The organism is Allosphingosinicella sp. (genome assembly GCF_036402135.1).
Lineage (GTDB): Bacteria > Pseudomonadota > Alphaproteobacteria > Sphingomonadales > Sphingomonadaceae > Allosphingosinicella.
Genome location: NZ_DASWTN010000005.1, coordinates 1 through 55,234, shown reverse-complemented (window position 1 = coordinate 55,234; position 55,234 = coordinate 1). Strand labels below are relative to the sequence as shown.

Here is a 55,234-nt window from a genome sequence, read left to right as displayed (position 1 = left end):
CACCGCAGGCAATGCCAGCCAGCTGTCCGACGGCGCTTCGGCTTGCGTGCTGATGGAAGCCGGGCTTGCCGCCGAACGTGGCCTGACGCCGCTGGGTCGCTATCTCGGCATGGCCGTCGCCGGCACCGAGCCCGACGAAATGGGCATCGGCCCCGTCTTCGCCGTTCCGAAGCTGTTGAAGCGCTTCGGCCTCACCGTCGCTGACATCGACCTCTGGGAGCTCAATGAGGCTTTTGCGGTGCAGGTGCTCTACTGCCAGGACCAGCTCGGCATTCCGGACGAGAAGATGAACGTCAACGGCGGCTCGATCTCGATCGGCCACCCTTACGGCATGTCCGGCGCCCGCATGACCGGACACGTCCTCCTCGAAGGCAAGCGCCGCGGCGCCCGCTACGTGGTCGTGACCATGTGCGTCGGCGGCGGCATGGGCGCGGCTGGCCTGTTCGAGGTGCTGTGATGGGAAAGGTGGAAGGCGGCTGCCATTGCGGCGTGGTGCGGTTCGAGGCGGAGGTCGAAACTACGTCCGGCATCGAATGCAATTGCTCTTATTGTTCGAAGGCGGCGCCTCTGCTCGCCTTCACGACTGCCGACAAGTTTGAGGTCACAGCGGGGCAGCAGCGCCTCACCGACTACCGCTTCAACAAGCAGGTGATTGCGCACCTCTTCTGCTCCGCCTGCGGCATTTCCGCCTTCGGCACCGGAAGAGGCCCCGACGGCACCGAAATGGCGGCGATCAACCTTCGCTGCGTGGACGGCATTGATCTCCAAGCCGTCCAGCGTCAGCCGTTCAACGGCGCCGCGCTCTGAAAAAAAAGGGTCCCGTCTCTCTCGCGCACCGCATCCGCGTCGATGCGCATGCGGCCTGGCTGTCGGCGCGGGACCCTCGCACGCCCTGGTACGCACGCGCGTTCGGGCTACTGGTCACCGCTTATGCGCTGTCGCCGATCGATCTCATTCCGGACTTCATTCCGGTGCTCGGCCTGCTCGACGACGCGATCTTTATTCCGGCGGGTATCTGGCTGTTCGTGAAGATGCTGCCGCCCGGCCTCTTCGAGGAGCATCGCGCCACCGCCGCAGCCGCGGCGGAGCGGCCTGGCTCCGCGTGGGGCGCGGTCATCGTCCTGCTGATCTGGCTACTCGCCGCCCTGCTCGTCGCGCGCCTGTTCGGCTTATGGTTCGATTGAGGCAACCCGGGCAGCCCTCCACCGTTTAGCCCTCGAAACGAGGGAGAGAGTCATGCCCGTATCCAACCTTACGCTCGTCGAGCGGATCGCGCGCGTCCTTGCCGGGCGCGAGCTCAGCATCAATGCCGAAGGCGACGATCCGTCGGCCGGGCCAAGCGTGGACGAGGTCTGGCACGAATATACGGGCGATGCGCTCGCCATCCTCCGCACCATGCGAGAGCCGGATCAGGTGATGGCCGCGGCCGGCGACCCGGACGTTTGGGAACGGATGGTCGAGGCGGCGCTCAACGTCGAGCGCGCGGTCGAGGGCGCGGGCAGCGCCTGAAGGTTTCTCCAGGCGCTGCGCCCCAGCCTTAGAAGGTCGAGTTCAGCGTCAGCCGCGCGTCGATTGCGGCGCGGCCTTCCTGTTCCTCGGCGCCAATCTGGCCGCCCAGGCGGAAGGTCGGATCGCCGCCCATCGCTCGTAGCTTGCCGGTCCAGCCGCTAATCCGCTTGCCCGGCTCCAGCGTGAAGTCGTTGCCGCCTTCGTAGCGGGCAGTCGTGGAACCGAGGGACCCGCTCAGTATCTCGCGCCGGCCGCCCTCCAGCTCGACGCGGAAGAAGCGGCCGTCCGGATTGGCTCCGAGGAAGTCGAAGCCGAGAGAGGCGCTCATGCTTGCCGCCAGTTCGCTGCTTTTGCGGCCATCGACGGTGAGGTCGAAGCCTTTGCCACCGCCCTTTTCGGCGTAGCCATCCTCGCTAAGCGAATAATAGTCGAGGACGGCCGTCGGACGAAGCGAGATGCGGCCGGCGCGAAGCTCATAGGAAATGCCGGCGCCCGCGGACCAAAGGGTGCCATTCCAATTTCCCTCCGCCTCTCGCTCGACCTGCTCGCTACCGGTCGAACCGCTAATGCTTCGGCTGCTGTCGAACGCGATGTAGGCCGCGGAGGCGCGCGCGAAGGCATTCAGCGCGTTCCAGCTGCCCCGCCAGTAACCGCCGAGTTCATATTGCGTCGTCTGAACTTCGTTGTTGGTGCTGCCGTCGGCGTCCTTGCCCATGAGGTAGGAAAGCATCAGGCCGAAGGCGCCGTTGTCGCCCGCCTTCAGTTCGCCGCCACCCGAGAAGCCCCATCCGCTGATGTCGTAGGCCGCGGTGTCGCCAATGTCCTTACTGCTGCCCCAGCCGACCTGCTGAAGCATGAAACCGAAGCTGCCCTTCCGGGCGATCGGCGCGCGGGGATCGGCGAGGAAGCGGGTCGTCGCCCCGGAAGCCTGGAGCGCGGTTCCGAATGCTCCACCCGCATGATCCGGCAGCATTTGCCGGAGCGCGGTCCGGAAGGCATCGCCCGACTGTATGTTGAGGAACAGGTCCTCGACATCTTCATCCTTGCTCAGCGCTGCATAGACCGCGTCGTAGGCGGATTTCTCGGATGTGTTCAGACCAAGCTCGCCGGCATTCTTCCGGCGAACGGTAAGACCGACCTCACGCGCCGCCTGATCCACGTTCAAATTGGCGACGTACATAAACGGCACCGTCGCCTCGTTAGTTAGGTTGGAACCGCCAACGAGTTCGCCCGCCCGAACGATGACGTGCCTGCCCTCAGTCGTCGCCGTATCGGCGAACTTAACGAGGACCGTCGAACCTTCGCTGAAGCTTGCCCGTCCCGCCACGTCATACATCGTGTGGGTGCCTGCCCGGGAATCGATCGTGACACCAATCTTGCTCTGGCCGCTGAGGCTAAGTGAAGAGAGCGCGACGGTTCCCCGATTGGTTACGTCCAGGGTGCTTCCGGTGACGCTCAGTGCCAGCCCGGGCGAACCCGCCAATTGCCCGCTGAACGAACCGTTTTCCAGGGTGAAGGTGTCGGCACCGCTCCCGAAGTGGATGTCGCCGCTGATCTTGCCCGCGCGTACGTCGAGCGTGTCGGCGCCCGTGCCGAACAGGATATTGCCGCTGATCTCGGGCGCATTCTTCCCCGACACGGCAGTCTGACGTACGACAGCCCCCGCATTGTTGGCGCGGAGGTCGATAGCGATTGCATCGGCGGAGGCGGAACTGGCCGACGCTCGGATGCTGCCGCTGTTCGTAATCAGCCCCAGAGTGCCTGAACGGTCGACGATCGCACGAGCAGCACCTTCGCTCCCGGATGACGCCGATGCTTCGATCGAGCCGCTATTATGTATGGCCCTAACGGTGGCACCTGCCTCTACGACAACGGCCTGAGCCGAAGCGCCAGCCTTGGCCTTGCTAGAGGCTCCGACCGCGCCGGTAATACGGATTTCAGGGACGCTGGCGCTCCTGCCAATCCGGAGCGCCGTAGCGTTGCTGTCGACAGAGGCCGCTGCGACACTGCCAGTGACTGTCATGCCGCCTGCAATCGAAACGCTGCCCCCCTGCCCGCCGATTATTAGCCCGTTGCCATCAATCCCCGAATACACGCCGGATCCGGCAACGGCGCCCTTGATAACAAGTCCGTGGCCAGAACTGTCCTTCGCTACCGCCCCGATCGCGACATGACGGTTTGCAGCGCCGATTTCCATAGCTGGGGCCGCACCGTAGGAAAGAACGGCGGCTGAGCCTTCGTCAGCATCATTGATGCCGTCGTCATCCTCATCCTTGTCGTCTTTGTCATTATCGGCAGGTCGAACGTCGAGCAGAATCCCTCCCGCTACATTGCCAGTAACCTTCAGCGCCGCACCTCCTTGAAGAAGATCGTCGGCATCAAGCTTCGAAGTGTCCGACGGAGAGGACGTATATCGATACCCCGTAGCAGCAACCGAACTCTGTACGGTCAGCGCGCCGCCAATGTTTCCTTCCAGCGAAACACCGACCGAATTTGCACCTTGTACGAATATGCTGCCCGTTATTCCTACGTTGCCGGTGACTTCCTTTGCTCGAATGCCGTAGCTGTTGTCGCCGAACAGGGAGATCGACCCTTCGTTGAGGAGAGAGCCGGCAAGCCTGCTGTCCACCTGAATTCCGCCCGAATCGTTTCCTTCAATGCTGATGCCGCCGCTATTGTTTATAGTCCCGGCAAAGGTACCCCCTTGCCCGATCCTTATGCCGAAGCGGTTGCTGCCGACGGCGAAGGGGCCGTCATTGTCATTGTCACTGTCCGTATCCTTCGTATCCACGTCCTCGACGATAAGGATACTCCCGTCGTTGGTGATGTCGGCGGTGATTCCCGGGCCGGCGTAGATGCCCGTAACGTCGTTCGCGTCTTCTATCTCTATCTTGCCATCATTGAAGACACTGTGATTGCTGTCGATGGTGACGGCGACACCGCCCGCCGGCTCCACCGAACCTTTGGACGTTATCCTGATTGAATCCGCAGCGCCGTTGTTGACGGTGGACGTGCGAACGTTCGTGGTCCGCTTCTCTTCGATCTTCGTCTCAGCGAAAGCCGGCGACATGGCCAGGCAGATGGCAGCGGGCGTCAAACATGTAGCAGCAAGCAAAGAACGCATGTGGTTACCTTCGCGAAGTGGGAAGAAAGTGCGGATAAAGGTGTGCGCTGACGGAAAGTCGGCTCAGTCCTTGTCTGTTCGGCGCCATACGCGGAGACCGCAGCCTCGCGCGTGACGGCCCCAGAATTTGTCCCTGTCGACGGGAAGCGTGCCAGAGCGGCTGGAGGAAGAAAAATGCCGTCAGCGGATAAGTGTTATTCAGCCGCCTCGAGAAATAGTCCGGCATCCGCTGAAGATCCCTCGGTATCGCCAGCTTGCTCTGGCGCGGTCAGTATTTCCCCGATCAGCCACTGAGTGGCTGCGTCGCGATGGTTGCGATTGTGCCAGACCAGCCAATGCTCAAGTCGGCCAAGTTCAGGCGGCGCCTCGAACCATTCGAGCCCGTGATTGCGTGCATGGCCGCGGGCGGCTTCAGTCGGAAGCAGCATCAGCGCGCCGGTATCGGCAAGCAGGTCACGGCTGAAAAAGCCGTAAGGAGCTGTCATTATGACCCGGTCTTCACACCCGCTTTTGATGAAGAGCTGGGTAAGCGGGTCCATGCGTCCGTCGATCATGCTTCCGACGTGCGGCCATTCGAGGAGATCGGCGACCTCGAGCGCTCTGACCTGTGAAAGGCTGACCAGCGGATGACCGGTCTCGGCGACACAAGCGAACGTTTCGGACGACAAGTGGCGGCAGTGGTGAAGCCGCGGATCGGGCTCAACGCTGGTGATGGTGATATCCACCTCGCCTGAGGCAAGCTGCTCATGATTGTCGGGCCGGAGCGGCTGGATGTCGATGCTGACGCCGGGGGCGAAACGCTTGAAGGCGGTGAAGACCGGTTCCAGCCAACGGTGCGTCGCATATTCTCCCGCCGCGATCCGGAAGCGGCGAACAAGGGTGGTGGGATCGACCGTGGCAGGAGCCATGATGGAACCCGCCTGCGCGAGCCAATTCTGGAGCGGGTCCAACAGCTCCTCTGCGCGCCGTGTCGGCAGCATTCCGCCCCGGGTTCGTACCAGCAAAGGATCACCGAACAGGCGCCGCAGTTCGCCCAGCGAGCGGCTCATCGCCGGCTGACTGACGCCAACCCTACGGGCGGCCTCGGTAACGCTCCTGGTCTGCAGGAGCACTGAAAGATGGGTAAGCAAATTCAGGTCAAACTCAAACATGCACACACACCCCGACATCGGACCCGCGTCCGATCATTCGACAAGCGTCAGTTCATGCTATGAGTCGGCACAGCCGCTTTCGCGTCGCCGCGCATCCCCCGATCAAGCGAGGGCCATTTCGCAGCCTCAATAAGCGGCGTCAAGCGGCTGCGCGCGGGAAGCAGATACACGAAAGGCCGCTCCCCCAGGGGAACGGCCTTTCCATTGTCAGCCTTGCGGCCAAGAACCTTAAGCGAGCACCCCCGCGGAGGCGACGCTCACCAGTTCAGCCGCATTCGGCATATGACAATGAGACATCAGACCACCTCCTTTCGATTGTTGAAACGATGAGTGGAAGATGGTCCTCGCTAAAGAATATTCAAGATCATCAATATCTTACCTAAGCAAATAACGTTGTAGCCGCTCTATTGCATATTTATGCATGAATGTGCATATGCCGCGGCCTCATGGTGCAGGCAGCGATTCTTGGCGCATCGGGTTTTGTGGGCGGAGAGCTTTTGCGGCTCGCCGCGCAGCACCCGCATATCCGGCCGGTGCGGCTGTTCGGCGACAGCCAGGCCGGAGCGCCGCTGGAGAAGGTGCATCCGCATCTCGCGCCTGCCTATTCGCAAACCACGGTGGAGCGGTTCGAGCCTGCGCTTCTGGACGGTATCGACCTCGTCTTTGCAGCGCTTCCTCACGGCCATTCGCAGCGGCTGGCCGGCGAGATCATGGGGCGCGGCATTGCCTTCGTCGATCTTGGCGCCGACTTCCGGCTGAAGGATCCTGCAGACTATCAGCGCTGGTATGGCGAAGCGCATGAGGCGCCGGAGCTGCTTTCCAGCTTCGTCTACGGCATTCCGGAGCTTAGCCGCGACGAGATCCGGAGTGCCCGCGCCGTCGCGGCGGCCGGCTGCTACCCCACCTCCGCCATCTTGGCGCTGAAGCCGCTGATCGGCGCGAACCTGATCGATCCTTCCTCGATCATCGTCAATGCGGCCTCAGGCGTGACGGGCGCCGGGAGGACGCTGAAGGAAGAGACCCATTTCTGCACGGTCGATGAGAATTTCGCCGCCTACGGCCTCCTCACCCACCGCCACACGGCGGAGATGGAGGCGAGCCTTGGCGCAAGCGTGCTGTTCACGCCGCATCTCGCGCCCATGAACCGCGGCATCCTCGCCACCTGCTATGCGGCGGCGAGGGGTCCCTGCGATCCGCTGGCGGCGCTTCGGGCCGCCTATGCGGACGAGCCGTTCGTCCATGTGTCGGAGCGGCCGCCGTCAACCAAATGGACGCTGGGCTCCAACGCCGTCCATCTTACCGCGCGCTACGACGAGCGGACCGGCCGCGTCCTCGCCATCGCGGCGCTCGACAATCTCGTTAAGGGCGCCGCTGGCCAGATGATCCAGTGCGCCAATCTGATGCTCGGCTTCGAGGAAACGGCCGGACTTTCGACAGTAGGAGTTTACCCATGAGCGTCACCGCCGCCGAAGGCTTCGTGGCCGAGGGCCTGCACGCGGGCATCAAGCGCCGCCGCTACGACATGGCGCTACTTGCGACCGCCGACGGCATGCCGGTGCGCGCGGCCGCCGTCTTCACGCAGAACAAGTTCGTCGCGCCGCCCGTGGTCGCGAGCCGTAACCGGCTGCAGAAGAATGGCGGCCAGGCCGTGGCCGTCATCGTCAATTCTGGCAACGCCAACGCGGGCACCGGAGCGGCCGGAATGGCCGATGCCGAGGCAATGTGCGCGGCGACCGCTGAGGCGCTCGGCTGCGATGCCCGCGATGTTCTGGTCTGCTCGACCGGCATCATCGGTACCCCGCTGCCGATCGAGAAGATCCTGGAGGCGACGCCGAAGCTCGCAAAGAAGCTTTCGCCGAAGGGCGCGCGCCATGCCGCGATGGGCATCCTGACGACGGATTCGATCCCGAAGGAAGCCTGCGTCAAAGGCTCCAAATTCACGCTCGGCGGGATGGCTAAGGGGTGCGGCATGCTCGCACCCAACATGGCGACGATGCTGGCCTTCCTCACCACCGACGCGGACATCGATCAGGCCGACATGCAGCGGCTTCTGAAGGACGCGGTCGATCGCAGCTTCAACACGCTCAACGTCGATGGAGCGACCTCGACCAACGACACCGTGATCCTCCTCGCCTCGGGCAAGCGTGGCAAACCCGACCTCGCCGAGTTCGCCGATGCCCTACACCGCGTCTGCGAGGAGCTGACGCTGCTGATGGCGCGCGACGCGGAGGGCATGACGAAGCTCGTCCGGCTTCGCGTCACCGGCGCGAAGAGCGATGCCGAAGCCCGGCAGGCGGCGAAGACCATCGCCGAGAACAATCTCGTCAAATGCTCCTGGCATGGCGGCGATCCTTATTGGGGCCGGCTGCTGGCGGCTGCCGGATCGTCCGGCGCGGACATGGATACCGATCTCGCTACCGTTTCCTACGGCGGCATCTGCGTTTCGCGCGCCGGCGCGCCGCTGGAGCATGATTCCGAGGCCGTTGCCGAACATATGGATGGCGAGGAGATCGACATCGAGGTCGCGCTCGGCGCCGGAAGTGGCGAAGCGCAGGTGATCGGCGTGGATCTCGGCCCCGGCTACATCAAAGAAAATAGCCGCACGTCATGATGAGCCCATCCGAAACTGCCGACGTCCTCGTCCAGGCGCTGCCCTATATCCGCCGCTTCGCCGGCAAGTCCGTCGTCGTGAAGCTGGGCGGGGCGGCGATCGATCCTGACCTGGACCGCGCGCTCGCGCAGGACGTTCTGCTCCTGCAGAGCGTCGGCGTCCGTTGCGTGCTGGTCCATGGCGGCGGACCGCAGATCAACGAATATATGGGACGGCTGGGGAAGCAGCCTGAGTTTCGCGACGGCCTCCGCGTCACCGACGGCGAGACGCTGGAGATCGTCCGCATGGTGCTCGTCGGCAAGATCAACCGCGATCTCGTCGCAACCGTCAACCGGGAAGCGCATGAGGAGCCGGTTGCCGTCGGCGTCTCGGGCGAAGATGGCGGCCTGTTAGTCGCATCGGCGCGGGATTCGTCGCTTGGCTATGTCGGCGATGTCGAGGCAGTCCGGGCCTCGCTCCTCCACCAGCTCCTCGACGACGGACTGGTGCCCGTGGTCTCCACCGTCGGCGCGGACAGTGGCGGCCAGCCCTACAATATCAACGCAGACGAGGCGGCACGCGCCATTGCGGTCGCCATGGCCGCGGAGAAGATCGTCTATCTCACCGCAGCACCCGGACTGCTCGAGGACGTGAATGACGAGACCAGCCTGGTCCCCCGCCTCACCTCGGCCGAGCTTCGCGAGCGGATCGAGGATGCGAGCGTCAGCGCCGGCATGATCCCGAAGCTTCGCGCCTGCGCCGATGCGGTCGACGGCGGCGTCGGCACCGCGCACATCATTGACGGCCGCGTACCGCACGCCCTCCTGATCGAACTTCTCACCGACCGTGGTATCGGCACGATGATCAAGCGAAAGGCGGACTGGTGACCCACCTCCTGACGATCGCTGATGTCGGCGCCGATGGCCTGCGGCAGATCCTCGCCCTGTCGGAAAGCGCAAGCCTTGGCCGTCCGTTACAAGGCAAGGGCGTCGCCCTTTACTTCCAGAAGCCGAGCGCCCGAACCCGGAACTCGATGGAGATGGCGGTCGTGCAGCTTGGCGGACACCCGGTCTATATCCAGAAGGACGAGGTTGGCCTCGGCACCCGCGAGACCGCCGAGGACGTCGCCCGCACGCTCGCCTGCTATCACAGCATCATCGCCGCGCGCGTCATGGAGCATGGCCTGCTCGAGCAGATGGCCGCGGCAACCGACACGCCCGTGCTCAACATGCTGTCCGACAGCGACCATCCGCTGCAGGGGCTGGCGGACCTGCTGACCGTCAAGCAGCTTGCTGGCCGGCTTGAAGGCGTGAAGGTCGCCTATATCGGCGACGCCAACAACGTCTGCCGCTCGCTTGCTGAAGGCTGTTCGCTGCTTGGCGCGGAACTCACCATCGCCAGCCCGGAAGGCTACGGACTTCCCGAAGAGCTGGAAGGCGTGCGGCAGGTCGTCGATCCTGCGGAAGCCGTTGAAGGCGCGGCCTTCGTCTACACGGATGTCTGGGTGTCGATGGGGCAGGATGCCGAGGCCGAGGAGCGGCGGCAGGCGCTTTCCGCCTATCAGGTGAACGAGGCGCTGCTCGCCAAGTCGTCCGATGCCCATTTCCTCCACTGCCTCCCCGCCCGACGCGGAGAGGAAGTGACGGACGGGGTGATCGACGGTCCCAAAAGCGCCGTCTGGCGGCAGGCTGAGAACCGGATGCACAGCGCCCGCGGCGCCATGGCGTGGATGCTGGGAGCAAGGCCATGACCGACGCACGGGCCAAGCGGCAGAAGGTGATCGCCGACATGATCCGCGGCGGCGGTATCGGCAGCCAGGAGGAAGTGAGCGCCCGCCTCGCGAGCCTCGGCTTCGCGGTGACGCAGGCGACCGTCTCCCGCGACCTCGACCAGATCGGCGCGGTGAAGGTGAAGAAAGGCGGAATCCTCCGGTACGCGCTTCCGGAGCAGATGGTGGACAGCGACTGGGCGGCCTCCCGCCTCGAACGCATCTTCAACGAATGGGTGCAATCGGTCGAAGCGTCGGGCAATCTCGTCGTCATCAAGACGCCGCCCGGCTCCGCGCATCTCGTCTGCCTCGCCATCGATCAGGCGCGGCTGCCTGAGGTTGCCGGGACGATCGCTGGCGACGATACGCTCTTCGTGGCGATCCGCGACGGCGTGACGGTCGGCGCCATGGAAAGCCGCTTCCGCGCGCTCAGCGGACAGTCCTGACAGGAAAGATGATGAACCAGGAAAAGCCGAAGAAAGTGGTGCTTGCCTATTCGGGCGGACTCGACACGTCGATCATCCTCAAATGGCTTCAGACCGAATATGGCGCGGAGGTCATCACCTTCACTGCCGACCTCGGCCAGGGCGAGGAAGTGGAGCCCGCGCGGCGCAAGGCGGAGCTGCTCGGCATCCGGCCGGAGAATATCTTCATCGAGGATCTGCGCGAGGAGTTCGTCCGCGACTATGTCTTCCCGATGTTCCGCGCCAACACGGTCTATGAAGGCCAGTATCTGCTCGGCACCTCGATCGCCCGGCCGCTGATCGCCAAGAAGCAGATCGAGATCGCGCGCAAGGTGGGCGCAGACGCCGTCTGCCATGGCGCCACCGGCAAGGGGAACGACCAGGTCCGCTTCGAGCTCGGCTATTATGCGCTGGAGCCCGGCATCCGCGTCGTCGCGCCGTGGCGAGAATGGGAGTTTGCCAGCCGCGAGCAGCTGATCGACTTCGCCGAAAAGCACCAGATTCCGATCGCCAAGGACAAGCGCGGTGAAGCGCCCTTCTCGATCGACGCAAATCTCCTCCACTCCTCGTCCGAGGGGAAGGTGCTGGAGGATCCGGCGGTGGAGGCGCCGGAATATGTGCACCAGCGCACCATTTCGCCCGAGGACGCGCCCGACAAGGCGACTGTGATCGAGATCGGCTTCGAAGGCGGCGATCCCGTCTCGATCGATGGCGAGACGCTGTCGCCCGCTAGCCTACTGACGCGGCTCAACCAGCTCGGCCACGACAACGGCATCGGCCGGCTCGATCTGGTGGAGAACCGCTTCGTCGGAATGAAGTCGCGCGGCGTCTACGAGACGCCCGGCGGCACCATCCTGCTTGCGGCGCACCGCGGCATCGAATCCATCACGCTCGATGCCGGCGCCATGCATCTCAAGGACGAGATCATGCCGCGCTACGCCAAGCTCATCTATAACGGCTTCTGGTTCTCGCCGGAGCGGGAGATGCTTCAGGCCCTGATCGACAAGAGCCAGGAGCATGTGACGGGCACGGTCCGCGTGAAGCTCTACAAGGGCAATGCGACAGTGATCGGGCGAACGAGTCCCCTCGCCCTCTACGATCAAGACCTCGTCACCTTCGAGGAAGGATCAGGCAGCTACGACCAGCGCGACGCCGCCGGCTTCATCAAGCTTAACGCGTTGCGGCTGCGCCTGGCTGCGGCGCGGGCGCGGAAGGCGTAGCGGCCTTCTTGCCAAGCGCTTCGCCCGAAGCGCCGCCGGTCATCGCCCAGCGATAGCTTTCGTCGACCTTCTCGCCCGGCTTCGCCTGCTTGGCGACCACCGCGGCTACGTCTTCGCGCTTCACCGGCTGGAAGCGGCGGAGGATCGCCCGGTTGAGCTTGCCCGGATCGTAAGTAGTCGCGGTCGCAGCGGCGGCGGTCGCGGCCGCATCGGTCGGAACCTGGCCGGGAAATTCGCCCACCGGAAGCTGGCCCGCGGCAAGCGCCGCCTGCTCTTCCGGCGTCAGCACAGGCGTCTCGGCCGGCTTCGGACCAAATCCGAGATAGCCCATCTTCGGAAGCACCGGCTCGTTGCCGCTGTGCCGGTCGCGGAACGCGCCCGGACGGCCCCAACCGCCTTCCCAGCGGTAGAAAATGTGCGTGCCGACCATGCCGAGCTTCGTAAGGCTGGAGCTCCAGTAAGGTACGACCCAATTGGTGTGATAGTGGGTGGCCCAGCCGACCGGCTTGAACACGTAGCCGGCCAGCGCGGCACGGGCGACTTCCTTGGCGCGCGCCCAGATGCTCGGCACCGGCGTGCGGGCAATGGCGCCGTCGCAGGTGAAGGTGAATTGGCAACCCGTCGAACGCTCGGAGCCTTGGAAGACTACCCCGCAGACGCTTGACGGATAGGCCGGGTGGCGGACGCGGTTCAGAACCACCTGCGCAACGGCGCGCTGACCGTCGAGCGGCTCGGTCGCGGCTTCATAATAGACGGCAGCGGTAAGGCATTCGAGCGAGCGGGCGCTGTCGTCGAGCGACGCGGCGCGCAGCAGGAAGGCACGCGCGGCGGGATTGGGAAGAGTCGAGATGGGAACCGCGGCATTGATCGCGACCGCGTCCTGCGGCGCGACCTGCTTGAACTGCAGCGGCTCCGGCGCGGGCGGCGCCCTGAGAGCTTCCGACTGGAGCTTGGCGACCTTCGCATTGGCGAGGCCGTCCACCCCCGCGAACGAGGTCACGCTAATCCCGGCGAACAGATAAAGCAGCGCCGCGATCGCAAGCACGAACGAGCCCAGCATGTGCTCCTTCGCCACCTTCGGCAGGCGAACGGCAGGCATGCGCAACGTAGCTGTCAGCATTACGACTCCAGTTTCAGCGGATGGGCCCCATAACAGCGGCGCAATGAAATAGCCAACCGCAGCCCCGATCAGCCGTCCTTATAGCAGGGCAAGCTGAACCGGGCATTGCTGTATTGCTTCCATATCACAGCTGCTCGATTCGGTCCAAATCTTGAGGAACGGTTTTTTCCCGAAACGGTTGTTGAGGCTGATCTTTCGACAGCAGACGGACCTCTCCGAGACATGGCAACCCGCCTCCAGACCGCCGCGCACCGCGAGGCGGCCACGCAATTCCTGACTGACGATTTCCAGCGCGGCCTTGCCCGCTGGAACCATGAGCGGCTGTCCCCCCGCTTCCCAGACGCGAATTGGCAGGTGGAGCTGGAGCGCGACATGCGGATGCTACGGCTGGAAGGCGGTTTCATCGAGGAGCTTCGTGCCGAGATCGCCGACGCCGCCGCGGAAGCGCCCGAAGACCCGGACCAGTTCATCGCCTGGTTCGAGGCGCTGGAGGCTAAGGGCCCCGGCCAGCACGATCCGCTCTTCCCCTGGCTGGCGGAGGAGGCGACAGCGGAGGAGATGCGGTGGTTCCTGGAACAGGAAGCAGCAGGCGAGGCCGGGTTCGAGGACCTCACCGCCATGACGCAGGTCAAGCTGCCGAAACAGGCGAAGCTGGAGCTTGCCCGCAATTATTGGGACGAAATGGGCCGCGGCAATCCGAAGGGCATGCACGGCCCGATGCTCGACGCTCTCGTTGAGGCGATGGAGCTTGCGCCAGAGATCGACCGCACCTGCTGGGAGAGCCTCGCGCTCGCCAATGCAATGACGGCCATGGCGACCAGCCGCCGCTATGCCTGGCATGCGGTCGGCGCCCTTGGCGCGATCGAGCTTACCGCCCCCGCCCGCGCCGCCTGCGTTGCAAATGGGCTTCGCCGCCTCGGCTATTCCGGCAAAGTCCGCCGCTATTTCGAGCTTCACGCCGTGCTCGACGTAAAGCACAGCGCCGCCTGGAATGAGGAGGCGCTCCGCCCGCTCGTCGAGGAAGACCCGCGCCGCGCCCGCGCCATGGCCGAAGGCGCGCTCATCCGTCTCAAATGCGGGGAACGCTGCTTCGAACGCTACCGCGCCCACCTCTGGGGCTGAGCAGAAGCCTATTCCCTTAGGCGCGCAGCGGCGGCAATAATCCCGCTATGGCCAACCGCATTTCTCCGCCCGCCGAGGCGACCCGCGACACCCACGCCACCGCCGCCATTTACGAGGCGCTCTACAAACGCTCGGCCGAGGATCCGAACGGCTTCTGGCTCGATCAGGCGAAGCGGATCGATTGGGTGAAGGAACCCACGCAGGCGGGCAACTGGTCCTACGATCCCGTTGAGATCAAATGGTATGAAGACGGCATCCTCAACCTCTGCTTCAACTGCGTCGACCGGCACCTGCCCGACCGCGCCGACGATGTGGCGCTCATCTGGGAAGGCGACGAGCCCGGAGTCGTGAAGCGGCTTACCTTCGGCGAACTTCATGCCGAGGTGGTGCGGATGGCGAACGCGCTCAAAGCGCTCGGCGCCCGGAAAGGCGACCGCGTCACCATCTATATGCCGATGATCCTCGAAGCCGCGGTGGCGATGCTCGCCTGCGCCCGGATCGGCGCGGTTCATTCCGTCGTATTCGGCGGCTTTTCGCCCGAGGCGCTGCACGGACGCATCGAGGATTGCGGCAGCCGCTTCGTCATCACCGCCGACGGCGGCATGCGCGGCGGTAAGCTGGTGCCGCTGAAGGCCAATGTCGATGCCGCGCTCGAACGGGCGGAGGTAGATGCCGTCTTGGTCGTTCGCCACCTCGGCAACGAGATCGGGATGCGAGAAGGCCGCGACCATTGGTATCATGAGGTGGAGACGGCGGGCGACTCCCCCTGCGAACCGATGAACGCTGAAGACCCGCTCTTCATCCTCTACACGTCTGGCTCGACCGGAAAGCCGAAGGGCGTGCTCCACACCACCGGCGGCTATGCCGTGTGGACCAACCTCACCTTCCACTATGTGTTCGACTACAAGCCCCGCGAAATCTTCTGGTGCACGGCGGACGTGGGCTGGGTGACCGGCCATTCGTATGTCGTCTACGGCCCGCTTTCGAACGGTGCCACCAGCCTGATGTTCGAAGGCGTCCCCAATTACCCGGATTCAAGCCGCTGCTGGGACGTGGTGGAGCGGCACGGCGTCAACATCTTCTACACCGCCCCGACCGCAATCCGCGCGCTGATGCGGGAAGGCGCAGGGCCGGTGAAGAAGCATGACCGCTCCTCGCTTCGCCTGCTAGGCACCGTCGGTGAGCCGATCAATCCGGAGGCTTGGCGCTGGTATCACGAGACGGTCGGCGACAGCCGCATCCCGGTGGTGGACACTTGGTGGCAGACGGAGACGGGCGGCATCATGATCACCACCCTCCCCGGCGCGCACGCCATGAAGCCGGGCTCGGCCGGAAGGCCGATGTTCGGCATCGTGCCGGAACTGGTGGATGCCGACGGGCAGGTGCTGGAAGGTGCCGCGTCCGGCAATCTCTGCATCGTGCGGAGTTGGCCGGGGCAGATGCGCACCGTCTATGGTGACCATCAGCGCTTCGTCGACACCTACTTTTCGACCTATAAAGGCAAATACTTCACCGGCGACGGCTGCCGCCGCGACGAGGACGATTATTACTGGATCACCGGCAGGGTCGACGACGTGCTGAACGTGTCCGGGCACCGGCTCGGCACCGCCGAAGTCGAAAGCGCGCTCGTCCTCCACCCCAAGGTCGCGGAGGCTGCGGTCGTCGGCTACCCCCATGACATCAAGGGCCAGGGCATCTATTGCTACGTCACGCTTATCGCGGGCGAGGAGCCCAGCGAAGCTCTGGAGCAGGAGCTCAGACAGCAGGTCCGATCCGAGATCGGCCCCATCGCCTCACCCGACCTAATCCACTTCACCCCCGCTCTGCCTAAGACCCGGAGCGGCAAGATCATGCGCCGCATCCTCCGCAAGATTGCGGAGAACGACTACGGCACCCTAGGCGACACCTCGACCCTCGCCGACCCGAGCCTCGTTGAGAACCTGATTGAGGGACGCCGCAACCGGTGACGGCCAGCGGCGCGCCCGACGCTCCGTTCCGGATGCTGCGCTGCGCGACGCCCGGCATAGAGGCGGTTGCAGCGCAGAGCCGGCACAGTTTCGCCCGCCACAGCCACGAACAATATGGGATCGGCGTGATCCGCTTCGGCGCTCAGCAATCCCATAGCGGCCGGGGCCAGGTGGAAGCCGCAGCGGGCGATGTAATCACCGTCAATCCGAGTGAGGTTCATGACGGCCGGCCGATCGGCGACGTCGGTCGAGCCTGGAACATCCTCTATTTCGAGCCCGCGCTGCTGCAGGCCGCCGCGCACGACATTTTCGAGGATCGCACCGGCAACTTCGAACTTTCCCAGCCGGTGATGGGCGACCGGAGGGCGGCGAATATACTCGGCCGATTATTCAGCGCCGAGACGGGCCAGCCGGAAGAGACGATGCGGCGGGAGGAGCTGCTGCTTTCCCTTGTCGCGATCGTCGGCCGCTATCGGCACAAAGAGCGGAACGAGGCCCCTGCGCCGGTTAGCCTCGCGAGATCCCGCATCGACGACGATCCATCCTCGCCCCACAATCTCACAGAGCTTGCCCGGATCGGGGGCGTCAGCCGCTTCCAGCTTCTTCGCGGCTTTGCGCGTGCGACCGGCCTCACTCCGCACGCTTACGTCCTGCAGCGGCGGACCGACCTCGCGCGCCGCCTTATCGCGAGAGGGATGGCCCTGTCGGATGCAGCAGCCGTCGCCGGCTTTTCGGATCAGAGTCACATGACCCGCACCTTCGTGCGGAAGTTCGGAATCTCGCCCGGCGCCTACGCGAGAGCAGTCCTCTAATTCTGCAATTCCGTTCAAGACCCGGCGCCTGACGGTGGCGCAAGGCTGACGTGACGCAATCATCCGAGGTCACTCAGAATGTCGAACACACGGTCTTACGTTCACGGCTACGATCCAGCGGAAAGCCAGCGGCTCGAAGATCAGGCTTCGACGCTGGAAACCCTGCTGCATCATGACACGCGTTACCCTGCTGGTGGTCCGGTGCTGGAAGTGGGCTGCGGCGTCGGCGCGCAGACCGTGCCGCTAGCCCGGAACAGTCCTGACGCCCGCATTGTCTCAGTGGATATCTCACACGCGTCGGTTCGCGCGGCCGAGGAGAAGGTGAAAGCAGCGGGCCACACGAACGTGGAATTTCGACAAGCCGACATCTTCAACCTGCCCTTTTCCCCTGCACAGTTCGACCATGTCTTCGCCTGCTTCGTCCTCGAGCATCTCCCCGGCCCAGTAGAGGCGCTTCGGCATCTGCGGGAGGTCCTGAAGCCGGGTGGTAGCCTTACCGTCATCGAGGGCGACCACGGCTCCACCTATTTCCATCCGGACAACGCAGCCGCCCGCGCCGCCGTCCATGCGCAGATCCGCCTACAGGCGCTCGCCGGAGGGGACGCCAATATCGGCCGCCGCCTCTACCCCCTGCTGCGCGAAGCCGGCTTTCCGAACGTCCATGTCTCGCCGCGGATGGTCTACGTGGATGGGAGCCGGCCGGAGCTTGCCGACGGCTTCACTGAGCGGACCTTCACCGCAATGATCGACGGGATCAGAGGCCCGGCTCTCGATGCCGGATTGATAGAAGCGGAAGTCTTCGAAGAAGGCGTGCGAGCGCTCCGCCGAACGGCCGAGCCCGACGGCGTTTTCTGCTACACCTTCTTCAAGGCGACCTGCCTGAAGCCCGGCTGAGCTCAGCGCGGCGCCATGCGGATGGCGCCATCCAGACGGACATACTCGCCGTTCAGATAGCTGTTCTCAGCCATGAAGACGGCGAGCCGCGCATATTCCTCCGGCTGGCCGAGCCGTTTCGGGAACGGCACCTGCGCGGCGAGCGCGTCCTGCACGTTCTGCGGCATCATCGCCACCATCGGCGTCTTGAACACGCCTGGAAGGATGGTGTTGACCCGAATGCCCTCACCCATGAGGTCGCGCGCGATCGGCAGCGCCATGCCGAGCACGCCAGCCTTGGACGCCGAATAGGCGGCTTGACCGATCTGCCCATCCTGCGCGGCGACCGACGCCGTGTTGATAATAACGCCCTTCTCGCCGTCCTCGAGCGGCTCCAGATCGGCCATCCCCGCAGCCGAGGCGGCAAGTACCCGAAAGGTGCCGATGAGGTTGATCTGTATCGCCAGCTCGAATTGATGGATCGGGTAGCGCTTCACCGCCCCCGTCTCCTTGTCGCGCCCAACGGTCTTCACCGCGTTAGCGACACCCGCGCAATTGACGCAGATACGTTCCTGGCCATGCGCTTCCCGCGCCTTGGCGAAGGCGGCATCGACCGCTTCGTTGGAAGTCACGTCCACCTCAGCGAAAATGCCGCCGATCTCGGAGGCGACCTTCTCCCCCTTCCCCGCATCTCGGTCGAACACCGCCACCTTAACGCCGCGCGCGGCAAGCGCCCGCGCCGTCGCCTCGCCGAGGCCTGAAGCCGCGCCGGTCACGACGGCGGCAACTGAATTGTCGAGCTTCATTCCATTCTCCCTTGCGGCTGCTCCTAGAAGCAAGAATGGCTGCTCGACAAGCTTAGGCTGAGATGTCGGCCTTTGGCGGAAGCACGAATAAAGTCGTGAAGCGGTCGGCGAGCTTCCGGTCCCCCTCCACCATGAGAGCTCCGGCAGCGGCGAGTTCGTCGAACGACATCTCGCCGTAGACCGCCGCCGCCAAAGCTTGCGGAGCACCGGTGAAGATGACGTCCGCCCCGTCGGGGTCGCCGCGCCCGCTCTTAAAGCTGCCGTCCCTGATGTCGGCGACGAAGCTTTCGCTGCCGAGCCGGAAGCCGATGCGTGCCGCAAAGCCCTTCGCCCGCTCCGCATCGAACATGGTTCGGAAGCTCAACATGATCGAGCTCGCGCTGATCGGGAGCGTCGGGTCGTGTGCGGGCGAGCGGGCGGCCCAGCGGCCGAGAGTCTGGACGATCGGTTCGGCCTCGTAACCCCATTCGGTAAGTTCGTAGACCTGCGTGTTTGCGGGCGGCGGCAGTTTCTTGCGGGTGAGCAGGCCCGACGCCTCAAGTCCCTCCAGCCGCTGCGTCAGCACATTGGCGCTGATTCCGGGCAGGTCGGCGCGAATGTCACTGAAGCGTTTCGGGCCCAGCATAAGCTCCCGCATCACGAGCAAGGCCCATCTTTCGCCGATCAGCTCAAGACCATGAGCGGTCCCGCAGGCATCGTCATAGCGGCGGCGGGAGGAACCTTGCTCCGAGTTAGTTAGTTTTTGTAACTTCATAGTTGCTTTTTATAACTCAGAAGCTCATCAGGGTCAAACGCGATTCGAAAAAAACGAATGAGGAGAGGGAAAATGGCCCGGATGATCTTCGTGAACCTGCCGGTGGCGGACCTTCAAAAGTCGGTCGATTTCTACAAGGCGATCGGCGCCGAGCAGAATTTGCAGTTCACCGACGACACCGCGTCGATGGTCTCCTTCTCCAACGAGATCAACGTGATGCTGCTGACGCACGACAAGTTCCGGCAGTTCACCTCCCGCCGGATTGCCGACCGCGACACGGCCGAGGTCCTGCTCGCTTTGTCCTGCGACAGCCGCGAGGAAGTTGACGAAATCACCGAAAAGGCGCTGGCTGCAGGCTCCCGTGAACCCTCGCCGGTCGACGATCATGGCTGGATGTACGGCCGAAGCTTCGAGGATCCGGACGGCCACGGCTGGGGGCCGTGCTGGCTCGACGTCGAAGCTGCCACAAGGGCGATGGCCGAACGGGCCGCCTGAGCAAAGCGGGAAGAGGGAGAGCGACGATGCGCAACACCCATGGAAGCTTCATCTGGTACGAGCTGCTGACCAGCGACCCTGACGCTGCAGCCAGATTCTACGGCGATGTGATCGGATGGAGGGCGGAGAACGCCAACCAGCCGGGCATGGACTATCGCTTCTTCTATGCCGGTCACGAAGGAATCGCCGGCCACATGAAGCTGCCGCTGGAAGCGGCGGATGCGGGAGCGCGGCCGGTGTGGCTCGGCTATATCGGCGTCGAGGATGTCGATGAGACCGTAGCCGGCATCGAAGCGGCCGGCGGCCGCGTGCAGATGCCTGCGATGGATATTGAAGGCGTCGGGCGAATGGCCATGGTCGCCGACGCGCAAGGGATCCCATTCTACGTTATGCGCGGCTTCAGCGACCAGCCGAGCACTTCGTTCGGAAACGAGCCGGGCCATTGCGCGTGGAACGAGCTGTCGACCAGCGATCAGGATGGCGCCCTCACCTTCTACACCAGCCTGTTCGGCTGGGAGAAAGGCGACGCGATGCCGATGGGCGAGATGGGCGACTACCAGTTCATCAATCTCGGCGGCGAGATGATCGGCGCCATCATGCGCGCACCTGCCGAAGGGCCGCCGCCCATGTGGCGCTATTATTTCCAGGTCGAAGACATCGACGCCTCGACCGCGAGCGTCACCGCTGGCGGCGGCACCGTCCACCACGGGCCGCATGAAATACCCGGCGGCAACTTCATGATCATCGCCAGCGACCCGCAGGGCGCCATGTTCGGCGCGGTCGGGCCACGCAAATAATCAAATTCAAGGAGAGTAAGAATGAGCAATCTCGAACTGTCGATCACCCGTTTCATTGATGCGCCGCCGGAGACCGTCTACCGCGTCTATACGGAGCGTACCGAAGAATGGTTCGCGCCGAAGCCCTGGATGACGAAGGTCGTCGAGCAGGATCTGCGCCCCGGCGGCCGCTTCGCGATCGAGATGACCGGACCTGAAGGTGAAAGCCACCCCGGCGAAGGCGTTTTCCTGGAGGTGACTCCCGCCCGGAAGGTCGTATCCACCAACGTCTTCACCGCTGGCTGGCAGCCGAAGACCGGCATGGACAGCGAATGCGACTTCCCGACGCTCACGATCGTCACCTTCGAAGCCGAAGGAAGCGGCACCCGCTACACCGCGCTCGTCCGCCACTGGAAAGAGGAAGACGTGCAGAAGCACGAAGCGATGGGGTTCGAGCAGGGCTGGAACATCTGCGCCGCCCAGCTGGCCGAGCTTGCCGAGGCGGAGGCGCGCACGCCCGTCGCGGCCTGAGAGATAAAGAGAGGAGAGACATCATGGCCTATGTGGATGGATTCATCGTCGCGGTGCCGAAGGCGAACAAGGAAGCTTATCGCCGCCACGCGGCCGATGCCTGGCCGCTGTTCAAAGAGTTCGGCGCCAGGCGGCTGGTCGAAACCTGGGCGAGCGACGTCCCTGACGGCACGGTTACCGATTTCCGCAAGGCCGTGCAGGCGAAGGAGGACGAGGACGTCCTCTTCTCCTTCATGGAATATGAAGCGCGGGAAGCGCGGGACGCTGCTGGCCAGAAGATGATGTCCGACCCGCGCATGGAGCAGATGGCGGACATGCCTTTCGACGGCAAACGCATGATCTATGGCGGCTTCGCGCCTTTGCTCGACGTGGGGTCGCGGCGCGGTGCCTATATCGACGGCTTTGTACTTCCTGTGCCGCCGGGCAACAAGCAGGCCTATACCGAACTCGCGCAGAAGGCCGCGCGCAAGTTCGAGGAATATGGCGCGCTGCGCGTGGTCGAGGGCTGGAGCGACGATGTGCCCGATGGCAAGGTCACCGACTTCCGCCGCGCTGTCAAAGCGGAGGATGGAGAGACCGTCGTCTTCTCCTGGATCGAATGGCCGGACAAGGCGACGCGGGATTCCTCGTGGGAAAAGATCATGAAGGATCCGGACATGCAGCCGGACCACGACAATATGCCGTTCGACGGCAAGCGCATGTTCTGGGGCGGCTTCGACGTGCTGCTCGATACAAGCGCGGAAGCCTCCGCCGAGCGTGAACTGGCCTAATCAGGGGAAAAATCTCATGTCAGACAAGCTTACGACCTGCCTCTGGTTCGACCATGGCGAGGCGCGGAAGGCAGCAGAATTCTACGCCGCGACCTTCCCCGACAGCCATGTCGGCGCGCCCCTTCAGGCGCCTGCCGATTATCCGGGAGGCGAACAGGGCAACGAGCTGACCGTGGAGTTCACCCTCTTCGGCCGGCCGTTCGTCGGCCTCAATGGTGGTCCGAACTTCAAACCCAATGAAGCGGTCAGCTTCATGGTCATTACCGAAACCCAGGAAGAAACCGACCGCTATTGGAACGCGATCGTGCAGAATGGCGGCGCTGAAAGCGAGTGCGGTTGGTGCAAGGATCGCTGGGGCTTTTCCTGGCAGATCACGCCGCGCGTGCTGCTGCAGGCGATGAGCAATCCGGACAAGGCGGCCGCCAAGCGCGCGATGGAAGCGATGATGACGATGCGGAAGATCGACATCGCCACCATCGAACGTGCCGCGGCCGGAGAAAGCGTCACAGCCTAGCCGTTACGGGCTCGAAACCCGCGTGCCGCTGAAACGTTCGGCGGGATGTGGGTAAAGCGCCCTCCGCTCCGACGCCTCTCCGGCTCCAGCCGGGCCGGAATTGCTGCGCAGTCGCGAAGGCGAAGCGGGCGGCGCTGATCGTCGATGCGGCCGATTATTACCGCTACGCGCGGGCAGCGATGCTGGAAGCGCGCGAGCGGATCATGCTGATCGGCTGGGACGTCGATACCCGCGTCCACCTCGACGAGGAGCCGGGCCCGTCCGGCGCGCCGGTCGCGCTGGGGCCGCTCCTCTCCTGGCTATCAAAGCGGAAGCCGGAGCTCGAAATCTACGTGCTCGCCTGGGACGAAGGGTTGATCAGCATTCCCGGCCGCGGCACCACAATCTTGCGGATGCTGCGCTGGTGGGCTGACCGGCGGGTGACGATCAAGTGGGACAGCACGCACCCGCTCGATGCCAGCCACCACCAGAAGATCCTGGTGATCGACGACGCCCTCGCCTTCTGCGGCGGCATCGACATCACCGCCTCCCGCTGGGACACCAGGCACCACCGCGACAAGGAGCCGGGGCGGAAGCGCCCGTTCACCGGCCGCGCCTACGAGCCGTGGCACGACGCGATCATGGCCGTCGATGGCGATGCCGCCAAAGCACTGGGCGAGCTTGGGCGTGAGAGGTGGAAAGCGGCCACCGACGATGAACTGCTGGTCCCCTCCGCGAAGAGCGATCCTTGGCCCGAAGCGCTGAAGCCGCTCTTCCACGACGTGGATGTCGCCATGGCCCGCACCCGCGGCCATGAGGAGGCGCAGAGCGAGCTGAGGGAAATCGAGGCCCTGTTTGTCGACATGATCGCGGCCGCCAAAAGCTACGTCTATGTCGAGACCCAATATTTCGCCTCGCGTGTGATCGCCGAGGCGATCGCGCGGCGGCTGGAGGAGAAAGACGGTCCCGAGTTCATCATCGTCAATCCTAGGACGGCGGAAGGCTGGCTCGACGAAGAGGTGATGAGCCCCGCCCGCTATGCTTTGGTGAAAGAGCTCCGAAAGCGCGACAAATATGGCCGCTTCCGCATCTACACACCGGTCACCGAGGGCGGCCTCGACATCTACGTCCATGCCAAAGTGACGATCGTCGACGACCGCTATCTGCGCGTGGGCTCCGCCAATATGAACAACCGGTCCATGGGCCTCGACAGTGAATGCGACCTGATGATCGACGGTAGCCGCAATAAGGAAGCCCTCAGCACGATAGCCGCGCTGAGGGCGGACCTCCTCGCCGAGCATCTCGGCAAGACGCTGGAAAAGGTGCAGGCGTGCTTCGAAAAAACTGGCTCCCTCATCGGCTGCATCGAGGAAATGCGTGGGCGGGGCCGCACGCTTCTGCCCTTCAAGCCGGAGAAGCCGAACCTCGTAGAAAAGGCGGTGTCCCGGAGCGAACTGCTAGACCCCGAAGCGCCGAACGAGATATTCGAACCGCGGACGGCGCGTCCGGGGCTGCTCTCGCGCCTACACCACTAAAGCACCGGTCCCGCGGAAAGGTTTCGCCGCTGGGTTACGACGGGATGGCCCGCTCGATCGACCTCGTACCCGGAGATGACGAACCCTGCCGAAAGGTTGAGGATGATCATCGGCGTGTTGGAGGCGCGGGTGCGGGTTTCTACAAAGCGATAGCCCTGCTCGTTGGCCCAGCGATGCTGCGCCTCCATCAGCCGGCGCGCCACTCCTTTTCGCCGCCAAAGCGGGTGAACGGCACCAAGCCAGCTGTAGAAGAGGTCGTGCCCGCGCCGATAGCCCAGCTTGAACGCTATCGGGGCGCCCTTCTCGAGCGCTACAACCGCAGCGACACCCGATAAACCTGGGAGGCGATTGAGCAGGTAAGATCCGTCAAACGAGTGGAATGCTGCCGCACAAAGGTCGGCGAGCGTGTCTGCGAAGGCGTGTACCTCGTCGCCCTCGACGGGCCTGAATTCCAAGCTTTCGCTCACGGGGCAAGGTTCTCCACGATCGTCACATTGGCGATGCCGCCGCCTTCGCACATGGTCTGGAGGCCGTAGCGGCCGCTGCGTGCCTTCAGCGCGTGGACGAGGGTCGCCATCAGCTTGGCGCCCGACGCTCCAAGCGGGTGGCCAAGCGCGATGGCGCCGCCATTGACGTTGAGCTTTTCAGGATCCGCGCCGGTCTCCCGCAGCCATGCCAGGGGCACTGGTGCGAATGCCTCGTTCACTTCGTAAAGATCGATGTCGCCGATCTTCATGCCGGCCCGATCGAGCGCTCTCCTGGTGGCGGGGATCGGCTCTTCCAGCATGATGACCGGATCGCCCGCGGTGACGGTGAGGTTGTGGATGCGGGCGAGCGGGGTCAAGCCGTGTGCCTTCAATGCCGCCTCGCTGACGATCAGCACTCCGGACGCGCCGTCGCAGATCTGCGAAGCATTGGCCGCGCTGATCTTGCCGCCTTCCTTCAGGAGCTTCACCGACGCGATGCCTTCCAGGGTCGCATCGAACCGGATGCCTTCATCCACTCTATGGCCGTCCAGCGGCACGATCTCGCGCTCGAAGACACCCGCCTCCGTCGCGCGTGCAGCCTTTCGGTGGCTGTCCAGCGCGAAACGATCCTGCTCCTCCCGGGTGAACTGATATTTCTCGGCGATCATCTCAGCGCCTTCGAACTGGCTGAACATGGCGACGCCGAACCGGTCCTGGATGTGCTTGGAAAAGGGGCCGGTGCCGATTCCGTGTTGCATGGGAAGCGTGAAGGGCAGGCCCATCGGCACCCGCGTCATCGACTCCACGCCGGCCGCGATCACCACGTCCTGCGTGCCGCTCATCACCGCCTGCGCCGCAAAGTGGATCGACTGCTGCGAAGAACCGCACTGCCGGTCGATAGTGACGGCCGGCACGCTCTCCGGCAGTTTCGAGGCGAGCACCGCATTGCGGCCGACGTGGAAGGCCTGCTCGCCCGCCTGGCTGACGCAGCCCATGATCACGTCTTCGATCGCGGCGGGATCGATGTCGCTCCGCTCGACGAGGGCGTTCAGCACTTCCGCCGCCATGTCGGCCGGATGCCAGTCCTTCAGGGCGCCGCCGCGCTTGCCGCCGGCGGTCCGCACCGCATCCACGATATAGGCTTCGGCCACGTCAGCTCCTTTACGTTCGCGTAAGGCTGTAGCGGCTGCGCTAATGTTCGAGAAGCAAGTTTCTGTGCGTTGAGTGCGAACGGTTTTAGGCTATGCTCGGATCATGGCGAACCCGTTTACCGAACACCCCCGCGAAGTCGGCGAGAACTATTTTCAGCATCTTGCGACGGCAGCGAAGTTTGCTGCGACGATGTTGGTCGGCGGGATTTGCGTGATGATCCACGCCTTCCTCCCCTTCCTGTTCGTGAATATGGGCAGCCGCACGATGGCCAAGCTGCACAAGCGCATGACGAAGCGAGTGGACCGGGTGAACTGGGAACGGCACCCGATTATCTAAGCGTGCCGCGGCTCAGCCGCCCTGCTCTTCCCCGTAATCGCCGTTCAGCTTGAGGATGTAGGCAATGTTGTCGATGGTGAGACGTACGCCTTCCTCTTCCTGCATGCGCCGCTGGATGTAGCGCAAGCGAGAGTCTGGGTGGAGCTCGGCGTCGACGATCTCCGGATTGGCAATTTCATCGGGCGTTCTGAAGGTCGGCATGGCGGCGTAACGAGCAGCCGCCCGATTGGTGCCGCGGCCCTTTAAGCCGCCGCCCGCTCCTCCCGGAGCGAAGCCATATCGATGACGAAGCGATATTTGACGTCGCTCTTCTGCATCCGCTCCCAAGCCTCGTTGATCTGCTGGATCGGGATGATCTCGATATCGGCAACAACGCCTTTCTCTCCGCAGAAATCGAGCATCTCCTGCGTCGCCGGAATGCCGCCGATCAGCGAGCCGCCAACCATCTTATCGCCCATGATGAGGGCGCCGCCATGGACCGGCGGCAGCGGCTCGACCGCGCCGACGATGATCATCACGCCCTCGCGCCTGAGTAGGCCCAGATAGGGATGGAGGTCGTGCCCCACGGGAATGGTGTTGAGGATGAAGTCGAAGCTCGACCGAGCCTCCGCCATCGCCGCCTTATCGGTGGAAATCAGCACGTCGTGCGCGCCTAGGCGACGGGCATCCTCGCCTTTTTCCGGCGAAGTGGTGATCATCACCACCTCAGCACCCATGGCGGCAGCGAACTTGACGCCCATATGGCCGAGCCCGCCGAGCCCGGCGACGCCCACCTTCATGCCCGGACCGATCTTGAAGCGACTAAGCGGAGACCAGGTGGTGATGCCGGCGCAAAGCAAAGGCGCGGCCGCGGCCGGATCGAGGCTGTCCGGCACGCGAAGCACGAACTCCTCCCGAACCACAATATGGTCGGAATAGCCGCCGAGGGTGATGTCGCCCGTCTGCCGATCCGGGCTGTTGTAGGTGAAGGTCGCCCCATTCAGGCAATGCTGTTCGAAGCCCGCCGTGCACTCGCGGCATTCGCGGCAGGAATCGACCATGCAGCCGACCGCGACGATGTCGCCGGCTTTGTAGCGCGTGACGCTGGGATGCACCTCGCTCACCCGTCCAACGATCTCGTGGCCGGGAAGCGAGGGATAGATTGTGCCCGCCCAATCGCCCCGGGCGGTATGAAGGTCCGAATGGCAGACGCCGCAATAAAGGATGTCGATCGCCACATCATGCTCGCGAAGCGCTCGCCGCTCAAAATGGAAGGGCGCGAGCGGAGCGTCCGCGGCCGTTGCTGCATATCCGTTTGCTTGTGTCATTGGCTTGCTCCCCAAGCGATGAAATGCGGGTTTTCGAACGTACGATCGACCTTGCCGTAGCGAAGCGGCCCGACCTCTCGGGCCTCCTCGTCCAATTCCATGACGCGGCCGCCTGCCGCTTCGAGGATCGCCTGGCCTGCCGCCGTGTCCCATTCCATCGTCGTTCCGAAACGCGGATAAACGTCGGCAGAGCCCTCGGCGAGCATGCAAAATTTGAAGGATGAGCTGGAGGGGGCGAAGTCCGCGATGGGCAGGTGCTTCAGCTTCTCCGCCGTCTTCGCGGCCGTGGTGCGGCTAGCGATGGCGGTCAGGCCCGCCGGAGGCGCGAAGCGGGCACTTATGGCTTCGGCCTCGCCGCCTTCACGCCGCCGGAACGCCCCCTCGCCGGCCGCGCCATAATAGAGGGTGTGGCTGTCGGGCGCGTAGATGACGCCCGCAACGGCGCTTCCATGCTCGACCAGCGCGATATTGACGGTGAACTCGCCGTTCCGTTCGACAAAGCCGCGCGTGCCGTCCAGCGGATCGACCAGGAAGAAACGTTCGCCCACTTCGGGGATGCGTCCCGCGCAGGCCTCCTCCTCCGCTATCACCGGGATGTCCGGGAATGCCGCGCCTAGCCGGGCAAGGATGATCGCCTCTGCCGCATGGTCGGCGGCCGTCACGGGCGAGCCGTCGCTCTTGGTCTCGGTAGCGCAGCCTTCGCCGTAAATGCGCTCGATCTCGTGCCCCGCCTCGAGCGCTGCATCGATCAGGATCTGGAGCAAAGGGCTCATCGCGCCAGCCGCTCGGCATGCCAGCGCAGGTGATCCTCCATGAAGCTGGAGATGAAGTAGTAGCTGTGGTCGTAGCCCTGATGCATGCGGAGCGTGAGGGAGATGCCCGCCGCTTCGCAAGTTTGGCGCAGCAGTTCAGGCCGAAGTTGCTCTTCTAGGAAATTGTCCGCCTCGCCTTGGTCCACGAGCAGCTCGTCCACGCGCGCGCCGTCTTCGATCAGCGCGACCGCGTCATGCCGACGCCATGCCGCTCGATCGGGGCCTACATAGCCGCCGAGCGCCTTCTCGCCCCAAGGCACCTGTGACGGCGCGACTATAGGAGCAAAGGCTGAGACGCTGCGGAAGCGGCCGGGATTCTTCAGCGCCAGCGTCAGCGCGCCGTGGCCGCCCATCGAATGACCGGTGATCGCCTGCCGGTCGAGGTCGATCGGGAAAACGGACGCGACCACCTCCGGAAGCTCATCGACGATGTAGCTTTCCATCCGATAATGCTTCGCGAACGGCTCTTCGGTTGCATCGACATAGAAGCCCGCGCCGAGCCCGAAATCATAGGCGCCCGCAGGATCGTCCGGCACCCCGTCGCCACGTGGACTCGTATCGGGCGCGACGAAAACCAGCCCCAGTTCTGCGCAGGCGCGGCGATACTCGCCCTTCTCCGTGACATTGGCGTGAGTGCAGGTGAGGCCCGAAAGGTACCAGACGACCGGACAGGCTGCGCCCTCATCGGCCTTCGGCGGCACGAACACGGAAAAGGTCATATCCGTGCCGGTCGAGCGGCTCCGGTGCTTCACGACATGCTGGGTGCCGCCGTGGCTTCGAACCACGGATAAAGTGTCGAGGCCCATCACCCAGTGGTCTTGAAATGCAGTACAGCCGAGGCTTTGAGATGATTAAGCTCTTCAATCAGCTCATCTACGAGCCCATTGAACTCGCCGATATCTGCAGCGTCAGCGGTTAGGATGATGTTGGTATCGTCAGGGTGCAGAATGTCGAACCGGTGGTGGTAGTCCACTGCCACAAACAGCCTTGGGCCAGTCGCCGTCGAAGCGGTCACAATCTTAAACGCGTTCATTCTAACTGTTCACCGCTCACTGCGCCGGCCGGTGCAGGCCGCAAAGCTTGTTGCCGTCCGGATCACGCAAATAGGCGAGATAAAGCCGGCCGAACGCATTCTCGCGCCAGCCGGGCGGGTCTTCGATGGACGTACCGCCCGCCTCGACGCCACGTGCATGCCAGGCATCCACCTCCTCCGGGCTGTCGAAGGCAAAGCCGATCGTGCAGCCGTTGCCGTGCGTCGCCGGCTGCCCGTCGATCGGCTTCGACACCATGAACACCGAGCCCCGGCGGCCGTAAGCGAGCCGTCCCTTGTCGTCGGTGCGGCCCGGCTTCCCGAACAAGCCATCGTAGAAGGTCTTGGCGCGGGCGAGATCGTTCGATCCGACCATCATGTGCGAATACATTGGCTGCTCCCGTTCTAGTAAACGACCACGGACCGAATGCTTTCCCCGGCGTGCATCAGGTCGAAACCCTTGTTGATCTCCTCGAGACTCAGCACGTGCGTGATCATCGGGTCGATTGCGATCTTGCCGGTCATGTACCAGTCGACGATCTTCGGCACGTCGGTGCGGCCGCGGGCGCCGCCGAACGCCGTCCCTTTCCAGACGCGGCCGGTGACAAGCTGGAACGGCCGGGTGGCGATTTCCTTGCCCGCCTCGGCGACGCCGATGATGATGCTCTCACCCCAGCCGCGATGGCAGCATTCGAGCGCAGTCCGCATCACTTCCGTGTTGCCGGTCGCATCGAAGCTATAGTCGGCACCGCCGTCGGTGAGTTCGAGGATCTTCGCGACCGTCTCCTCGCGCGACATGCCCGTCGTGTTGAGGAAGTGGGTCATGCCGAATTTGCGGCCCCATTCCTCGCGATCGGGGTTGATGTCGACGCCGATGATCCGGTCCGCGCCGACCAGCTTCGCGCCCTGGATGACGTTGAGGCCGATGCCGCCGAGGCCGAACACGACGACGTTGGCGCCGGGCTCCACCTTGGCGGTGTTGACCACCGCACCGACACCCGTGGTGACGCCGCAGCCGATATAACAGCTCGTCTGGAACGGCGCGTCCTCGCGGATCTTCGCGACCGCAATCTCCGGCAGCACGGTGAAGTTCGAGAAGGTCGAGCAGCCCATATAATGGTAGATTGGCTCGCCCCTGTAGCTGAAGCGCGTGGTGCCGTCCGGCATCAGCCCCTTGCCCTGCGTGGCGCGGATGGCGGTGCAGAGGTTGGTCTTGCCGCTGAGGCACGACTTACACTGCCGGCATTCGGGCGTGTACAGCGGGATGACGTGATCGCCGGGCTTTACCGAGGTAACGCCAGCGCCCACCTCCCGGACTATACCCGCGCCTTCATGGCCGAGGATCGAAGGGAAGATGCCTTCGCTGTCGAAGCCGTCCAGAGTGTAGGCGTCGGTATGGCAGATGCCCGTGGCCATGATCTCGACCAGCACTTCGCCCGCTTTCGGCCCCTCGAGATCGAGCTCGACGATCTCCAGCGGCTTCTTAGCTTCGAACGCGACTGCGGCTCTGGTCTTCATCTGCGAAACTTTCTTCTGTCGGTGAGCACGGCCTGCGCCGCATTGTGGCCCGGCGCACCCGTTACGCCTCCTCCCGGGTGCGCGCCAGACCCGCAAAGGTAGAGACCGGGAAGCGGCATGCGATAATCGGCATGGCCAAGCATCGGCCGCGCCGAGAAGAGCTGGTCGAGCCCCATCTTGCCGTGGAAGATGTCGCCGCCGACCAGGCCGAACCGCGCCTCCAGATCGATCGGCGCGAGCGCGAGGCGGCCGATCACCGAAGCCTTGAAGCCCGGCGCATAGGCATCGACCGTATCGATGATGTGATCGGCCACCTTCTCACGATTGGCATCCCAGCCGCCCGGAACTGCATGAGGAAAATGCTGGCAGAAAAGGCTCGCCACATGCTGCCCTTCCGGCGCGAGGCTTTCGTCGAGCGTCGAGGGGATCAGCATCTCGACGATCGGCTCCTTCGACCAGCCGTCGCGGCGCGCGTCGAGGAACGCCCGGTCCATATATTGAAGCGAAGGCGCGATGATGATCCCGGCCGTCAGGTGATCCCCGGGCTCCGGCAGCGAAGTGAAGCGCGGCAGCTCCGAGAGCGCAACGTTCATCCGGAAGGTCGCGGACTCGCTTGCCCAGCCGGACATGCGGTGGTCGATCTCAGGAGCAACCGCACCGGCAGGGACCAATTTCTCGAACAGCAGCTTCGGATGGACGTTCGCCACCACCTGCCGCGCGCGCCAGGTCTTGCCGCCTGTCGAAACGCCGACGGCCTTGCCGCCCTCGACGATGATCTCGTCCACCGGCGTGTCGAGGATGATTTCGACGCCTCTCTCGCGCGCCGCCTTTGCCATAGCCTGGGTAATTGCGCCCATGCCTCCGATGGCGTGGCCCCACGCACCTTCGACGCCTGCCGCTTCGCCGAACAGATGGTGGAGGAGAACGTAGGCCGAGCCGGGCGTATAGGGGCTGCCGTAATTGCCGACGACGCCGTCGAAGCCGAACAGCGCCTGCACGATATCCGTCTCGAAATAGCGTTCGAGGATATCGGCCGCCGATTTGGTGAAGAAGTCCAGCAGGTGCCGCTGCTCCTCGAGCGACATCCCGCGAACGCCGTTGCCGAGCTTCAGCAGCGCCAGCACGTCGGCAAGGCCGCCGCCCGCATTCGGCGGCGCGCGAAGCAGCCATTCGCGAAGGATGCGGATCACCGATTCCAATGATGCGGAATAGGCATCGTAAGCCTCGGCATCTTTCGCCGAATGCCGCGCGATCTCCCGCCGGGTGAGGCCGTTCCGTCCCGACAGCAGATAGTCGCCGCCTTTCGTCGGCAGGAAATTGTCGATCTTGCGGAGCACGACCTTCAGGCCATGCTCGTAAAGCCGCATGTCGCGGATGACCTTCGGGTTTAGCAGGCTGACCGTGTAGCTCGCGGTCGAGTTCCTGAAGCCCGGATGGAATTCCTCGGTCACCGCCGCACCGCCGACCACAGGGCGGCGCTCCAGCATGGTGACCTTCAGCCCCTTCGAAGCGAGATAGTAAGCGCAGACGAGACCGTTATGGCCTGCGCCTATGATGACGACGTCGGTTTGCCCCATATGGGGTGGCTATAGCGGCCGCCGCTTCCGGTAGCGAGTGGGCAGTTCAGCCGTAATCGCCGCGCCCGGCATGCGGCTCTTCGCCCTTTTCGAGCTCCCGCACCGCTTCGTCCGAAAGCTCCACGAGGCCGTTGCCCTGACCCGGGCCGCCCGCACCGCCTTCCGCCATCCCGCCTTCGGCACCGCCGGCTGGATCGGTTTTCGGTTTCTCTTCCTTCTCCGCCATCCATTCCTCCATCTTCGTCCAAGAGGAACGAGCGGAGGCGGCGGGATATCCTCAGCCCGGCAAACAGGCCTTAGGAAACCCGCCCCAGGCCGCGTCATAATCCTTCTGCAGCGCGTCGCAGCCGAGCGCATATCCGGTAGGACGGAAGGGCCAGCAGCTTTCGACCATGAAAGCCATCGTGCCTTCGATCTTATGCGGCTTCAGATCGGCGTTGGAGGCGGCGTCCCAGCTCGCAACGTCCGGCCCATGCCCCGCCATCAGATTGTGGAGCGAGATCGCTCCCGGCGCGAACCCATCAGCCTTGGCGTCATAGGCGCCGTGGATCAGGCCCATGCATTCGCTCATCACGTTGCGGTGGAACCAGGGCGGGCGGAACGTGTCCTCAGCCACCATCCAGCGGGGCGGGAAGATGACGAAGTCGGCATTGGCCCGGCCGGGCGTGTCGCTGGGCGAAGTAAGTACGGTGAAGATCGACGGATCGGGATGGTCGTAGCTGATCGTTCCGATCGTGTTGAAGCGGCTGAGATCGTAGCGCCACGGCGCGAGGTTCCCATGCCATGCCACCACGTCGAGCGGGCTGTGATCGAGCGTCGTCGTCCAGAGCTTGCCCAAATATTTCTGGAGGAGCTCCACCCCCCCGTCGGCATCTTCGAATTGCGCTAGCGGCGTTTCGAAGTCGCGCGGATTGGCAAGGCCGTTGGAGCCGATCGGCCCGAGCTCCGGCAAGCGGAACAGAGCCCCGTAATTCTCCGCAACATAGCCTCGCGCGTCGCCGTCTGGCAGCCCGGCGCGGAAACGAACGCCCCGCGGCACCAGCGCAACCTCGCCCGGCGCAACGTCGATGCGGCCCATCTCAGTGTAAAGCGTCAGCCGCCCCGCCTGCGGAATGAAGAGCATCTCCCCATCCGCGTTGAAGAAGCAGCGATGCTGCATGTCCTTGTTGGCGCGATAGACATGGACGGCGACGCCCTCGAGATCCTCAGGCGCACGGTTGCCGACCATCGTCACCATGCCATCGATCAGGTCCGCGGGCTCCTGCGGTAAGTCGAGGGGGTCCCAGCGCAGGCGATTGGGCGGCAACTCGCCCGCAAGCGCCGCCGCGAAAGTCTTCCCGCCTTCATACGGCCGGTAAGGCGGATGCTCCGCGCTCGGCCGCATCCGATAGAGCCAGGAACGGCGGTTCTCGGCCCGCGGCGCGGTGAAGGCGGTGCCGGAAAGCTGCTCGGTATAGAGGCCGAAAGGCGGCTTCTGCGGGCTGTTCCGCCCCTCCGGCAGCGCCCCTGGCACGGCCTCAGTCGCGAAATGGCTCCCGAAGCCCGACATGTAACCTTCAGCCGCCATCAGCCCTGCTCACTTCATGAGTACCAGCTCTTCGGCCATAGTTGGATGAAGAGCGAGCACTTCGTCAAATTGCGGCTTCTTGAGCCGGGCCTTTACGGCGATGGCGGCGGCCTGAAGGATTTCCGGCGCGTCGGGGCCGATCATGTGGATGCCGACCACTTCCTCTGTCGCATCGTCTACGACGAGTTTGTAAAGCGCCCGCTCGTTCCGGCCTGCCAGCACGTTCTTCATCGGGCGGAAGTCGGACACATAGGTCTTCACCGATCCGAGCTTCGTCCGCGCCTCGCCCTCCGTCATGCCGACGCCGGCGATGGGCGGGTGGCTAAACACGGCCGACGGAATTGAGTCATAATCCACTCGCGTCGGCTTGCCGCCGAACACGGTGTCGGCAAAGGCCTGCCCTTCGCGGATCGCGACCGGCGTCAGCTGCACCCGATCGGTCACGTCGCCGATCGCGTAGATGGACGGTACGCTCGATTGGTTATCCTCGTCGACCAGGACTGCGCCATTCTTGCCGAGCTCGACGCCCACTTCCTGAAGGCCTAGGCCTTGCGTGTTGGGCGCGCGGCCGACGGCGAAGATCAGCACGTCGGCTTCCATAGGGTCTTGCCCCTTCATGTGGAGGAGCAACGACCCCTCTTCCTGTTTCTCGATCCGCTCAAACGGCGCGTTGAACAGGAACTTGATGCCCTTCATCAGCGAGATCTGGAGCAGCCGGTCGCGCACTGCCTCGTCATAGTGCCGGAGGATCTTGTCGCTGCGATTGATGAGCGTCACGTCGCATTTGAATTCGTGGAAGATGCCGGCGAATTCGTTGGCGATATAGCCGCCGCCCGCAATCGCCACCCGCTTCGGCAGGGTTTCCAGATGGAAGACCTCGTTCGACGTGATCGCGTGCTCCGCCCCTTCGATTTCGGGGATCACGGGACGCGCGCCGGTGGCGATCAGGATGGTGCCGGCGCGAAGCTTGGTGCCGTCGGCAAGCTCGATGTCGTTCGGCCCGGTAATTTTCGCGCGCTGGTCAAAGACTTCAACATTGTTGCGGTCGAGTATCTCGCCGTAAATGCCCTCGAGCCGGTCGACCTCGGAGAGCACATTGTCGCGGAGCGTCGGCCAGTCGAACCGGCAGTCCGGCACTTCCCAGCCGAAGCGGCGGGCATCCGCCAGATCCTCGGCGAAGTGGGCGCCGTAAACGAGCAGCTTCTTCGGCACGCAGCCCCGGATGACGCAGGTGCCGCCGACGCGATATTCCTCCGCCACCGCAACCTTTGCTCCGTGCCCGGCCGCGATCCGCGCCGCGCGGACGCCGCCCGATCCGGCGCCGATGACGAACAGGTCGTAGTCGTAGGCCTCGCTCATTCAGCGTCTCCAAAGGCACGCGCGATCAGGGCTTCAGTGGACGGATCGAACTGGAGCCCGCCCGCATCGATAGACTTGGCGATCTCCTTGCCAAGTTCTACCCCAAACTGGTCGAATGGATTGATGCCGAGGAGGACGCCGTTCACGAATGTGCGATGCTCGTAGAACGCGATTAGCGCGCCGAGCGTCGCCGGATCGATCCGGTCCAGCAGGATGGTGGTGGAAGGCCGGTCGCCTGAATAGCTCCGCGCCGGATCGTCCGACTGTTTGCCCGCCATCAGCGCCGCCCCCTGAGCGAAGCAGTTGATGAGGAGCTGGCGGTGATGGTCGAAGGCGAGGCCATGCTCCGGCTCGACCGCAGCGACGAATTCGACCGGCGCCAGATGCGTGCCTTGATGGAGAAGCTGGAAGACCGCGTGCTGCGCATCGGTGCCGACGCCGCCCCAGGTAATCTGGCTGGTGGCGCGGCCGACCGGCTGCCCGTCCACGGTCACGCTCTTGCCGTTCGATTCCATCTCGAGCTGCTGGAGATAGGAAGGAAGCAGCCTCAGCCTTTCGTCATAGGCGAAGACGGCGCGGGTCTGGGCGCCGCGGACGTTTGCATAATAACGGTCTGCGAAGGCTGCGAGCACCGGCGCGTTCCGCTCCGGCGGCGCGAGGCGGAAATGCCGGTCCATGGCGGCGGCGCCCTCAAGAAGATTCTCGAATGCTTCCCAGCCAAGGGCCAGCGCGATCGGAAAGCCGATCGACGACCAGAGCGAATAGCGGCCGCCGACGCTTTCGGAGAAAGGCAGGATGCGCGTTTCGTCGACGCCGAACTCCACCGCTTTCTCGGGGCTCGCGGTGAGCGCCACGATGCGGCCGTAGGGATCGGCGACGCCGCCTTCCTCCATCCACAGCAAGGCGGACTGCGCGTTCAGCATCGTCTCGCTGGTGGTGAAGGTCTTGGACGCGATTACCAGCAAAGTCGTCTTCGGATCGAAGCGGGCAATCGCTTCCTCAAGCGCCGCGCCGTCGACGTTCGACACTACCGCCGTGTCGTAGCGATCCTCATCGCGGCCGAGGGCATCGATGACGAAATCCGGTCCCAGAGCGGAACCGCCGATGCCGACATGAAGCACATGCCTGATCTCGCCGAACGCGCCCGCCTCGATGGCGTCGATCAGCGCCCGCATGCGGGTATGGAAACCCTGCGCGCGCTGCACGCTCTCGGGCGCGCCCTGCCCGCGCTCGGCCGTATGCTCGGCGGCGCGGCCTTCGGTGACGTTCACAATCTGGCCGGAAAAAAGCGCGTCACGCGCGGCGGCAAGTCCCTGCGCTTCGGCCAGAGCGGAAAAGGCGGAGACCAGCTCCCCCGTCAGGTGCGTCTTGGAAAAGTCAAAGCGGATGCCGTTTTCATCGAGGGTCAGTCGGGAGAGGCGATCCGGCTCCGCCTGAAACAGCGCCTCGAGCGTCTGGGTTCCGGCTTTCTCCACGGCTTCCCATGCATCGCTCAACGCCAATCTCCCTCTGTTGCGGCGCCTATCTAGGTGCGGTGGTCCGGAAAGCCTAGCCTGCTTGACAGAGTGGAAGCCGAGGCCGAAAGGTTGCAATATGAAACGGCCGTGGATCGTCATCGCCTGCGGGGCGCTGATTGTCACTCTGGCCATGGGTGTCCGGCAATCCTTCGGCCTGTTCCTGCCCCAGATGAGCGCCGGGCTCGACATCGGTCGCGAGAGCTTCGGCCTCGCCATTGCCATCCAGAATCTGCTGTTCGGCCTCGCCCAGCCTTTCGTCGGCGCGCTTGCCGATCGCCACGGCGCCGGCCGCGTCATCTTCTTCGGCGCGCTGCTTTACGTCGCCGGCCTCGTCATCGCCTCTTCGGTAGGCAGCGCCCTCGGCCTTCACCTCTCCTTCGGCATCATGATCGGCATTGCCCTTTCCGCCACCACCTTCGTCGTCGTCCTCGGCGCTGCCGGCCGCGTCGTGCCGCCGGAACGCCGCACGCTTGCGTTTGGCATCGTCACCGCGGGTGGCTCGCTCGGCCAGTTCCTCGTCGTCCCGGCGGCGCAGATGCTGCTCGGCGAGCTTGGCTACCGCATGGCGCTCATCGCCCTAGCCGGTCTCGTCGCCTTGGTAGCGGCGCTCGCGGTCGGCATGGCCGGCAAACCGGCCGCGGGACCGAGCCGCATGGACATGAAGCAGCCGCTGGGCGACGCGCTGCGCGAAGCGGCCGCAAATCGCGGCTACTGGCTGCTCAACGCCGGTTTCTTCGTCTGTGGCTTCCAGCTCGTATTCATCGGCACCCACTTTCCCGCATATCTGAACGACCGGGGCCTCGGTTTGGAAGTCGGCGCCAGTGCCCTCGCCCTCATCGGCCTGTTCAACATCTTCGGCTCTTACCTGTTCGGCCTCTCCGGCGATTACCTCCGCAAGAAATATGTGCTGAGCGGCATCTATGTGGCCCGCGCAGCCGTAATGCTGCTGTTCCTCGCCTTGCCGCTCAGCTCCGGATCCGCCCTGGTCTTCGCATCGGTGATGGGCTTTCTCTGGCTCGGCACTGTGCCGCTCACCAGCGGGCTCGTCGGACAAATCTTCGGCATTCGCTATCTGTCCACCCTCTACGGCATCGTCTTCATGAGCCACCAGGTGGGGAGCTTCTTCGGCGCCTGGGCGGCCGGCTATGTGTTCGACCGCACCGGCTCCTACGACATTGCCTGGGGCGCAGCGATCCTGCTCGGTCTGGTCGCCGCCCTCCTCCACTTGCCGATCCGCGACGCGCCGGTGGCGCGGCTGCAGCCGGCATGAGCCGCCGCGCCGCCCTCCTGCTGCCTCTGGCGGCATTGCCGCTGCTCCTTCTCGGTCTCCGGCTCTGGCGGGATCAGGGGGCGATGATCTGGCTGTCGGGCTTCATCGCCTATTGCCTCTGAAGCCCGCTCCGGCGAAAGCGGGCAGGATGGACGCCGAAACGAGCGGGGCCGCAGCCCCTCCGCAGGAGAAGAAGAGTGAGGGGCTGAAGGAAACCACGCGTTTCCTCCTGTTCCTGTTTCTCGGGGCACTCATCCTCCGGAGCTTTATCATCGCGCCCTTCAGCATTCCGTCCGGATCGATGCTGCCGCGGATGATGATCGGCGACTATCTGTTCGTCGCCAAATGGCCCTACGGCTATTCGCGCTACAGCTTTCCCTTCGGCCTGGGCGGCTTCGACGGCCGCATCTTCGAAAACATGCCGGAACGCGGCGACGTCGCGGTGTTCCGCTATCCCGGCAATATGGATGAAGATTATGTGAAGCGGGTCGTCGGCCTTCCCGGCGACCTCGTCGAGGTGAGGAACGGCGCAGTCTTCATCAACGGCGAGGAAGTGCAGCGCACCCGCGTCGCCGATTTCCTGATGCCGATTTCCGAAAACAGCCCCTGCCGGGTTGTCGACCCAAACATTCGGCGCATCGTTCAGGGCGATGAGGGCGAGCAGCTTTGCGCCTACCCCCGCTTCCGCGAAACGCTTCCCAGCAGACGCAGCTATTATGTGCTCGATCAGACCACAGGCCCCGGCGACACATTCCCGCCGACGATCGTCCCGGAAGGCCATTACTTTGTAATGGGCGATAATCGCGATGACAGCTTCGACAGCCGCTTTCCGGTGGCGGTCGGCGGCGTCAGCCTGCTTCCGGCGGAAAATCTCGTCGGCCGTGCGCTCATCACCTTCTTCTCGACCGACGGCTCAGCCGACTATCTGAAGCCCTGGACCTGGTTCTCCGCCGCCCGCTGGAACCGCATCGGCAAGACCTATTGATGCGCAATATCACCGATTGGGTCGAAAAAACGCTTGGCCACAAACCTCAGGACCAAGCCCTGTTCGAGCGCGCGCTCACCCATTCGAGCCGCGGCGACGAACATTATGAGCGGCTCGAATTCCTCGGTGACCGCGTGCTCGGCCTCACCGTGGCAACCTGGCTCTACGAACTTTTCCCCGACGAGCCCGAAGGCAAGATGTCGCGCCGCCTGAATGCGCTCGTCTCCGGCGAAACCTGCGCCGAGATTGCGCGCGAGATCGGCGTCGGCGGACAGGTGATCCTCGGCAAGCAGGCGCGGGACGATGGCGCCGCCGACAGCGACAATGTGCTCGGCGACGTCGTCGAGGCGCTGATCGGCGCCCTCTATCTGGAGGCTGGTCTGGAGGAGGCGGCACGCTTCATCCGAAGCGCCTGGGGCGACCGCGTCAGCACCCACGACCGGGCGCCGAAGCATCCGAAATCGGAGCTTCAGGAATGGGCGGCGGCCAACAACCGCCGCGCGCCCGATTATCGCATGGTCGGCCGCTCAGGCCCTCATCATGCGCCGCGCTTCTCCGTGGAGGTCGAGATTAAGGGCGCCGGAACCGCGACCGCGGAAGGGCTTTCCAAGCAGGAAGCCGAGACCGAAGCGGCCAAGGCTCTGCTGGAGAAATTAAAGTGAGCGAGAAATGCGGCCTCGTCGCCGTCGTCGGCGCGCCGAATGCGGGCAAGTCCACCTTGGTTAACGCCCTCGTCGGACAGAAGGTCGCCATCGTCAGCCCGAAGGCGCAGACGACGCGGGTGCGGCTTATGGGCATCGCTATCGAGGGCGAGACGCAGATCCTCCTCATGGACACGCCCGGCATATTCGAGCCGCGGCGGCGGCTCGACCGCGCCATGGTGGCGGCGGCCTGGGGCGGTGCGCAGGATGCCGACCTTATCGCCTTGGTGGTGGACGCGAAGACCGGCTTCTCCAACCGCATCGAGGAGATGCTGGATACGCTGAAAGGCCGCCGCGAGCCCAAGATCCTGATCCTCAACAAAGTCGACATCACGCCGAAGGAGCAGCTCCTGACGCTAACTGAGCGGTTAAGTGAGCGGGTGGATTTCGAGGAAATTTTCATGGTCTCCGCCACCACCGGGGACGGCTTGTCTGACCTCAAGAGAACGCTGGCGGCGCGTGTGCCGGAGGGGCCGTGGCATTTCCCTGAAGAGCAGGTGTCGGACGCCACCGACCGGATGCTCGCCGCGGAAGTCACGCGCGAGCAGCTCTACCACCAGCTTCATGCTGAGCTCCCCTACGCGAGCGCGGTCGAAACGGAGAAATATGAGGAGCGAAAGGACGGCTCCGTCGCCATCCACCAGCAGATCCTCGTCGCCCGCCCCACCCAGCGCGCCATCGTCCTTGGTAAAGGCGGCACCCGCATCCGCGAGATCGGCGAAGCGGCGCGGAAAGAGTTGTCCGAACTCCTCGGCCGCAAGGTCCACCTTTTCCTCCACGTCAAGGTGAAGCCTAACTGGGAAGAGGACCGCGGCCTCTACCGCGAGATCGGCCTAGACTGGGTCGAGTAGTTCTTCGACCCAGTCCGGCACCAGCTCTCCCGCCGGGCCGGTGCGGCTCTCGTGGAAATAGACGCTGCCGAGAGAAGGTTCGAGGTTCATTTCGAGCGTGTGCGCGCCGCAATAGCGGGCGGTCTGGACGAAGCCCGCGGCGGGATAGACTGCGCCTGACGTGCCGATGGAGACGAACAGATCCGCTTCGCGCAGCGCCTCGTCGATCCGGTCCATGTCGTAAGGCATTTCGCCGAACCAGACGATGTCGGGACGGAGCATGCCTTGCTCGCCGCATGCGGGGCACGCGGGGCCGCTCGACAACCCCTCCTCCCAACGCACACGTGCGTCGCAGGCGAGGCACCAGGCGGATTTAAGCTCGCCATGCATGTGGAGGACGCGTTTCGCTCCGGCGCGTTCGTGCAGGTCGTCGACATTTTGGGTGACGATCAGCAGCTCGCCCGGCCACTGCGCATCCAGCCGCGCCAGCGCTTCGTGCGCCGCGTTCGGCTCCACCTCCTTCAGCCGGGCGCGGCGGAGGTCGTAGAAACGCTGCACCAGCGCCGGATCGCGGCGAAAGGCTTCGGGCGTGGCGACATCCTCGACGCGGTGTCCTTCCCACAGGCCGTCCGGGCCGCGGAAGGTGGCGAGGCCGCTTTCCGCCGAAATCCCGGCACCGGTCAGAATGACGATGTTGCGAATGTCGCGCACCTCGCCCATGAAGCAGCAAAGGCAAGGCACGGCAAGGGCATGACAAGCATCGGTTTATTCGGCGCGTCGGGGCGGATGGGGCAGGCCATCGCCGAGGTCGTGTGCGAACGCGACGACGTGAATATCGTCGAAGACGATTGCGACGTCTTCGTGGACTTCTCCGCGCCGGACGGGCTTCAGCGCCACCTCAACATCGCCGTCGAGGTTGGAAAGCCTATCGTGATCGGCACCACGGGGTTGGGCCCTGACCATCAGACTTTGATAGACCATGCGGCTGAGAGCATTCCGGTGCTGCAGGCGGCGAACACCTCCCTGGGCGTCAACCTCCTCGCCCATCTCGTGCGCGAGGCGGCGGCGCGGCTGGGGCCGGATTGGGACATCGAGATCGTGGAGATGCACCACCGGCACAAGGTGGACGCGCCCTCCGGCACCGCGCTCTATCTCGGCAAGGCCGCCGCCGACGGACGCGGCGTCGACCTCCAGAAGGTCAGCGACCGCGGCCGCGACGGCAATGCCGGGCCCCGGCAGGACGGCGCCATCGGCTTCGCCGCTCTCCGCGGCGGGTCGGTTGCAGGCGACCATCAAGTGATTTTCGCCTCAGACGGCGAGCGGATCGAATTCGGCCACCGCGCCGAAAGCCGCACCATTTTCGCGAAGGGTGCGGTCGAAGCCGCGGCCTGGATCATGGACAAGCCGGCGGGGCGCTACAGCATGGCGGACGTGCTGGGGCTGAAGTGAAGAAGGAAGCAGTTGCGGAATTCTACCGGCGCCTCACCGACCGCATCCCCAATCCCGAAACCGAACTCGAATATGTGAACACCTACACCCTGCTGGTGGCGGTGGTGCTGTCGGCGCAGGCGACGGATGCGGGCGTCAACATCGCCACGCGGCCGCTGTTCGAGACGGTGCACACGCCGCAGGCGATGGTGGAGCTTGGTGAGGAGCGCCTCCGCGACGCGATCAAGACGATCGGTCTCTTTAACACCAAGGCGAAGAACGTCATCGCATTGAGCCAGATCCTGGTCGACAGATATGGCGGCGAAGTACCCGCCGATCGGGACGCGCTGCAGGCACTTCCCGGCGTCGGGCGGAAGACGGCCAATGTCGTGATGAACACCGCCTTCGGCGCCGAGACATTCGCGGTGGACACGCACATCTTTCGTGTCTCGAACCGCACCGGCCTTGCTCCTGGCAAAAACCCGCTGGAGGTAGAGCTAAAGCTCGACAAGGTGACGCCGCCGCCCTACCGGCGCGACGCCCACCACCTCCTCATCCTCCACGGCCGCTACGTCTGCAAGGCACGGAAGCCCGAATGCTGGCGCTGCGTGGTCGTCGATCTATGCCGCTACAAACCGAAGACGCCACCGCCGGGCAGCGAAACGACAGCGCCAACGAAACTTCGGCTTGCCAGAGCAAAAGCCACTAGCCGCTAGGAGCGGCACCGGGCAGCAACGGTAGAGAATGAGCCTCGTCAGGCCAGTCCCCCTTCAAGAATGTGTCGATTGCGGAGAGCGTCTCGTCCGGCCGCTCGTATTGGGGAAAATGACCCGAGCCATCCACGAATAGGATCCGCGCATTCGCCTGGCCACGCACCCATTCCTCGTTGCCGGTCCGCGAAATGTTATCCTGAAGCGGATGGATCACCAGCCGCGGAATCGTAACGCGCGGCAGCGAGGCGCTCCAGTCGAAGCCGTCGATCGATCGGAAAAGGCCGCCGAAATAGGCGCCAAGCGTATTGGGATGCTCATTGGCTGAATCGCACACGTCAGGCACAAGAGCCGCCTTGGTCCTGTCTGCGAATAGCGCCGGAAGCGTAACCAGGTTTTCGGCTCTGCAATGGGCGGCTGGGTCGTCGACAAACTCGCCTGCCTTTACCCGTTCTTGCAGTGCATTCCAGGCGCTGCCGTCGATGCGGCGCCGGCGGTCCGCCATCATTTCGGCGTTATAGGGATTGAAGCGGGGCGTGACCGGCGCAAGCTGTACCAGGCGCGTCACTTTCCCCGGATTGCGGAGGGCGTAAACAAATGTTTCCATGCCGCCGCCGGACCAGCCGATGATTGCTGTGCGTTCGGCGCCGACTGCCCTGCGCACCGTATCGAGGTCGGTCAGCAAGAGATCCAGGGAGACCTTATCCGGTGAAACCGCTTGAGACCGTCCCCGGCCGCGGGGGTCATAAGTGATAACGCGGCGGCCGACTGCCAAGGCATCCAGAGATGTGCCGTGGAAGAGCGCAAAGGGCGCGATGACTGTCTCGGGACCTCTGCCCGCGGCACGATAGTATAGCCGCACTCCATCGGGAGTGACCGCATACCCCTCCTCGATCGGCGCCGCGCTGTGTGGCGAGCTGGGATTTCCGAGCCGCCCCGCACTCTCGGGTCCATTAACATTCACCGGTGCACAACCGGTCGTTGCCGCGAACAGCATGATTGCCGCGCCGACAGCGCCCTTTTGCATCCTATTCATCGATCCTCCCCTCGCCTGCGATTCCGGCCTTAGCTGCGACTCCACCTACCGTCCCATGTTCGATAGTCGCACAGCCTTGTTTACCCCTTACACGCTTTGCCGATGGCTTCATCCGGCCTTCTAGCACCGCGTTCTTCGACAAATGCCATCGGCGCATAGACAAGCGTCACTCTCCGCCGGGACTGAGGAAGTTTCCAGCCTCAAAGCCACTAGCCGCCCGTCCGGGCCTTTGCTAAGCGGCAGGCCACGCACCCGTAGCTCAGCTGGATAGAGCGCTGCCCTCCGAAGGCAGAGGCCAGAGGTTCGAATCCTCTCGGGTGCGCCAGCTTCCGCTACAGTTTCGGCGTCACGCGCAGCTCTCCTTCCGGCTTCGGTGCCCTGTTCCGAAGGCTGGTCCTTCGCTCTGCCTGAAGCTTCGAGAAGGTCTGGAGCTGATCAAGGGCCTGTCCCGAAAGAAGCGATTGCGCCCTGGTGAAGCTGTAGCTGGGATAGTCGCCATGGTTGCGCATCGCCTTCCAGGCGTTTTCATATTCCGGGAGGGGCTGATTGAACGCGACTTTGACAAGCCGCTCGATCATGTCTTCGGTCGCAGCCATCGTGTTGCGGTAGCGAACCCAATAATGATTGTTGAAGTTGAAGTTCTTCACGATTTCATCGCCCGTTGCAGCGCCCCGCGCGGCAACGCGCTTCAATATCTCCTCGGGCATGTCGAGGTTGAGGCCGCCCTCGCCCGGTCCGAGCGGAACATGGGCGATGCGGTCGCGGTAGCCCGGCGCCCGCACCTGGATTAAGTCGCGCCATTCCCGAACTGTAGAGACCATGGCGCCGGTGAACGATTTCATCTGGCTGAGCGGCGAGGTGTCGCGGAACGGATAATAGGTGGACTGCCACCCTTCCCGGTTCGTCTTCGGTATTCTCGGCCCCGGAAGCTCCTCTTCCGCCTCGAGCTGAGGATAAACGAGATTGAGGGCGAAGGTGGGCCAGCGGGGCAGCGGCGTGTCGAAGAGATGGATCGGGAAGTTGAGCGTGAGCCCGCCGTCCGAGAACCAGCAGACGTTCATCCCGATAAGGTTGCTGTGCGGCCGCTCGGCCTCCGAACCGGCGCTCTGGAGCTGGTCTGGATCGTCTTCCGCTTCGCGCGGTGCCCGGCCGGAGGAAGGTTCGGCCCGCTCGTATCTCGGCACGTAGAGAGGAATGGCGCTCAGCAGCAGGGGAAAGCTGAGGCTCATCCGCGCGGCCATGACGACCGGAAACTCTTCGGGCGGAGGGATGAGGTGATAGATACGGCCATCATGTTCGATGCGGTCCGTCTCTGCGGAATGGCTTAGCAGATGCTGCACAACGGCCGGTGGAAACAGGCGGCGGAATTCGTCTTCCAGAAAGTAGAAGCGTTTGCCGTCGAGCGGCATCCTGTGCGGCTCCCGGTGGGAGATATTGGAGCTGAAGGCGACGAGGTCGACAGCGCGCTTGCTTTCCGGCTCCCCGTCATAACGGGGCGCTTCCCACAGGTCGCGGAACAGCAGCGGACGATCCACGTCCACACCGGCGAGAGTTCGCGTCCAGTAATGCATCCATTCGGTGAGCGCCGGCGCGCCCTTCCCGTTCGAAAGGCCCGAACAGATGCCGAAGAAATTGCCGCAGAGAATGCGCGAGGCGCGCGCCGGAAATCGCCATGCCGCCGCCCAAATGGCCGCAAGCACCATGCCGGGCGTGGCGGCGGCAATCGCGATGATCAAGGCTATGGAAAGGTCCACATGCCATGACCGCGAGGCGATCCACGCGACCGCGGCCGCGGTCACGGCCATGGCAAGCAGCGCGAGGATCGCCGGAACCGGCGAAGTACGCAGAAGCAGGTTCGAGAGGGCCACCAGCTTGGAGCGGCCTGCGGCGACGCCGTTCGCTCCGGCCAACAGGCCCTTGGCGGCAGGCGCAGGCTGGAAAAGACCGCGGATGAAGCCCTCGCTGGTGAGTTCGTCCGTCAGCAGCCTCAGGCCGCTGAAGCCAGTCTTGCCGTCGGAATGGCCGTTACGACGTCCGACCTCGGCAGCCGCCGTCATCACTGCCGCAATCGCGCCCGCGGACGTGCCGCCGATCTGCTTGAAGCCATAATGGTCCGAAAGCTTCAGCACCGCTTCGGGATAAACGAGGCCGCTGGTGATGCCGCCCTTCATGACCACGTCGCAATATTTTTCCGGCATAAGCCTCCCGCCTGAATGACTGCCATAGTGCCGCAACTGGAGCAGGGCTCAAGCGGGATTACACGCATCGGCGGTTGCGCGTTCGCCGATCCATCGTGCAGAGGAAGCGTCTGGTTTGATCAGGTCCGGGATAATGGCCGCGCGTACCGCTGATTTCATTGTCATTGGAGGCGGAATTGCGGGGGTCTCGGCGGCCTGCAAGCTCGCGCGGCATGGCAAGCCGGTGCTGCTCGAGGCTGAGGAAGCGCTCAGCTACCATTCGACGGGGCGAAGCGCGGCGCTCAGCCATTACGGGATCGGCAACCGGACGGTGCGGGGGCTCACTGTTTTTTCGCGGCGCTTCTTCGAGCGGCCGCCGGAGGGCTTTTCCGACGCGCCGCTGTGCCGTCCAACCAAGGCGTTGTTCGTGGCCCGCGAAGAGATGATGGAGGCGCTTGAGCAGCTGTTTCGCGAGATGCCGCGGTTCACCAGCACCATCAAGCGCACGACCGAAGCCGAGATCCAGGCTCTGTGCCCGGTGCTGAAGACCGGCTCCGACGCGATCGTCGCCGGCGTGATGGATGCGGGCGCGGTCCGGCTCGATCCGGAAGCATTGGTGCAGGGCTTCGCGCGGAGTGCGAAGGCGGCGGGCGCAGAGGTGCTGACCGGCCGACGCGTCGCCGCTGTCGAACGGCAAGGCGATGGCTGGACCGTCCGCACAGAAGACGGCGACAGCTTCAGCGCGCCCATCCTCATCAACGCGGCGGGCGCCTGGGCTGACCAGATCGCCGAACTGGCAGGCGTCCGGCCGCTGGGGCTGTTCCCGCTTCGCCGGACGCTGATCTTCTTCGATCCGCCACCGGACATGGACACAAGGGACTGGCCATTCGTCAAAACGGCCGTTGACGATTTCTACATGCAGCATGATGCAGGGCGTCTGATGTCCTCACCCGTAGACGAGGTCGCGAGCGATGCCTGCGACGCGCAGCCGGAGGAATATGACGTCGCGCTCGCCGCCTCGAAGGTCGAGGAATATACGACCCTTGAAGTGCGGCGGGTGGCGAACCGGATGGCCGGGCTCCGGAGCTTCGTCGCCGATCGCGTGCCTACCGCTGGCTTCGCGCCTGATGCGCCGGGATTCTTCTGGCTTGCGGGCCAGGGCGGCTACGGGCTTCAGACCGCGCCCGCCATGGCAGAGATCGTCGAAGCATTGGTGACGGGCGGGGAATGGCCGTCGGGGCTCGCCGCGCTGGGCGTTACGCGCGAGAAGATCGGGCCTCAGCGTCTGTTCAGCCAGAAATCCTGAAACCAAAAGAGGCTCGCCCCGTTCGAGCGACATAGCTAGAAGGATGTCCATGCGACCGGCCCAGCGCCTCCGTCTCCCAGGCCTCACCTCCTGATGCTCTACCGCGACACTCCCGTAGCCGAACCGTTCGAACCCGCGCCGGCAATACCGCCGGCAGCGCCTGTGCCTGAGGATCCGCAGGCGGCGGCGAAGCTCCGGCGCAAGATAAAGCGCATTGCCGCCATCCTCCTTGCCCTGTTCCTGGTCCTCATCGCCTGGCTCGCAATCACGGCGCCGCTGTCCCGATCGCTGCAGCCGATCGCGGCGCCGGGGATTACGCTGGTTGCTGCCGACGGCACACCGATCGCCCGCCGCGGCGCCGTTACCGACAAGCCGGTGGCGGTCGAGGACCTTCCCGACCATGTGCCGCAGGCCTTCATTGCGATCGAGGATCGTCGCTTCTACAATCATGCCGGCGTCGATCCTTGGGGCATCATGCGCGCGGCGGTGAAGAATGTCGTCGCTGGCGGCGTGGTCGAAGGCGGGAGCACGATCAGCCAGCAGCTCGCCAAGCTCGCCTTCCTCAGCTCCGACCGGACCTATGGGCGGAAGGCGCAGGAATTCATCATGGCCTTCTGGCTGGAGGCGTGGCTCAGCAAGGACGAAATCCTGTCGCGCTACATGTCGGGCGCCTATTTCGGCGACAATGTCTACGGCCTCCGTGCCGCCTCCCGCCATTATTTCAGCAAAGACCCGGAGAATCTGACGGTCGAGCAGGCGGCGATGCTCGCCGGCCTCGTCAAGGCACCGTCGCGGCTTGCGCCGACCAGTAACCTGAAGGCCGCGCGGGAGCGCGGCGACGTCGTCGAAGCGGCGATGGTGGATGCGGGCTTCCTGACCGAGGCCGAGGCCAAGAAGCTGCCGAAGGCCAAGCTGAAGGTGACACGCGGCGACGAAATACCGACCGGCACCTATTTCGCCGACTGGGTCTTCCCGCAGGCCCGTGACTTCGCCGAGGGCGTCTATGGCGAGCAGACGATCAAGACCACGCTCGACACACGCATCCAGCGGAACGCCGTTCGCGCCATACAGCGGGCGGGGCTCGGCAAGGCGCAGGTTGCTTTGGTCGCGATGCGGCCGAATGGCGAGGTCGTGGCGATGGTCGGCGGCAAAAGCTACCGGCAGAGCCCGTTCAATCGCGCAACGCAGGCCCGGCGCCAGCCCGGCTCCACCTTCAAATTGTTCGTCTATCTGGCGGCGCTCCGGCGCGGCCTGACGCCCGACACCTCAGTCGTAGATGCGCCCGTGACCGTCGGCGACTGGTCGCCGAAGAATAGCGGCGGCGTCTATCGCGGGCAGATCACGATGCGGGACGCCTTCGCCTGGTCGTCCAACGTCGCCACCGTCCGGCTGTCGGAGCGGGTCGGCCGCGACAATGTCATTCAGGCCGCCCGCGACCTCGGCGTCACGGCCGAGCTTCGCAACCATCCGAGCCTCGCGCTCGGTACGTCTGGCGTAAGCCTGATCGAAATGGCCGCCGCTTATGCCGCGATCGCCAACGGCAGCTATCCGGTGAAGGGCTATGGCCTTCCGAAGCAAGAGGATGACGGCGGCTGGTTCGCGTCCTTCATGGACGATCAGAGCCGGCTCGGCCGCCGCATTCAGCCGATGATGCTCGACATGCTCTGGCAGGCGGCGAATGTCGGCACCGGGCGCGCCGCCGCGCTCAACGTCGACACGTTCGGCAAGACCGGCACCAGCCAGGACAATCGCGACGCTATCTTCATCGGCTTTGCCGGCGACCTCGTCACCGCGGTCTGGATCGGCAATGACGACAACAGCCCGCTTCGCGGCATCCAGGGCGGCGGCCTTCCGGCGCGCATCTGGCGCGACTTCATGACGGCATCTGTGAAGGGCGCCGCACCGTCGCGCCGCGTCGTCGCTCCGCCGCAGCAGGAGCCGCTGCCGCCGGCAGGCCCCGACATCCGGGTTCAGCCGGGCCGCGTCACCGTTCCGATCGAAGGCACGGGCTATGAGGTGGGCGTGGACTTCAGCCGCGAATCCATCGGCATCTCCGCCCGCCCGACGCAGCCGGACGGTGGCGAACGGCCGCAGCCGCGCGAGCCCGTATTCGAGCCGCAGGCCCTGCCGCCGCCGGAGAACGAGCCGACCGAAGAGGAATGAAGCTCCTGACGGCACCGTAACGGCCCTGCCGCGTTGTGCGGGCGTGGGCGATGGCGAAAAAGACAGGCTTGCCGAGGAGCGGACGGACCTGGCGCAGGACCGGACCCTGCTCGCCAACGAGCGAACCTATGCCGGCTGGCTTCGTACCGGAATGGCGGGCGTCGCCATTGGCCTCGGCTTTCAGGCGCTGTTCCAGACGATGGAGCCGCAATGGGCGCCGCGGGCGATCGCGACCGCTTTCCTGCTCATTTCGATCTTCATCTTCATATCAGCGGAGCGGCGCGCCTGCGCGGTGCAGAAACGTTTCCATCCGCATGAGGTGGAGCCGTTCAAGCTCGTCAACCTGCGGCTGATCACGATTGGAGTAGTCGCAGCGACGCTGGCGCTGATCGCCGCGATATGGCTGCTGGCATGAAAAGGGGCGGCAGCCTCGACAGCGTGCCGCCCCGGAGGGAAGGCTTAGCGGGCCCGGCGATAGTCGGTCCGAAGCTTCCGCGAGTCGTAATATTTCTTCGCGGCCCAACCGCCCGCAAGAGCGAGGCCCAGCGGCCCGAACGCGCGGCGCGCAACCACAGGCGCAAGCGCGCCGAGCAACATGCCCTTGCCGCCGCCATAACGGCCTGCAACCCGGCGGCCCACCGCCGCACCGATAATCTTGCCGATCATTTCCTGTCTCCGTTCCGTTTGAACTTGTTACGGAAAGAGCGCCGGACGAACCCGATTGTTCCGCTTGAGCCCTTGCGGACGAGGAGAGGAAGAGCATGACCGACCCGACACCGCCGATGAGCCATCGCCTCTTCATCGAACGGCTGGTTATCGCCATTGCGATTGCCGGGGTCGCCTTGCTGCTGTGGCGCCTCCGCGACCTGCTGCTGCTCGTTTTCGGCGCCGTTCTGGTGGCGGTCATCCTTACCGTCATCGCACGGCCTTTCCGTGAGCGGCTGAGGCTTCCTTCGGCGCTCGCGCTCGCTCTCGCCGTACTGATCCTCCTTGCGCTGTTCGGCGTCGCCTTCTGGATGTTCGGGGCGGAGGTGATCGGCCAGTCAGCGGCGCTGCAGGAATCCATACCCCGCGCCTGGCAGACCCTCCTGCAGCGGCTGGAGCCGCTTGGGCTCGCCCAGCCGCTTCGCGACCTCGCCGAAACCAGCGGCGGCGTCGTCTCGCGGATCGGCGGAGTCGCCATGTCGGTGGGAAGCGGCCTTGCCGACACCCTTTTGGTGCTGATCGGCGGCATCTATTTCGCGGCGCAGCCTGATTTCTACCGCCGCGGCGTGCTGAAGCTGGTCCCGAAGCGGGGCCGCGGCCTCGCCGCCGATGCGATCGACGACAGCGGCAAGGCGCTGCGGCTCTGGCTGTTCGGCCGCATCATATCGATGGCGATCGTCGGGCTGCTCACCGGCATCGGCCTGTGGCTGCTCGGCGTCCCGGCGGCGCTGACGCTGGGGCTCGTCGCGGCGATCCTCGAGTTCATCCCGTTCCTTGGGCCCCTTCTGGCGGCGATACCGGCGCTGTTGCTTGCGGTGGCCACCGATCCGGCACTCGCCCTCTGGGTCGCGGGCCTCTATCTGCTTATCCAGCAAATAGAGGGGAATGTGGTCGAGCCGCTCGTGCAGCAACGCGCCGTCAGCCTGCCGCCGGTGCTCCTGGTCTTCGGCCTTGTTTCGGCCACCCTGATCTTCGGCGCGGCGGGCATTATCCTAGGAGCGCCGCTTACGGTCGTGCTGTTCGTGCTGGTGAAGCGTCTCTACATCCGCGAGGCGCTCGACACGCCTTCGCCGATCCCCGGCGAGGACCAGACCTAGTCGAGGAACAGCTCGGCGCAGGCTTCCACGACCGCGTCGGCGTCGAGGCGATAATAGCGGTAGAGGTCCTGAAGCGAGCCGGTCTGGCCGAAGCGGTCGAGGCCGAGCGGGCTGACGCGGTGGCCTGCGACACCGCCTAGCCATGAGAGGGCGGCGGGCGAGCCGTCCAGCAAGGTGACCAGCCCCGCATCGCGCGACAACGGCGCCAGCAGCGTCTCGATATGGCTTGGTTCGGCACTCTTCCCGCCCCAGCGCGCGCTGCGGCGGTTGCTCCAGCCGCGGTGGAGAAGGTCGGGCGAGGTGACGGCAAGAAGGCCGAGGCCAGGCATGTCTTCCTGCAGCGCGTCCCAAGCGGCAAGCGCCTCAGGCGCGATGGCGCCGGAATAGACGAGCGCCGCTTCCGCTCCTGGCGCGGGGGCGCGGAGCCAGTAGCCGCCCTGAAGCGCATCCTCCTTCCAGCTGTCGTCCGTCCGCTCGATCTGGCGGATGCTGCGCGTGGTGAGGCGGAGGTAGACGCTCTCGCCCTCCTCGCTCTGCATCAGGCGGAAGCCTTCCTCCATGAAGAGCGCGAGCTCGTCGACGAAGGCGGGTTCGTAATGGCGGAGGCCGGGCTGGCCCATGGCGATGAGCGGCGGGTTGATCGACTGGTGCGCGCCGCCTTCGGGCCCGAGCGTCACGCCGGACGGCGTAGCTACCAGCATGAAGCGGGCGTCCTGATAGCAGCCGTAATTGAGCGCATCGAGGCCACGGGCGATGAAGGGATCGTAAACCGTCCCGATCGGGAACAGCCGCTCGCCGAAAATGTCGCCGGCAAGGCCCAGCGCCGCAAGCATCAGGAACAGATTATTCTCGGCGATGCCGAGCTCGATATGCTGACCCGCCTCCGTGGCGCCCCACTTCTGGGCGGAAGGGATTTTCGCCGCGGCGAACACGTCGGCAAGCGCCTGCCGCCGGAAGAGGCCGCGCTGGTTCACCCAAGCGCCGAGATTGGTGGAGACGGTCACGTCCGGCGAGGTGGTGACGATCCTGTCGGCGAGGGGTCCGCCCACCTTGGCGAGGTCGAGCAGGATGCGACCGAACGCGGCCTGCGTCGACTGCTCCTCGCCTGCGGGCGGCGTGATAGAGGGCACCTCTGCCACGTTCCAGGGCCGCTCGCGCGCAGCCTTGGCAATGCGGCTGTTTTCGACCAGCGCCTTCACAGCCTCAGCACTGTTGCCGCCGAGGCCTGCCCAGGGCTCCCATTCTTCGCCTTCGGCGACGCCCATCTTCTCGCGGAGCGCAGCAATCTGCGTCGGGTTCATGAGGCCCGCATGATTGTCCTTGTGCCCGGCGAACGGCAGGCCCTGACCCTTGATCGTATAGGCGATGAACAGGGTCGGCACGTCATCCTGCGCGCCGTCGAACGCCTCGACGATCGCTTCCATGTCGTGGCCGCCGAGGTTGGTCATCAGCGCGTGCAGCGCGTCGTCGTCGCGCGCATCGAGGATCGGCTGCACTTCAGGCGCATCCTTCAGCAGCCGCTCGCGCCAGGCCGCGCCGCCGAGATAGGTGAGCGCCGCATAATCGGCGTTCGAGACCTCGTCGATCCACGCCTTCAGCGCATCGCCGCCCTCTTCCTCGAAAGCCGCCTGCATCAGCTTGCCATATTTGAGGGTAACCACGCGCCAGCCGCAGCTTGCGAAAATCTCGTCGAAGCGGCGGAACATGCGCTCGGCGGTCGTGGCGTCCAGTGACTGGCGGTTATAATCGACGATCCACCAGCAATTACGGATGTCGTGCTTGTAGGCTTCGATCAGGCATTCGTAGATATTGCCCTCGTCGAGCTCGGCATCGCCCATCAGCGCGATCATCCGCCCCGCTTCCTCCGGCTGCATCATGCCGTGGGCGAGGAGGTAATCCTGTACGAGGCTGGCAAAGGCGGTGATCGCGACGCCCAGGCCGACCGAGCCCGTCGAGAAATCGACCGGGATCCTATCCTTGGTGCGGCTCGGGTAGGATTGCATGCCGCCGAAGCCGCGGAAATTCTCGAGCTGCTCCCGGCTCTGCGAGCCAAGCAGATAATGGATTGCATGCAGCACCGGCCCTGCGTGCGGCTTCACCGCCACCTTGTCGTTCGGCCCCAGCGCATGGAAGTAGAGCGCGGCCATGATGGCCGTGATCGACGCGCACGACGCCTGATGCCCACCGACCTTCAGCCCGTCCTTGCTCTCGCGAACGTGATTGGCGTTGTGGATCGTCCAAGCGGAAAGCCAGCGGAGGCGATCGTCCAGCAGGCGCAGCGCTTCGATGTCGGGGGCGGTGGTTTTCTTCAGCATGATCGTCTTGCCTCGTAGCAAGCTCACCCCCCGTTTCCAGCCGAAATCGTCTTGTGGCCGGGCGGCTTGCACATGCGGCGGAGCGAAGCCTAAGCTTGGGCATGATCCGCACGCTCCTCCTTTTCGTCGCCCTCGTGCTCGGCGGCTGCGCTACGGCGCCGAACGAGCCTGAGCCCTCTCGTCCGCTCTGGGGAGGCCTAACTCCAGGCCCGCACCGCGTCGGCTTCGATCTTTCCTGGACGGAGGACGGCAGCCGGCCCGGCTGGAACGGCGGCAAGCGGCCGATCCAGGTCTGGCGCTGGTATCCGGCTCGTCCGGGCGGGGAGCGGATGACGCTTCTCGATTATGGCCGGCTTTCGGCGACAGAGGCAGGAGCGCCGTCGGGCTGGATGTCGGACGAAAGCTCCGTCTTCGCGATCGGCGAGGATGCTTTGCCCGCTGGGGGCCGCGAGAAGTTGGCGGCAATCATAGCAGGTGCAGCGCGGAGCGCTCCGGCGGCTCGAGGAAGATATCCGCTCATCGTGATGGGCCCCGGCTGGTCTTATGAGTCGCCCGTCAATCAGCATCTTCTCGCCGAATATCTCGCCAGCCGCGGCTATGTGGTCGTTGCAGCGCCGCTCACCGGCGCGGCTCAGCTGAAGGCCGCGGTAACGCCCGCTGATTTCGACGCGCAGGTGCGGGACATCGACTTCCTGATCGACCGGTTCAAGGCGCATCCTTCCGTTGACCCCAGCCGCATCGGCCTGTTCGGCTTCGATCTCGGCGGGATGAGCGCGGTAGCCGCGGCGACTGGGCGGGATGACGTGGACGCCGTAGTCGGGTTTGACACGGGCGTGATCGCTCAGAGCCTGATCGATCAGCTGCTGACCCCGCGGGGGGTGAGGTTCAGCGAGTTGCAAGTGCCTTATCTTCATGCCACGCGCCCCACTGCGGAGAATGTGGCAAGGCGCCTGCCGCCCGAGACTTTAGCCATCTTCGAAAATGCACCCGCCGAGCGGCTGCTGGTCCGCGTGCCGGGAATGCGTCATGCCGATTACGCGCTGCCCGGCGCGCTGGAGGGGGTCTATCCGGCTTTTTGGGGGCCAGTTCCCGAGAATCCGGCACCCAAGCTGCAGGCGCTGATCCAAACCGCCGGCGCTTTCTTTGACCGTCACCTGAAAGACGACGACACGCCGCTTTCACCGCCGCCGCCGCTGACCCTGCAGAGCTGGCCCGCCGCCCGCTGACGGGCTAGCGATCAGCGCATCGACAAAAGCTTCAGCGGGCTTTCGAGCGCCTTCCGGAGGTCCTGGATGAAGCTCGCCGCGTCCCAGCCGTCCACCACGCGGTGATCGCAGGAGATTGAGAGGTTCATCATCTTGCGGATGTCGAGCTCGCCGTCGACCACCACAGGCATTTCCTTGACCTTGTTCACCGCGATGATTGCGACCTCAGGCCGATTGATGACCGGCGTAGAGACGATGCCGCCCATCGGCCCCAGGCTAGAGATGGTGATGGTGGAGCCCGATAGCTCCTCGCGGCTGGCCTTGCCGGCGCGGGTGGCTTCGGCGAGGCGGAGAATTTCGGAGGCGAGGCCCCAGATATCGCGGCTTTCGGCATTGCGGATCACCGCCACCGACAGGCCCTGATCGGTCTGCGTCGCCATTCCCATGTGGACGGCGCCCGAGCGGTGGATGACGTTAGCATCGTCATCGTAGCGCGCGTTCAGCATCGGATAGTCCGGCAGCACGCGGCACATGGCGGTGATGAGGAACGGAAGCAGGGTCAGCTTCGGATTGCCGCCGCGGTCATTGTTCATCATCGCGCGGGTCTGTTCGAGCGCGGTGACATCCACTTCGTCAACATAGGTGAAATGCGGGATGCGGCGCTTCGCTTCCTGCATATTCTCGGCGATCTTGCGGCGGAGGCCAACAACCTTGATCGTCTCGTCCTGACGCCTCGGAGCGCCCGAGCGGGGGACGGAGCCGCCGCTGTACAGGAGATAGGAAT

58 protein-coding genes, 1 tRNA gene and 1 pseudogene (1 of these 60 cut by a window edge) are annotated in these 55,234 nt (G+C 64.6%); 35 read left to right on the top strand and 25 right to left on the bottom strand.

The features are described 5' to 3' along the window. The 4 genes in view from VGD10_RS01570 to VGD10_RS01555 are tightly spaced (at most 52 nt apart) and all read left to right on the top strand, a layout consistent with a single transcriptional unit that may run on beyond the window. Positions 1-457: the 3' end of an acetyl-CoA C-acyltransferase gene (locus VGD10_RS01570; protein WP_331039032.1), read on the top strand. The gene continues 725 nt to the left of window position 1, outside the view; 457 of the gene's 1,182 nt are visible here — the last part of the coding sequence; its start codon lies beyond the left edge, outside the window; its stop codon occupies positions 455-457. Next, positions 457-807: a GFA family protein gene (locus VGD10_RS01565; RefSeq protein ID WP_331039031.1), complete on the top strand. Its 351-nt coding sequence runs from the start codon at positions 457-459 to the stop codon at positions 805-807. The genes VGD10_RS01570 and VGD10_RS01565 overlap by 1 nt, the downstream gene beginning before the upstream one ends. Then, the gene (locus VGD10_RS01560; protein ID WP_331039051.1) at positions 804-1,184 is read left to right on the top strand and encodes a YkvA family protein; all 381 of its coding nucleotides are present in this window, start codon (positions 804-806) and stop codon (positions 1,182-1,184) included. The genes VGD10_RS01565 and VGD10_RS01560 overlap by 4 nt, the downstream gene beginning before the upstream one ends. A gap of 52 nt (positions 1,185-1,236) precedes the next feature. After that, positions 1,237-1,509, top strand: a complete 273-nt coding sequence (locus tag VGD10_RS01555) for a hypothetical protein (RefSeq protein ID WP_331039030.1) — start codon at positions 1,237-1,239, stop codon at positions 1,507-1,509. Positions 1,510-1,537: 28 nt separating this feature from the next. Here the strand turns inward: VGD10_RS01555 and VGD10_RS01550 are convergent, their stop codons facing one another. Together VGD10_RS01550 and VGD10_RS01545 are read right to left on the bottom strand one after the other, a co-directional pair. Next, a complete protein-coding gene (locus tag VGD10_RS01550; protein WP_331039029.1) occupies positions 1,538-4,606 on the bottom strand; it encodes an autotransporter outer membrane beta-barrel domain-containing protein in 3,069 nt (1,022 codons plus the stop codon). 221 nt (positions 4,607-4,827) lie between these two features. Continuing rightward, complete coding sequence (locus VGD10_RS01545; RefSeq protein ID WP_331039028.1) at positions 4,828-5,784, bottom strand: LysR family transcriptional regulator; 957 nt, start codon at positions 5,782-5,784, stop codon at positions 4,828-4,830. A 446-nt stretch (positions 5,785-6,230) separates the two neighbouring features. Here VGD10_RS01545 and argC point away from each other — a divergent pair, with 446 nt between their 5' ends. The 6 genes from argC to VGD10_RS01515 are packed head-to-tail and all read left to right on the top strand — an operon-like array spanning position 6,231 to position 11,826. After that, positions 6,231-7,238, top strand: coding sequence for an N-acetyl-gamma-glutamyl-phosphate reductase (gene argC / locus VGD10_RS01540; protein ID WP_331039027.1), 1,008 nt, complete (start codon positions 6,231-6,233; stop codon positions 7,236-7,238). After that, the gene (argJ, locus tag VGD10_RS01535) at positions 7,235-8,395 is read left to right on the top strand and encodes a bifunctional glutamate N-acetyltransferase/amino-acid acetyltransferase ArgJ (RefSeq protein WP_331039026.1); all 1,161 of its coding nucleotides are present in this window, start codon (positions 7,235-7,237) and stop codon (positions 8,393-8,395) included. Before argC ends, argJ begins: the two co-directional genes overlap by 4 nt. Next, complete coding sequence (gene argB / locus VGD10_RS01530) at positions 8,392-9,261, top strand: acetylglutamate kinase (RefSeq protein WP_331039025.1); 870 nt, start codon at positions 8,392-8,394, stop codon at positions 9,259-9,261. Before argJ ends, argB begins: the two co-directional genes overlap by 4 nt. After that, complete coding sequence (gene argF, locus VGD10_RS01525; RefSeq protein ID WP_331039024.1) at positions 9,258-10,124, top strand: ornithine carbamoyltransferase; 867 nt, start codon at positions 9,258-9,260, stop codon at positions 10,122-10,124. The genes argB and argF overlap by 4 nt, the downstream gene beginning before the upstream one ends. Next, a complete protein-coding gene (argR, locus tag VGD10_RS01520; RefSeq protein WP_331039023.1) occupies positions 10,121-10,588 on the top strand; it encodes an arginine repressor in 468 nt (155 codons plus the stop codon). Before argF ends, argR begins: the two co-directional genes overlap by 4 nt. 11 nt (positions 10,589-10,599) lie before the next feature. Beyond that, complete coding sequence (locus VGD10_RS01515) at positions 10,600-11,826, top strand: argininosuccinate synthase (RefSeq protein WP_331039022.1); 1,227 nt, start codon at positions 10,600-10,602, stop codon at positions 11,824-11,826. On the opposite strand, the gene VGD10_RS01510 is transcribed toward VGD10_RS01515, so the two are convergent. Then, a complete protein-coding gene (locus VGD10_RS01510; protein ID WP_331039021.1) occupies positions 11,777-12,946 on the bottom strand; it encodes a cell wall hydrolase in 1,170 nt (389 codons plus the stop codon). The genes VGD10_RS01515 and VGD10_RS01510 overlap by 50 nt on opposite strands. A 222-nt stretch (positions 12,947-13,168) precedes the next feature. Here VGD10_RS01510 and VGD10_RS01505 point away from each other — a divergent pair, with 222 nt between their 5' ends. The 4 genes from VGD10_RS01505 (at position 13,169) to VGD10_RS01490 (ending at position 17,741) form a co-directional block, all read left to right on the top strand. Next, positions 13,169-14,068 carry an iron-containing redox enzyme family protein gene (locus VGD10_RS01505; RefSeq protein WP_331039020.1) on the top strand — a complete coding sequence of 300 codons (900 nt, stop codon included), beginning with the start codon at positions 13,169-13,171 and terminating at the stop codon, positions 14,066-14,068. A 47-nt stretch (positions 14,069-14,115) separates the two neighbouring features. Beyond that, positions 14,116-16,035 (top strand): acetate--CoA ligase, encoded by a 1,920-nt coding sequence (acs, locus tag VGD10_RS01500; protein WP_331039019.1) that lies wholly within the window; start codon positions 14,116-14,118, stop codon positions 16,033-16,035. After that, positions 16,032-16,847, top strand: coding sequence for an AraC family transcriptional regulator (locus VGD10_RS01495; RefSeq protein WP_331039018.1), 816 nt, complete (start codon positions 16,032-16,034; stop codon positions 16,845-16,847). Before acs ends, VGD10_RS01495 begins: the two co-directional genes overlap by 4 nt. Positions 16,848-16,925: 78 nt before the next feature. Further along, a complete protein-coding gene (locus VGD10_RS01490; protein ID WP_331039017.1) occupies positions 16,926-17,741 on the top strand; it encodes a class I SAM-dependent methyltransferase in 816 nt (271 codons plus the stop codon). A gap of 2 nt (positions 17,742-17,743) precedes the next feature. On the opposite strand, the gene VGD10_RS01485 is transcribed toward VGD10_RS01490, so the two are convergent. Both VGD10_RS01485 and VGD10_RS01480 read right to left on the bottom strand, forming a co-directional pair. Continuing rightward, the gene (locus VGD10_RS01485) at positions 17,744-18,526 is read right to left on the bottom strand and encodes an SDR family oxidoreductase (protein ID WP_331039016.1); all 783 of its coding nucleotides are present in this window, start codon (positions 18,524-18,526) and stop codon (positions 17,744-17,746) included. 52 nt (positions 18,527-18,578) lie between these two features. Continuing rightward, a complete protein-coding gene (locus VGD10_RS01480; protein ID WP_331039015.1) occupies positions 18,579-19,280 on the bottom strand; it encodes a winged helix-turn-helix transcriptional regulator in 702 nt (233 codons plus the stop codon). 72 nt (positions 19,281-19,352) lie between these two features. On the opposite strand from VGD10_RS01480, the gene VGD10_RS01475 reads away from it, so the two are divergent. From VGD10_RS01475 to VGD10_RS01445, 7 genes and pseudogenes are all read left to right on the top strand, one after another. Then, on the top strand, positions 19,353-19,775 hold the full coding sequence (locus VGD10_RS01475; protein ID WP_331039014.1) for a VOC family protein: 423 nt from the start codon (positions 19,353-19,355) through the stop codon (positions 19,773-19,775). A 26-nt stretch (positions 19,776-19,801) separates the two neighbouring features. After that, entirely contained in the window at positions 19,802-20,572 is a 771-nt protein-coding gene (locus VGD10_RS01470) for a VOC family protein (RefSeq protein WP_331039013.1), read from the top strand. Positions 20,573-20,593: 21 nt separating this feature from the next. Next, positions 20,594-21,082 (top strand): SRPBCC domain-containing protein, encoded by a 489-nt coding sequence (locus VGD10_RS01465; protein ID WP_331039012.1) that lies wholly within the window; start codon positions 20,594-20,596, stop codon positions 21,080-21,082. A gap of 23 nt (positions 21,083-21,105) precedes the next feature. Then, positions 21,106-21,399, top strand: a pseudogene (locus VGD10_RS01460) (DUF1428 domain-containing protein); the annotation flags it as partial. 18 nt (positions 21,400-21,417) lie between these two features. After that, positions 21,418-21,852: a DUF1428 domain-containing protein gene (locus VGD10_RS01455; RefSeq protein WP_414639489.1), complete on the top strand. Its 435-nt coding sequence runs from the start codon at positions 21,418-21,420 to the stop codon at positions 21,850-21,852. Positions 21,853-21,868: 16 nt separating this feature from the next. Beyond that, positions 21,869-22,366 carry a VOC family protein gene (locus VGD10_RS01450; protein ID WP_331039011.1) on the top strand — a complete coding sequence of 166 codons (498 nt, stop codon included), beginning with the start codon at positions 21,869-21,871 and terminating at the stop codon, positions 22,364-22,366. A gap of 47 nt (positions 22,367-22,413) precedes the next feature. Continuing rightward, positions 22,414-23,880 (top strand): phospholipase D-like domain-containing protein, encoded by a 1,467-nt coding sequence (locus VGD10_RS01445; RefSeq protein ID WP_331039010.1) that lies wholly within the window; start codon positions 22,414-22,416, stop codon positions 23,878-23,880. Here the strand turns inward: VGD10_RS01445 and VGD10_RS01440 are convergent. Further along, positions 23,877-24,347, bottom strand: coding sequence for a GNAT family N-acetyltransferase (locus VGD10_RS01440; protein WP_331039009.1), 471 nt, complete (start codon positions 24,345-24,347; stop codon positions 23,877-23,879). The genes VGD10_RS01445 and VGD10_RS01440 overlap by 4 nt on opposite strands. Next, complete coding sequence (locus VGD10_RS01435; RefSeq protein ID WP_331039008.1) at positions 24,344-25,498, bottom strand: acetyl-CoA C-acetyltransferase; 1,155 nt, start codon at positions 25,496-25,498, stop codon at positions 24,344-24,346. Before VGD10_RS01435 ends, VGD10_RS01440 begins: the two co-directional genes overlap by 4 nt. Positions 25,499-25,601: 103 nt before the next feature. Between VGD10_RS01435 and VGD10_RS01430 the strand changes: the two genes are divergently transcribed. Continuing rightward, positions 25,602-25,835, top strand: coding sequence for a DUF6356 family protein (locus VGD10_RS01430; RefSeq protein ID WP_331039007.1), 234 nt, complete (start codon positions 25,602-25,604; stop codon positions 25,833-25,835). Positions 25,836-25,847: 12 nt separating this feature from the next. On the opposite strand, the gene VGD10_RS01425 is transcribed toward VGD10_RS01430, so the two are convergent. The 12 genes from VGD10_RS01425 to pgi are packed head-to-tail and all read right to left on the bottom strand — an operon-like array spanning position 25,848 to position 36,501. Beyond that, positions 25,848-26,036, bottom strand: coding sequence for a hypothetical protein (locus tag VGD10_RS01425; RefSeq protein WP_331039006.1), 189 nt, complete (start codon positions 26,034-26,036; stop codon positions 25,848-25,850). Positions 26,037-26,077: 41 nt separating this feature from the next. Further along, a complete protein-coding gene (locus tag VGD10_RS01420; RefSeq protein ID WP_331039005.1) occupies positions 26,078-27,142 on the bottom strand; it encodes an NAD(P)-dependent alcohol dehydrogenase in 1,065 nt (354 codons plus the stop codon). Next, a complete protein-coding gene (gene cysQ / locus VGD10_RS01415; RefSeq protein WP_331039004.1) occupies positions 27,139-27,915 on the bottom strand; it encodes a 3'(2'),5'-bisphosphate nucleotidase CysQ in 777 nt (258 codons plus the stop codon). Before cysQ ends, VGD10_RS01420 begins: the two co-directional genes overlap by 4 nt. Next, entirely contained in the window at positions 27,912-28,760 is an 849-nt protein-coding gene (gene fghA / locus VGD10_RS01410) for an S-formylglutathione hydrolase (protein ID WP_331039049.1), read from the bottom strand. The genes cysQ and fghA overlap by 4 nt, the downstream gene beginning before the upstream one ends. Next, positions 28,760-28,987 (bottom strand): hypothetical protein, encoded by a 228-nt coding sequence (locus tag VGD10_RS01405; protein WP_331039003.1) that lies wholly within the window; start codon positions 28,985-28,987, stop codon positions 28,760-28,762. Before VGD10_RS01405 ends, fghA begins: the two co-directional genes overlap by 1 nt. A gap of 16 nt (positions 28,988-29,003) precedes the next feature. After that, entirely contained in the window at positions 29,004-29,375 is a 372-nt protein-coding gene (locus tag VGD10_RS01400) for a VOC family protein (protein ID WP_331039002.1), read from the bottom strand. 14 nt (positions 29,376-29,389) lie between these two features. After that, positions 29,390-30,502 carry an S-(hydroxymethyl)glutathione dehydrogenase/class III alcohol dehydrogenase gene (locus tag VGD10_RS01395; RefSeq protein WP_331039001.1) on the bottom strand — a complete coding sequence of 371 codons (1,113 nt, stop codon included), beginning with the start codon at positions 30,500-30,502 and terminating at the stop codon, positions 29,390-29,392. Further along, entirely contained in the window at positions 30,499-32,079 is a 1,581-nt protein-coding gene (locus VGD10_RS01390; protein WP_331039000.1) for an NAD(P)/FAD-dependent oxidoreductase, read from the bottom strand. Before VGD10_RS01390 ends, VGD10_RS01395 begins: the two co-directional genes overlap by 4 nt. Before the next feature lie 46 nt (positions 32,080-32,125). Continuing rightward, positions 32,126-32,305: a hypothetical protein gene (locus VGD10_RS01385; RefSeq protein ID WP_331038999.1), complete on the bottom strand. Its 180-nt coding sequence runs from the start codon at positions 32,303-32,305 to the stop codon at positions 32,126-32,128. A 51-nt stretch (positions 32,306-32,356) separates the two neighbouring features. Next, complete coding sequence (gene hmgA / locus VGD10_RS01380; protein WP_331038998.1) at positions 32,357-33,646, bottom strand: homogentisate 1,2-dioxygenase; 1,290 nt, start codon at positions 33,644-33,646, stop codon at positions 32,357-32,359. Positions 33,647-33,655: 9 nt separating this feature from the next. Beyond that, positions 33,656-35,005 (bottom strand): glutathione-disulfide reductase, encoded by a 1,350-nt coding sequence (gene gorA / locus VGD10_RS01375; protein ID WP_331038997.1) that lies wholly within the window; start codon positions 35,003-35,005, stop codon positions 33,656-33,658. Continuing rightward, positions 35,002-36,501 (bottom strand): glucose-6-phosphate isomerase, encoded by a 1,500-nt coding sequence (pgi, locus tag VGD10_RS01370; RefSeq protein ID WP_331038996.1) that lies wholly within the window; start codon positions 36,499-36,501, stop codon positions 35,002-35,004. Before pgi ends, gorA begins: the two co-directional genes overlap by 4 nt. Positions 36,502-36,598: 97 nt before the next feature. Between pgi and VGD10_RS01365 the strand changes: the two genes are divergently transcribed. The 5 genes from VGD10_RS01365 to era are packed head-to-tail and all read left to right on the top strand — an operon-like array spanning position 36,599 to position 40,329. Further along, the gene (locus VGD10_RS01365) at positions 36,599-37,792 is read left to right on the top strand and encodes an MFS transporter (RefSeq protein ID WP_331038995.1); all 1,194 of its coding nucleotides are present in this window, start codon (positions 36,599-36,601) and stop codon (positions 37,790-37,792) included. Beyond that, entirely contained in the window at positions 37,789-37,914 is a 126-nt protein-coding gene (locus VGD10_RS01360; protein WP_331038994.1) for a hypothetical protein, read from the top strand. The genes VGD10_RS01365 and VGD10_RS01360 overlap by 4 nt, the downstream gene beginning before the upstream one ends. Positions 37,915-37,940: 26 nt before the next feature. Beyond that, entirely contained in the window at positions 37,941-38,777 is an 837-nt protein-coding gene (gene lepB, locus VGD10_RS01355; RefSeq protein WP_331038993.1) for a signal peptidase I, read from the top strand. Further along, positions 38,777-39,439, top strand: a complete 663-nt coding sequence (rnc, locus tag VGD10_RS01350) for a ribonuclease III (RefSeq protein WP_331038992.1) — start codon at positions 38,777-38,779, stop codon at positions 39,437-39,439. The genes lepB and rnc overlap by 1 nt, the downstream gene beginning before the upstream one ends. Next, positions 39,436-40,329, top strand: a complete 894-nt coding sequence (gene era, locus VGD10_RS01345; protein WP_331038991.1) for a GTPase Era — start codon at positions 39,436-39,438, stop codon at positions 40,327-40,329. Before rnc ends, era begins: the two co-directional genes overlap by 4 nt. On the opposite strand, the gene VGD10_RS01340 is transcribed toward era, so the two are convergent. Further along, positions 40,312-41,019, bottom strand: a complete 708-nt coding sequence (locus VGD10_RS01340) for an NAD-dependent deacylase (RefSeq protein ID WP_331039048.1) — start codon at positions 41,017-41,019, stop codon at positions 40,312-40,314. The genes era and VGD10_RS01340 overlap by 18 nt on opposite strands. A 39-nt stretch (positions 41,020-41,058) precedes the next feature. On the opposite strand from VGD10_RS01340, the gene dapB reads away from it, so the two are divergent. Together dapB and nth are read left to right on the top strand one after the other, a co-directional pair. Beyond that, complete coding sequence (gene dapB, locus VGD10_RS01335; protein ID WP_331038990.1) at positions 41,059-41,757, top strand: 4-hydroxy-tetrahydrodipicolinate reductase; 699 nt, start codon at positions 41,059-41,061, stop codon at positions 41,755-41,757. Beyond that, positions 41,754-42,452, top strand: coding sequence for an endonuclease III (gene nth, locus VGD10_RS01330; protein ID WP_331038989.1), 699 nt, complete (start codon positions 41,754-41,756; stop codon positions 42,450-42,452). The genes dapB and nth overlap by 4 nt, the downstream gene beginning before the upstream one ends. Here the strand turns inward: nth and VGD10_RS01325 are convergent. Next, entirely contained in the window at positions 42,442-43,482 is a 1,041-nt protein-coding gene (locus VGD10_RS01325; RefSeq protein ID WP_331038988.1) for an alpha/beta hydrolase, read from the bottom strand. The two genes, nth and VGD10_RS01325, sit on opposite strands and share 11 nt — an antisense overlap. Before the next feature lie 248 nt (positions 43,483-43,730). Between VGD10_RS01325 and VGD10_RS01320 the strand changes: the two genes are divergently transcribed. After that, a tRNA-Arg gene (locus VGD10_RS01320) sits at positions 43,731-43,807 on the top strand. Between the two features lie 7 nt (positions 43,808-43,814). On the opposite strand, the gene VGD10_RS01315 is transcribed toward VGD10_RS01320, so the two are convergent. Next, complete coding sequence (locus tag VGD10_RS01315; protein WP_331038987.1) at positions 43,815-45,680, bottom strand: hypothetical protein; 1,866 nt, start codon at positions 45,678-45,680, stop codon at positions 43,815-43,817. A 133-nt stretch (positions 45,681-45,813) separates the two neighbouring features. Between VGD10_RS01315 and VGD10_RS01310 the strand changes: the two genes are divergently transcribed. The 3 genes from VGD10_RS01310 to VGD10_RS01300 all read left to right on the top strand — a co-directional run bounded on the left by VGD10_RS01310 (position 45,814) and on the right by VGD10_RS01300 (position 49,543). Continuing rightward, on the top strand, positions 45,814-46,965 hold the full coding sequence (locus VGD10_RS01310; protein WP_331038986.1) for an FAD-binding oxidoreductase: 1,152 nt from the start codon (positions 45,814-45,816) through the stop codon (positions 46,963-46,965). A 93-nt stretch (positions 46,966-47,058) separates the two neighbouring features. Continuing rightward, positions 47,059-49,128, top strand: a complete 2,070-nt coding sequence (locus VGD10_RS01305; protein ID WP_331038985.1) for a PBP1A family penicillin-binding protein — start codon at positions 47,059-47,061, stop codon at positions 49,126-49,128. Between the two features lie 43 nt (positions 49,129-49,171). Then, positions 49,172-49,543, top strand: a complete 372-nt coding sequence (locus VGD10_RS01300) for a DUF202 domain-containing protein (protein ID WP_331038984.1) — start codon at positions 49,172-49,174, stop codon at positions 49,541-49,543. A gap of 44 nt (positions 49,544-49,587) precedes the next feature. On the opposite strand, the gene VGD10_RS01295 is transcribed toward VGD10_RS01300, so the two are convergent. Next, entirely contained in the window at positions 49,588-49,794 is a 207-nt protein-coding gene (locus tag VGD10_RS01295) for a hypothetical protein (RefSeq protein WP_331038983.1), read from the bottom strand. A gap of 95 nt (positions 49,795-49,889) precedes the next feature. On the opposite strand from VGD10_RS01295, the gene VGD10_RS01290 reads away from it, so the two are divergent. Further along, the gene (locus tag VGD10_RS01290; protein ID WP_331038982.1) at positions 49,890-50,930 is read left to right on the top strand and encodes an AI-2E family transporter; all 1,041 of its coding nucleotides are present in this window, start codon (positions 49,890-49,892) and stop codon (positions 50,928-50,930) included. Here VGD10_RS01290 and VGD10_RS01285 read toward each other — a convergent pair. Then, positions 50,927-53,245: a transketolase gene (locus VGD10_RS01285; protein WP_331038981.1), complete on the bottom strand. Its 2,319-nt coding sequence runs from the start codon at positions 53,243-53,245 to the stop codon at positions 50,927-50,929. The two genes, VGD10_RS01290 and VGD10_RS01285, sit on opposite strands and share 4 nt — an antisense overlap. A 101-nt stretch (positions 53,246-53,346) precedes the next feature. Between VGD10_RS01285 and VGD10_RS01280 the strand changes: the two genes are divergently transcribed. Next, the gene (locus VGD10_RS01280; RefSeq protein WP_331038980.1) at positions 53,347-54,471 is read left to right on the top strand and encodes a dienelactone hydrolase family protein; all 1,125 of its coding nucleotides are present in this window, start codon (positions 53,347-53,349) and stop codon (positions 54,469-54,471) included. A gap of 11 nt (positions 54,472-54,482) precedes the next feature. On the opposite strand, the gene VGD10_RS01275 is transcribed toward VGD10_RS01280, so the two are convergent. Next, a partial coding sequence (locus VGD10_RS01275) for a dihydrolipoamide acetyltransferase family protein (protein WP_331038979.1) occupies positions 54,483-55,234 on the bottom strand: 752 nt, incomplete at its 5' end.

What these genes read in the sequence shown, in the direction of transcription:
- rnc (WP_331038992.1), top strand. Translation starts at nt 38,777, where the DNA reads ATGCGCAATATCACCGATTGGGTCGAAAAAACGCTTGGCCACAAACCT.
- VGD10_RS01325 (WP_331038988.1), bottom strand. Translation starts at nt 43,482, where the DNA reads ATGAATAGGATGCAAAAGGGCGCTGTCGGCGCGGCAATCATGCTGTTC.
- VGD10_RS01385 (WP_331038999.1), bottom strand. Translation starts at nt 32,305, where the DNA reads ATGGCGGAGAAGGAAGAGAAACCGAAAACCGATCCAGCCGGCGGTGCC.
- fghA (WP_331039049.1), bottom strand. Translation starts at nt 28,760, where the DNA reads ATGGGCCTCGACACTTTATCCGTGGTTCGAAGCCACGGCGGCACCCAG.
- VGD10_RS01395 (WP_331039001.1), bottom strand. Translation starts at nt 30,502, where the DNA reads ATGAAGACCAGAGCCGCAGTCGCGTTCGAAGCTAAGAAGCCGCTGGAG.
- hmgA (WP_331038998.1), bottom strand. Translation starts at nt 33,646, where the DNA reads ATGGCGGCTGAAGGTTACATGTCGGGCTTCGGGAGCCATTTCGCGACT.
- VGD10_RS01290 (WP_331038982.1), top strand. Translation starts at nt 49,890, where the DNA reads ATGACCGACCCGACACCGCCGATGAGCCATCGCCTCTTCATCGAACGG.
- VGD10_RS01505 (WP_331039020.1), top strand. Translation starts at nt 13,169, where the DNA reads ATGGCAACCCGCCTCCAGACCGCCGCGCACCGCGAGGCGGCCACGCAA.
- lepB (WP_331038993.1), top strand. Translation starts at nt 37,941, where the DNA reads ATGGACGCCGAAACGAGCGGGGCCGCAGCCCCTCCGCAGGAGAAGAAG.
- VGD10_RS01390 (WP_331039000.1), bottom strand. Translation starts at nt 32,079, where the DNA reads ATGGGGCAAACCGACGTCGTCATCATAGGCGCAGGCCATAACGGTCTC.
- VGD10_RS01475 (WP_331039014.1), top strand. Translation starts at nt 19,353, where the DNA reads ATGGCCCGGATGATCTTCGTGAACCTGCCGGTGGCGGACCTTCAAAAG.
- VGD10_RS01490 (WP_331039017.1), top strand. Translation starts at nt 16,926, where the DNA reads ATGTCGAACACACGGTCTTACGTTCACGGCTACGATCCAGCGGAAAGC.
- VGD10_RS01365 (WP_331038995.1), top strand. Translation starts at nt 36,599, where the DNA reads ATGAAACGGCCGTGGATCGTCATCGCCTGCGGGGCGCTGATTGTCACT.
- VGD10_RS01360 (WP_331038994.1), top strand. Translation starts at nt 37,789, where the DNA reads ATGAGCCGCCGCGCCGCCCTCCTGCTGCCTCTGGCGGCATTGCCGCTG.
- VGD10_RS01295 (WP_331038983.1), bottom strand. Translation starts at nt 49,794, where the DNA reads ATGATCGGCAAGATTATCGGTGCGGCGGTGGGCCGCCGGGTTGCAGGC.
- VGD10_RS01420 (WP_331039005.1), bottom strand. Translation starts at nt 27,142, where the DNA reads ATGACACAAGCAAACGGATATGCAGCAACGGCCGCGGACGCTCCGCTC.
- VGD10_RS01480 (WP_331039015.1), bottom strand. Translation starts at nt 19,280, where the DNA reads ATGAAGTTACAAAAACTAACTAACTCGGAGCAAGGTTCCTCCCGCCGC.
- argR (WP_331039023.1), top strand. Translation starts at nt 10,121, where the DNA reads ATGACCGACGCACGGGCCAAGCGGCAGAAGGTGATCGCCGACATGATC.
- gorA (WP_331038997.1), bottom strand. Translation starts at nt 35,005, where the DNA reads ATGAGCGAGGCCTACGACTACGACCTGTTCGTCATCGGCGCCGGATCG.
- argC (WP_331039027.1), top strand. Translation starts at nt 6,231, where the DNA reads ATGGTGCAGGCAGCGATTCTTGGCGCATCGGGTTTTGTGGGCGGAGAG.
- VGD10_RS01455 (WP_414639489.1), top strand. Translation starts at nt 21,418, where the DNA reads ATGATCTATGGCGGCTTCGCGCCTTTGCTCGACGTGGGGTCGCGGCGC.
- VGD10_RS01485 (WP_331039016.1), bottom strand. Translation starts at nt 18,526, where the DNA reads ATGAAGCTCGACAATTCAGTTGCCGCCGTCGTGACCGGCGCGGCTTCA.
- VGD10_RS01555 (WP_331039030.1), top strand. Translation starts at nt 1,237, where the DNA reads ATGCCCGTATCCAACCTTACGCTCGTCGAGCGGATCGCGCGCGTCCTT.
- VGD10_RS01280 (WP_331038980.1), top strand. Translation starts at nt 53,347, where the DNA reads ATGATCCGCACGCTCCTCCTTTTCGTCGCCCTCGTGCTCGGCGGCTGC.
- VGD10_RS01405 (WP_331039003.1), bottom strand. Translation starts at nt 28,987, where the DNA reads ATGAACGCGTTTAAGATTGTGACCGCTTCGACGGCGACTGGCCCAAGG.
- argB (WP_331039025.1), top strand. Translation starts at nt 8,392, where the DNA reads ATGATGAGCCCATCCGAAACTGCCGACGTCCTCGTCCAGGCGCTGCCC.
- VGD10_RS01515 (WP_331039022.1), top strand. Translation starts at nt 10,600, where the DNA reads ATGAACCAGGAAAAGCCGAAGAAAGTGGTGCTTGCCTATTCGGGCGGA.
- cysQ (WP_331039004.1), bottom strand. Translation starts at nt 27,915, where the DNA reads ATGAGCCCTTTGCTCCAGATCCTGATCGATGCAGCGCTCGAGGCGGGG.
- argJ (WP_331039026.1), top strand. Translation starts at nt 7,235, where the DNA reads ATGAGCGTCACCGCCGCCGAAGGCTTCGTGGCCGAGGGCCTGCACGCG.
- VGD10_RS01545 (WP_331039028.1), bottom strand. Translation starts at nt 5,784, where the DNA reads ATGTTTGAGTTTGACCTGAATTTGCTTACCCATCTTTCAGTGCTCCTG.
- VGD10_RS01430 (WP_331039007.1), top strand. Translation starts at nt 25,602, where the DNA reads ATGGCGAACCCGTTTACCGAACACCCCCGCGAAGTCGGCGAGAACTAT.
- acs (WP_331039019.1), top strand. Translation starts at nt 14,116, where the DNA reads ATGGCCAACCGCATTTCTCCGCCCGCCGAGGCGACCCGCGACACCCAC.
- VGD10_RS01400 (WP_331039002.1), bottom strand. Translation starts at nt 29,375, where the DNA reads ATGTATTCGCACATGATGGTCGGATCGAACGATCTCGCCCGCGCCAAG.
- VGD10_RS01465 (WP_331039012.1), top strand. Translation starts at nt 20,594, where the DNA reads ATGAGCAATCTCGAACTGTCGATCACCCGTTTCATTGATGCGCCGCCG.
- VGD10_RS01285 (WP_331038981.1), bottom strand. Translation starts at nt 53,245, where the DNA reads ATGCTGAAGAAAACCACCGCCCCCGACATCGAAGCGCTGCGCCTGCTG.
- VGD10_RS01565 (WP_331039031.1), top strand. Translation starts at nt 457, where the DNA reads ATGGGAAAGGTGGAAGGCGGCTGCCATTGCGGCGTGGTGCGGTTCGAG.
- dapB (WP_331038990.1), top strand. Translation starts at nt 41,059, where the DNA reads ATGACAAGCATCGGTTTATTCGGCGCGTCGGGGCGGATGGGGCAGGCC.
- VGD10_RS01470 (WP_331039013.1), top strand. Translation starts at nt 19,802, where the DNA reads ATGCGCAACACCCATGGAAGCTTCATCTGGTACGAGCTGCTGACCAGC.
- VGD10_RS01315 (WP_331038987.1), bottom strand. Translation starts at nt 45,680, where the DNA reads ATGCCGGAAAAATATTGCGACGTGGTCATGAAGGGCGGCATCACCAGC.
- VGD10_RS01305 (WP_331038985.1), top strand. Translation starts at nt 47,059, where the DNA reads ATGCTCTACCGCGACACTCCCGTAGCCGAACCGTTCGAACCCGCGCCG.
- VGD10_RS01510 (WP_331039021.1), bottom strand. Translation starts at nt 12,946, where the DNA reads ATGCTGACAGCTACGTTGCGCATGCCTGCCGTTCGCCTGCCGAAGGTG.
- VGD10_RS01310 (WP_331038986.1), top strand. Translation starts at nt 45,814, where the DNA reads ATGGCCGCGCGTACCGCTGATTTCATTGTCATTGGAGGCGGAATTGCG.
- VGD10_RS01425 (WP_331039006.1), bottom strand. Translation starts at nt 26,036, where the DNA reads ATGCCGACCTTCAGAACGCCCGATGAAATTGCCAATCCGGAGATCGTC.
- VGD10_RS01450 (WP_331039011.1), top strand. Translation starts at nt 21,869, where the DNA reads ATGTCAGACAAGCTTACGACCTGCCTCTGGTTCGACCATGGCGAGGCG.